The sequence below is a fragment of the Streptomyces sp. NBC_00887 genome, assembly GCF_045207585.1.
Map to the genome: position 1 here is coordinate 7663430 of NZ_CP108788.1, position 56209 is coordinate 7719638.

Consider the following 56209-nt stretch of genomic DNA (forward strand, 5'->3'; position numbering starts at 1 on the left):
CCGTGCCGGTCCCGGGAGGTGCGTACGTCCCCGGAGTCATGCCGGTCCCGGGCGCGGCGTACGTCCCCGGAGTCATGCCGGTCCCGCGCGGCCCGTACGTCCCGAGGGAGATGCCGATCCCGAGCGGCGCACCCGCGGCGGCGGACACACCTGCCACGCCCGTACCGGGGGGCGTGTACGCCCCGGTGGGCCGGTCCGCTGTTCCGGGCGCCACGTCCCGGACCGCGGGGCCACCGGTACTCGACGCGGTGGTCCCGTAGGACTCGGCGGCGGGTCCGGGCCCGCCTGTCGGGCCGGTTCCGCCGGTCATGCCGGTCTCGGCTGGTCTGCGGGGTTTCTCGGGCTCCGCCGGGTCGTCCGGCTCAGCGGCTTCCTCCGGTACGGGTCCGACCGTCGCGGCAGCCCCCGAGGCCCCCATGGACTTGTTCTCGATGACACAGGCAGTCATGTTTCGGTCACCTCCGGCAACCGAAGCTAGTTTTCGCACTTCCTGCCGAACAACACGAGCCATCGCACTTCACACATAAGGGTGGCGATGTTCGGATTCGACTGAGGGGAAGGGGGCGACTGTGCACCCTGATGACACGCGTGACCAAGGTGAGGCATCCCTGAGGATTCCCCGTGTGACGGTCACCGGAGCACGTGATGTCCCTTCGGCGCCGCGGTACCGCCGCTGTCGGCCTGGCAGTGGCTGCCGCCCTCTCCCTCGCCGGCCGGCTGCGTGCGGCCGACCCGTACGCCGAACTCTCCAAGATCGCGCCGACGGTGTTCTCCATCCGCCCGGGATTCCCCTGGAAGGGGGCCGTCGAGGCCGGCCGCGCCACGGACGTCCCGGACGCGACCTGGTACCTCGGCGTCGGCGTCACCTCGGAGGACCGGTCCTCGGTGACCTCCGCGCCGACCTCGTGAAGTAACGATTGACAACCGGCCGCCGGTTCGCCCGCACGGGTGCCCGCAGCCATGGCCGACGGGGCACGGAGGGCAGGTAGCCTTTCCTCCGTGCCCCGTCTGTCTGAAGTCATCGCCGAGCTGGACGCCCTCTGGCCCCCCGAGCGTGCCGAGGGATGGGATGCGGTCGGCACGGTGTGCGGCGATCCCGGGGCGGAGATCGACCGCGTGCTGTTCGCCGTCGACCCCGTGCGGCAGATCGCCGACGAGGCCCGCAGCCTCGGTGCCCAGCTGATCGTCACCCACCACCCGCTCTATCTGCGGGGCACGACGACGGTCGCCGCCTCCACCTTCAAGGGCCGGGTCGTGCACGGCCTCATCAAGCACGACATCGCGCTGCACGTCGCGCACACCAACGCCGACAGCGCCGACCCGGGCGTCTCCGACGCCCTCGCGGGCGCCCTCGGCCTCCGCGTCACCGGCCCCCTCGTCCCGGACCCCACCGATCCCGAGGGCCGGCGCGGCCTCGGCAGGATCTGCGAGCTCGACCACCCCGAGACCCTCCGCGACCTCGCCGCACGCGCCGCCGCGCGCCTGCCCGCCACCGCGCAGGGCATCCGGCTGGCGGGCGACCCGGACGCTCTCGTGCACCGGGTCGCGGTGAGCGGCGGCTCCGGCGACAGCCTCTTCGACGCGGTACGCGCCAGTGGCGTCGACGCCTTCCTCACCGCCGACCTGCGCCACCACCCGGCCTCCGAGGCCGTCCAGCACTCGACGCTCGGCCTGGTCGATGCCGCACACTGGGCCACCGAGTGGCCCTGGTGCGAGCAGGCAGCCGCCCAGCTCGACGCAATTTCCGACCGCCACGGATGGGACCTGCGGGTCCACGTCTCGAAGCAGGTCACCGACCCCTGGACCACCCACCACTCTTCTGGAGCCCCCAACTGAACGCCGCGCCCGCCGACCAGATCCGACTCCTCGAAGTCCAGGCCCTCGACGTACGTCTGTCGCAGCTCTCCCACAAGGGCACGTCCCTGCCCGAGCACGCCGAGATCGACTCGCTGAACAGCGACCTCGCCCAGCTGCGCGACCTGCTGGTCGCCTCGCAGACCGAGGAGAGCGACACCACCCGCGAGCAGACCAAGGCGGAGCAGGACGTCGACCAGGTGCGCCAGCGCGCCGTCCGCGACCAGCAGCGGCTCGACTCCGGTGCGGTCTCCTCGCCGAAGGACCTGGAGAGCCTGCAGCGCGAGCTCACCTCCCTCGCCAAGCGCCAGGGTGACCTGGAGGACGTCGTCCTCGAGATCATGGAGCGCCGCGAGTCCGCCCAGGAGCGCGTCACCGAGCTGACCGAGCGCGTCGGTGCCGTCCAGGCCAAGCTCGACGACGCGACCGCCCGCCGGGACGCCGCGACCAACGAGCTCGACGCCGAGTCCGCCACCGTCGCCAAGGACCGCGAGGTCGTCGCGGGCGCGATCCCCGCCGACCTGCTGAAGCTGTACGACAAGCTGCGCGCCCAGCAGGGCGGTGTCGGTGCGGCCCGGCTCTACCAGCGCCGCTGCGAGGGCTGCCGCCTCGAGCTGAACATCACCGAGGTCAACGACGTGAAGGCGGCGTCCCCGGACACCGTGCTGCGCTGCGAGAACTGCCACCGCATCCTGGTCCGCACCTCGGAGTCGGGCCTGTAATGGCCGCTCCCCACCAGCTGGTCGTGGAGGCCGACGGAGGCTCCCGGGGCAACCCGGGGCCCGCCGGTTACGGCGCGGCCGTCATCGACCCGGTCACCGGCGAGACGCTCGCCGAGGCCGCCGAGTACATCGGCGTCGCGACGAACAACGTCGCCGAGTACAAGGGCCTGATCGCCGGTCTGAAGGCGGCGAAGGCCCTGTTCCCGGACGCGGCCGTGCAGGTGCGTGTCCGGATGGACTCCAAGCTGGTGGTCGAGCAGATGTCGGGCCGCTGGAAGATCAAGCACCCCGACATGAAGCCGCTCGCGGCGGAGGCCGCACGCATCCTGCCCGCCTCCTCCGTCACGTACGAGTGGATCCCGCGCGCCGAGAACAAGCACGCCGACCGGCTCGCCAACGAGGCGATGGACGCCGGCAAGCGGGGCGGGCAGTGGGAGCCGTCGTCCTCGACGGCCGCCCTGGACGCCCCGCGGCGTACTCCCGTCGCCCCGGATCAGCCCACGGCGGGTCCGCCCGGGGACGCCGTCGCGGGCGCGGCGAAGGTACGCGCCGCGATGGCCGCTGCCCGCCCGGCCGCGGGGGTGACCCCGCAGGTGGGCTGGGGGAGTTCACCCGACCTGGGTGCCCCCGCCACCTTCGTCCTGCTCCGGCACGGAGAGACGGCCCTCACCCCCGAGAAGCGGTTCTCCGGCAGCGGCGGCAGCGACCCCGAACTCTCGGCCACCGGCCGCCACCAGGCCGCCTGCGCCGCGGAGGCCTTCGAGGCCCGCGGGACGGTCCAGGAGATCGTCAGCTCGCCGCTGCGCCGGTGCCGCGAGACGGCCGCTGCCGTCGCCGACCGGCTCGGCCTGGAGGTCCGCGTCGAGGAGGGGCTGCGCGAGACGGACTTCGGTGCGTGGGAGGGCCTCACCTTCGCCGAGGTACGGGAGCGCTACGGCCCCGACCTGACCGCCTGGCTCGCTTCCGCCGACGCGGCGCCGACCGGCGGCGGCGAGAGCTTCGCCGAGGTGGCCGACCGGGTCTCCGCGGCCCGCGACCGCCTGATCTCCCGCTACTCGGGCCGTACGGCGCTCGTGGTCACCCATGTCACCCCGATCAAGACCCTGGTCAGACTGGCACTGGGAGCCCCGCCGGACTCCCTGTTCCGGATGGAGCTTCTTCCCGCCTCCGTCTCGACGGTCGCTTACTACGCGGACGGCAACGCCTCGTTGAGGCTCCTCAACGACACGTCGCACCTGCGGTAGCGGGATGCGGTGACCTGGTCCACGGGTCTGCTCGGCTTCGTTGCGGGCCTGCTGATATCGATGGCGACGGCGCCCGTGGGCGTGTCCGGCGCGGTGTTCCTGCTGCCGGTCCAGGTCAGCGTGCTCGGCGTGCCGAGCCCCGCGGTGACCCCCACCAACCTGCTGTACAACGTGGTGTCCTGCCCCGGGGCCCTGCTGCGCTACCGCAACAGCGGCCGGCTGCGCGGACCGCTGACCCGGCTGCTCGTCGTGGGCGCGGTGCCGGGTGTCGTGATCGGTGCGGTGATCCGGGTCTTCGCCGTACCGGGACCGGTCGTCTTCCGTCTGTTCATCGCCGTTCTGCTGCTCCCCCTGGGCGCCTGGCTGTGCGCCCGGACCCTGCGCCCCTCAGGCCGCGCCGCCGCCTCCGCGCAGCCCTCGCCGCGTGCCACCACCGCTCTCGCCGTCGCGGTCGGTGTCGCGGGCGGCATCTACGGGATCGGAGGCGGTTCCCTCCTCGGTCCGGTCCTCGTCGGGCGCGGGGTACCCGTCGCGAAGGTCGCCCCCGCTGCCCTCGCCTGCACGTTCGTGACCTCCCTCGCGGGGGCGGGCACCTACGCACTGCTGTCGCTGACCGCCACGGGCGACATCGCACCGGACTGGCCACTCGGCCTGGCCTGCGGATTGGGCGGGCTCTGCGGCGGCTACCTCGGGGCGCGCCTCCAGCCCAGCCTTCCCGAGACGGCGCTGCGGCTCCTGCTGGGCTCCCTGGCCCTGGGCATCGGTGCGCTGTACGCCGTCCAGGTCGTGCGCTGAGGGCGGCTCAGGCCCTCGACTCCGCCGTCCTCAGCCCCGCAGCGCGGACGCCTTGCGTGCCAGTCGCTCCACCCGTGCCCAGTCCTTCGAGGCCACGGCGTCGCCGGGCACCATCCAACTGCCGCCGATGCAGCCGACGTTCGGCAGGGCCAGGTACGACGGTGCCGACGCGAGCGAGATCCCGCCCGTCGGGCAGAACCTGGCCTGCGGAAGGGGCGCGGACAGCGCCTTGAGGTAGGCCGTGCCCCCGGCCGCCTCGGCCGGGAAGAACTTCATCTCCGTGACCCCGCGCTCCAGCAGCGCGACCACCTCGGACGTCGTCGATACCCCCGGCAGGAACGGCACACCCGACGCCTTCATCGCGTCCAGGAGCGCGTCCGTCCAGCCGGGACTGACCAGGAAGCGCGCCCCGGCGGCGACCGTCCCGGTCACATGCGACACGGATATCACCGTGCCCGCACCCACCACGGCGTCCGGAACCTCCGCGGCGATCGCCCGGATCGCCTCGAGCGCGGCGGGCGTCCGCAGCGTCACCTCGATCGCCGGGAGCCCGCCCGCGACGAGTGCGCGGGCCAGCGGCACCGCGTCGGCCGCGTCCTGGAGAACGACGACGGGGACGACGGGGGCGAGGTCCAGCACGGAAGGGGACGCGGAAGGCGCGGATGAGGTCATGACGTCATCCTGCCGCGCCCACCGCACTCCACGCAACGATCGTTGCGCATGCTGCAACGTCAGTGGATCTCGGTGACCACCACATCGAGCGCCCAGGCCCGTCCGGCCCGCTCCGGAGCCTGCGCCTCGACCACGTGACCGAGGTCCCGCAACACCTCCACCAGCTCCGCAGGTCCCTTCGGCCGCGCCCCCGCGAGCAGCAGGTCACGGACCATCCGGCCCTTGGTCGCCTTGTTGAAGTGGCTGACCACCGACCGCTTCTCCACCCCGTTCACCCTCTGCGACTGCAGCACCCGCACGCTCGCCGTGCGCTCCGCGACCTCGCCCGCAGGCTTCCACGCCCCGGTGTAGGCGGATGACCGCAGGTCCAGCACGAGCCCGCTCCCGGCCGCCTCCGGCATGACCGAGGCCATGGGGGCGCGCCAGTAGGCGTTGAGTGCGCCCAGCCCCGGCAGCTTCACGCCCATCGAGCAGCGGTACGAAGGAATCCGGTCGCCGATGTGCACCGCGCCCCACAGCCCCGAGAAGACGACGAGCGACTTCCCCGCCCGCCGCCGGGCCGCCGGGTCCAGGGAGGCCAGGTCCAGGGCGTCGTACAGCACTCCGGTGTAGATCTCCCCGGCCGGCCGGGTACCGGCCGTGCGCAGCTCCGCGTTCTTCGCGATCTCGCCCCGCAGTCCTTCGCTCAGGCCGAGCACCTCACGTGCCTTCTCCTCGTCGGCCATGCACAGCTCGACCAGCTCGTCGAGGATCACGGCCCGCGCCCCGGCGAGGCCCGGAAGCGACAGGGCCTCCGGCTTCAGGGGTGCTCCGCGCCCCGAGGCGGCCTTTCCCTCGGAGGGCGGCAACAGCACGAGCACGGGTGTCTCCTTCGTACGTGACAGAGGGCGTTGGCAGAGGCCCGTAGCGGCGCCCGAACCCCTCGGCAAGGGTACGGGCCCGGCGCGCACGACCTCCGAGGCGCCCGCGGGCCGACCGGGATGCCGACCGCACCGCCCCGGCCTACGCTCGGTGGCATGCCTCGCCGCCAGCTCCACATGACCGGCGCAGCCGACACCCCGCTGCGGGCGGCCCTGCGCGGACTGCGTGCCGAGCTCGGTCTGTCGGCCGGATTCCCGCCCGCCGTGCTCGCCGAGGCGGCCGAGGCCGCCGAGTCCCCGGACCTGTCGGGCCACCAGGACGCCACGGACCTGCCCTTCCTCACGATCGATCCGCCCACCTCCACGGACCTGGACCAGGCGATGCACCTGGAACGGCGCGGGAACGGCTTCCGGGTGCACTACGCCATCGCCGACGTCGCCGCGTTCGTCCGGCCGGACTCGGCTCTGGACGCCGAGGCCCATCACCGGGTGACCACCCACTACTTCCCCGACGGCAAAGTGCCCCTGCACCCCACCGCGCTCTCCGAGGGGGCGGCCAGCCTCCTCCCAGGAGAGACCCGCCCGGCCGCGCTCTGGCGGATCGACCTCGACTCCGAGGGACGCCAGACCGCCTGCGAGGTGCGCCGGGCCCTCGTACGCAGCAGGGCCAAGCTCGACTACGCGGGTGTTCAGCGGCAGATCGACGCAGGCACCGCGGAGGAGCCGCTCGCCCTGCTCAGGGACATCGGACGGCTGCGCGAGGAGCAGGAGGTCGCGCGGGGCGGCATCTCTCTCGACGTGCCCGAACAGGAGATCGTCGAGCGGGACGGCACCTTGGACCTCGACTACCGCGTGCCCCTGCCCGCCGACGGCTGGAACGCCCAGATCTCCCTGCTCACGGGTATGGCGGCCGCCCGGATCATGACGGAGTCGGGCACCGGCATCCTCCGTACGCTGCCGGTCGCCCCCGACGGTGCCGTCGCCGCCTGAGGCTCTGTGCCCAGGCCCTGCGCATCGACTGGCCGCACCACGTCCCGTACGCCGAGGTCGTCCGCTCGCTCGACCCCCGCCAGGGCAACCACGCCGCGTTCCTGCAGGAGTGCACCACACTCCTGCGCGGCGCCGGCTACACCGTCTTCGAGCACGGCGACCTCCCCACCCCCGCCGTGCACGCCGCCGTCGCCGAGCTCTACACGCACTGCACCGCGCCGCTGCGCCGCCTCGTCGACCGGTACGCCGCCGAACTGTGCCTCGCGGCTGTTGCCGGCGAAGAGCCGCCCGAGTGGGTGCTCCGGGCGCTGCCCGCACTGCCGAAGGAGATGGCGGGGGGGACCCGCCGGGCCAACACGGTGGAGCGCGAGTGCGTGGATCTCGTCGAGGCCGCGCTGCTCAAGGACCAGGTGGGCGCGGTCTTCGACGGGTACGTGATCGACGTCAAGGACGACGAACCGGCCGTCGGGACCGTCCACATCGAGGACCCGGCGATCGTCGCCCGGATCGAGGGCGGCTCCGCTCTCCCGCTCGGCGAACGGCTGCGGGTCCGGCTCACACAGGCGGACCCTGGCTCGTCGAAGGTGCTGTTCGCGCCCGCATGAGGGCGGCGACCGCCGCGCGTGGGTCATCGGCGTGGAAGCGGACGGTGTGCGCGACAGGCTCCCGGATCCCTGCTCCTGGCGGGCCAGATCGGCGTCCAGCTCTCCCAGCACCTCGACGCGCTCGCGCCCGGCGTCGTAGGCCAGCACGTCCCGCACCTCGTCGAGACCGAGGCCGAGCTCGGTGAGCCGCCGGATCCTGGCCAGCAGGACCGCGTCGCGGACGCTGTAGACCCGGTAGCCGTTGGCCCGGCGCGCGGGCCCGGGAGGTGACTCCGACGAGCGCGGCGATCTCTCCGCTGCGCATGAGGCCAGTAGAAACCCTGACGCTGCGGCAAGGTCAAGCTTCCGGGCCTGCCGGGTGCGGGCGGCTTGTCCCCGTCTCGTACGATCGCGCCTTCGGACACGGACTCCCGGACTCCGTACCAAGGAAGGGTTCACGCGTGAGCGACCTCGCCACCGGCCAGGAGATCAGCAGGCCCCGGCAGATCGTCGCCGCCGCCCGGGCACTCCTGGAGGAGGAGGGCCCGGAGGCGCTCACCATGCGCCGGCTGGCCGACCGGGTGGGCTTCACGGCGCCCTCCCTCTACAAGTACTTCCCGGACAAGTCCTCCGTGGTGGCCGCCCTGGCCGGTGAGATGCTCGGGGAGGCGGCCGAGGTGCTGGAGGCGGCGGAGCGGGAGGCCCCCGGTTCCTTCGCGGCCCTGGCCGCGGCGTACCGCACCTACGCACTGGCCCACCCGCACCTCTACCTCCTCACCATGGGCCGCCCCGTGAACCCTGCCGCCGGGGTGCAGGACGCCGCGGCGGCCCCGCTGTTCCGCGCCGCCGGTGGTGACGAGGACCGGGGCCGGGCGGCCTGGGCCTTCGCCCACGGGATGGTGGTCCTGGAACTGAACGGCCGCTTCCCGCCGGGCGCCGACCTCTCGGCGGCCTGGGAGGCCGGGATCGCGGCCTTCACGGCCTGACGGCGAACCGGGCGCCCCGCCCCGCCGGGTAGCATGGTCGACACGGCAGACGAGCCGGGCGGACGGCCGCGTGAGGATCTCCGGATCCTCCCGAGGAACGTCCGGGCTCCACAGGGCAGGGTGGTGGCTAACGGCCACCCGGGGTGACTCGCGGGACAGTGCCACAGAAAACAGACCGCCCGGGACCTCGGTCCCGGGTAAGGGTGAAACGGTGGTGTAAGAGACCACCAGCGCCTGAGGTGACTCAGGCGGCTAGGTAAACCCCACCCGGAGCAAGGTCAAGAGGGACCGTCGCGAGACGGTCCTGCGCGAACGTCCGAGGGCTGCTCGCCCGAGTTCGCGGGTAGACCGCACGAGACCGGCAGCAATGCCGGTCCTAGATGGATGGCCGTCTCCCCGGCCGCCGCGAGGCGACCGGGCGACAGAACCCGGCGTACAGCCCGACTCGTCTGCCGTCACCTGCGGTTTTTCCTCTCGAAGGGCCTCCGACCTGTGTCGGAGGCCCTTTTCGGTCTTTCAAGGGCTTGCTGGCGTTAGGCAGCGAAAAGCCTCTCCGAAGTCCCTCAGACAGGGCTGAAAGTCCCTGAAAAGTCCCTCACGATGATCTTTACAGGATGTGCCGGAAGCCTGAATTGGTCTCGTGGGCGACCCGCGTCCTCGGTGACGGAGTAACTGCCGCTGTGCGGCCGCACCGGGGAGGAGGCGGGGGAAGAGGTTGACCATCACGCCTCCTTGGCGAAGAGCCCGACGGCGCCCTGTACTCGGGCCGTGAGCAGTGACGGGTCGCTACGCCAACCGTGAACTGGCTGCCACGTTCGCCATCACGGTCGCCGAGATTCTCCACAAGAATTCCGGGATCATCCCGGCGGAGGACCCGGTCGCGGTGGAGATCGGAGTACCTCCAGGCGGCAACATCCGGCATCAGCACCAAACCCGGCACGTCTTCGGTCGGCTCTGGTGGCGGGCCCACCTCGTCCATGACAGCGAAGCCGAAGAAGGAGATCTGTACGCCGCCCTGAACATCCTCGGCGAATCGGCCTTCGACCAGATCTACGTCCGCCGCACGTCCATCGGCGGCAGCCCTTCGTTGGTCCGAGGCATCCTCAGAGTCTGGGAGGAGATCGACGTGCCCCGAGACGAGGTTAGGGAGCGCGCTCTCCTCCGGGAACTCCTGATGCGGGTCTTGAGGCTTCAGGCATTCGTCTCGTTCGATTCGTTGACGGCTGACGATCTGGACGAGGAACCCGGAAAGCTGGCCGACGAGTCGCTTCGAGCGCTGACCGGTCGTGCCTGACGGCGACGCTCTCGCCCTCTGGGCGGTGTTCGCCGCGCTTGTCGTAACACAGGTGTATTGACCCGCAGCGTCGAGTCGACCAACAGCGCGAACTCGTCGATCACTCTCACTTTCGACCGCCCATTCGGCGACCGTCGCGGCGGGTCGCCGGACCCGGTGCCGACAGGTACTTACGGACCGTCTACTGGTCCAGCAGGGTCATCCGGGCCGCCAGACTCCGGAAGCGCCGCAATTCCATCCACGATGCGGATCCAGGACCACCGTCGGCTGCCTCCCTCCGCCTCTCACCGCACAAGCAGCAGAGTGCCGAGCAGAAGGTCTCACCGCATCAACAACCGCCCCTTCTATCCGTATACAGGCTGGTGCGTTCCTGTGTACGCCGACGCCCGCTTTCCCGGCGTGACCAAAAGGTGAACTAAACATCCTATCTAGGGATTAAATTAGCAGTCGAAAACGGCTTCTGGCGTGATGGTGCCCAGACCGAGGTCCACGGACCGAAAGTGTGAAGGTTGTGCATGATGATCTTCATATGCTTTGATCCGCCCCCACACGTGTACATGAGGAGGGGGCGGTCACATGAGACCAGAGACAGAGTTGCGACGAAGATCCCGGCGGGGGAGTCGCGCAGTAGTGCAACGCCGTTTGTCACAAGTGGCGTTGGCGGTAGCGGCCGTGTTGGCAGCTGAGATGGTGCTAGTGGCCTCTACCACGGGTCAGGTATTCGCTCAGCCACAACAGAGGGCGGCAGCGGCTGCGGAGAAGCCGACGCCGAAGCCCGCGACGTCAGCGGTCGATGTCACCTCGGCTCGAGTTGCGGCCCGTCTGTCCGGCCATCGGGTGGAAGCCTTGTCGGAGCGCACCGAGACTTCTACGACGTGGGTGAACAAAGACGGGACGCTGACCACGGAGCTCTCGGCTGGACCAGTACGCTTCGAGCGGGCCGGTCAATGGACGGATGTCGATGTCGCACTGCGCGCGGCGGATCAGGGTGCCGAGCCCTTGGCGCACCCATACGGTCTAAAGGTCGGTGGCAAGCCCGGCACGTCTGCCTCCCCGCTGGCCGCGGTGGGCACGGGTGAGCGGATTGCCCTGGGGTGGAAGGGCACACTGCCCCCACCGAAACTGGACAAGGCACATGCGCTGTTCGCAAGGGCCGCTCCTGGGATCGACGTAAGCGTTACCGCGACCCGTACAGGTTTCGAGCAGTTCGTGAGTATCACGAAGCGGCCTGCGGCCGGCTTCTCCTACACACTGCCGCTTGACGTCAGCGGCCTGAGCGTGAGGCAACAAGCCGATGGCAGCCTGCTGTTCAGTGACAAGAAGGGCAAGCAGTGGGCTGTCATGTCGGCCCCGTCCATATCGGATGGGGCCGCCAACGGGGTGATAAGCGAGCTCGCCCGTCGCATACCCGTGGATATTGAACTGACGGGCGAGGGCGACAACGCAGAGCTGACCTTCACACCCGACGCGAAGATCCTGGCCGACCCGGGCACCACTTTTCCTCTCACGGTGAGCACCGCACTCGCGGTGCAGTCGCAGGCCCTGCAGAGCGTGGCCCGGCAGGGCGTGACCGGCGAACGCGCTGTCGGATCGAAGCTCCTGCTGGGGCAATCCGGGACGAAGAGCGGGGATGTCGGAAGGCAGACCGCCCAGTCCTTCCTGACCCTCGACACCGCGGCTCTGGCCGGCACCAAGATCGCCAGCGCGAAGCTGGAACTGTGGAACACAACTTCCAAGAAGCAGGTTGAGGGTACGGCCCCGGGCTGGGAGGTCTGGTCGGCTGACGGCAAGGCCGCAGATGCAGCCGAAGGTTGGGACAAGCGGCCGGACCTGAAGGCGAGGCAGGCCGCCTCCCGACCGGGCAGGGAGCCGGGACAGCACAGCGCCGATGTGACCGACCTGGTTCAGGACTGGGCTAAAAGCAAGGCCCCCAGCGGCACGCTGGCCCTGCGTGCCGCTGACGAAAGCACCACATCAGGTTGGCAGGAGCTCAACTCCGGCAGCGCCATCGAGAACACACCCGCGCTGACGATCACCTACGCCGCCGCACCCAACGTGGGCTCCTCGCGAGAGGCGGGACCGCCGTTCTACCAGAACAACGGTACCTACATGGTGAACACCCTCACGCCGACGCTGCGTGATGTGCTCTCCGACATGGACGGCGACAAGGTCCGTGCCGCCTTCAAGATCGAGACGCCTAGCGGCACCCGGGTCGGCAATCTGATCGACTCCAGCTATGTTGCCTCAGGGCAGGCCGCCTCGGTGACCGTCCCGGCGGGCCTGCTGACGAACGGCTCAGCCTACAAGTTCCAGACCCAGACCTACGACGGCAACGAATACAGCAACTGGTCTGCATGGCAACCCTTCAGTGTCGACACCTCCGCACCCTCCGCTCCGACGTCGATCACCTCCACCGACTACCCCATAGGTGTCTGGGCCAAGGGCGAGGGCCAGGCCGGCGACTTCACCGTCGCACCCCCTGCAGCTGACCACCAGTGGCTGGAGTGGTCGCTGGACGGTGTCAACTGGACCAAGGTCGAGACCGGCGGTTCCGCCACGGCGAAGAAGATCAGCGTCACCCCGCCGCGCAACGGCACTCACACCCTTCAGATCCGCGCGGTGGACCGGGCCGACAACAAGTCCGAGCCGAAGGACTACATCTTCAACGCCGGCAACAGCGGCTTCGCTCAGCCCGGCGAGGGTGAGCGCACCGCAGGGCGCCTGCCTCTCGCAGTGGAGACCGAGGCCGGCAAGTTCGACAAGGCGACCTTCTCCTGGCGGCGATCCGAGGCCGACGCCTGGGTAACAATCCCCCCAGCGAACATCACCCTCGGCGGCAACCCGCTGACAGCGTGGCCCGTTCCGCTGACCGATGGCAAGAACGCCCCTCTCGTCTGGAATGCCGTCGCGACTGTTCCCACCAGCGGCAGCGCGGAGATCAAGGCGGACTTCACGGGCCCCAGCAGCGCCACCGGCAGCACGACGCCGCTGAACGTGGTCATTGACCGTGACGGCGACGGCGCGGCCACCACGACCGTTGGCCCGGGTGAGCTGAACCTGCTGACCGGTGACTACACGCTCTCCTCCACCGACGCTTCCTTCTTCAACCTGACCGCGACGCGTTCGTTCTCCTCCCGCTCGCCCACCAAGGCGCAGTACCAAGAGGGACAGGCCCCGATTTTCGGCAAGCACTGGGTTTCGGGAACTATCGCCGAGCTGACCGAATCTGCCTACAGCCATATCCGCCGTGTCTCCGACACCGCTGTTGATGTGGTGATGGCCGAGGGTGACGCCATCCACTTCACCGCCAACGCCAGCAGGACCGGATGGATCGCCGAGACCGGCTCTGAGGCGCTGACCCTTGAAGGCAGCGTTACGGGCACCTTCACGCTGACCGATACCGACGGCACCGCCACCGACTTCACCAAGCCGGACTCGACAGCCACCACCTGGCAGGTGACCACCTCGCAGCTCGAGGCGACAGAGAACTCGACCACCAAGGTGATCTCCGAGACCGTCACAGTGGGCGGCAAGAAGCTGGCCCGACCCAAGAAGATCATCGCCCCGACATCTGCAGCCACACAGTCCGCGTGTGACCTGAACCCGGCCCTCAAGGGCTGCCGGATCCTGGAATTCGACTACGCGACTACCACGACGGCCACCGGCGATCAGACGAGTGCGGACTTCGGTGATTTCGCCGGCCAGGTCAAGGAGCTCAAACTCTGGGCTACCCAGCCCGGAGCTGGCAACGCCACTGCGACCGCGGTGCAGACCTACCGGTACGACAGGAACGGCAACCTGCGTCAAACCTGGGATCCGCGTCTGGGGCCGGGCACCAAGACGCAGTACGCCTACCACGAGGACCGCCTCGTCTGGATGGCCCCTCCCGGACAACTGCCCTACACCTTCAGCTACGACACCATCGCTTCCGCCGCCGCGCCGGGCGCCGGCATGCTGGTCAAGGTCACCCGCGCCACCCTTGAGCAGGGCAGCGCCACCGAGACCGGCCCCAACGCCGTGACCACCATCGTCTATGGAGTTCCGCTCACCGGGACCAAGGCCCCGAATGAGATGAAGGACGCCGGGCATTGGGGCCAACTCGACCGCCCTACCGACGCCACCGCGATCTTCCCCGCCGACCAGATACCCGCTTCGCACGCGGGCAGCAGTCTGACCGCCGACGGATACAAGCGCGGAACCATCCACTATCTCAACGCCTCAGGACGAGAAGTCAACACTCTCCTGCCTGGGAAAAACCTCGTCACCATTGAGTACGACCGGTATGGGAATACCGTCCGTGAGCTCAGTGCGGCCAACCGTGAGCTCGCCTTGGGCGCCACCGACAAGCAAAAGCGTGTCCTGACCGACCTGGGCATCGTCGAACGTCCCTGGCACGAACGCGCAGCTTTGCTCTCCACCACGTCAATCTATGACGAAACCGGCTCTCGGAAGCTCGAGGAGTTCGGCCCGATCCACCGTGTCGATCTGACGGAAGACCTAAAGGATGGCGCCAATATTCTGCTCGCGAAAGGCGCCTCGGTCGCTGCCCGGTCCTGGACAGTCAACAAATACGATGAGGGCCGCCCCACCGACGGAACAGCTGCGGTCAGCAACGAGATCACCACGGTGATCACCGGCGCGCGGGTCCGCGATTACGACTCGATCATGGCCGAACTGCGGGTGTCCAAGAGCAGCTACGACTGGGCCAAGGGCCTCCCTACGCACAGCATTCAAGACGCGGGAGGCTCTCTGAACTTGGACACGGCAACCGAGTACGACGCTCAAGGGCGCGTGACGAAGCGCATTCTTCCCGGCGCGAACGGTGGGGACGCCACGACCAGAATCACCCAGTATTGGACCGCCGACGGTACCGGCTGGTGCAAGGGCCGTCCCGAATGGGCCGATCAGGTCTGCTGGACTGGTCCCGCAGGCCCGGTTACAGGTGGCGGGAACCAGCCCTCCGCTCTGCCTTCAACCACTTCGGAGTATGGCTACTACGGTCAGGTTACGAAGGAAACACGCGAAGCTGGGAGTAAGAATCTCACCTCTATGGCGTGGTATGACGCGGCCGGCCGCTTGGAGAAAACCGCGTCATACAACGGCCTTGGCCGCGCGGTCCCAGAGACCGCAACCGAATACGACGCTGTCACCGGTGCCGTGACGAAGGTCTCGTCTCCTTCCGCTGGGACCGTCACCAAGGCATATGACAATCTCGGTCGCCAGATCTCCTATACCGACGCGGATGGAGGCACGACGACTACCGAGTTCGACTTGCTCAACCGTCCTGTCAAGCTGATCGATAGTGCACCCTCTACGGTTACGTTCACCTACGATCACAACGCCGAACCGCGCGGATTTGTCACTCGCACCAATGACTCTGTCGCCGGCGAGTTTTCTGCCACGTACGACCAGGACGGCTCGGTCGCTACAGAGAATTTGCCCGGTGGATACAACCTGAGCGTGGTCGAGGACCCTGCCGGTGTTGTGACTTCGCGGAGCTACAGTCGAGCTGGTGACGGCCTTTCCGTACTCACAGACACCGTCACCGAGTCTATCCACGGGCAAGTGACCAGCCATCAAGGTTGGAGTCGGCAGGAGTACGACTACGACAAGGCGAGTCGGCTCACGGGTGTCCGGCAGTTTGGACAAGCCAGCTGTACTCGACGCGACTACGAATTCGACAAACGCGCCAACCGAAAAGCCCTGACGACCACAGTTGGGACCTCCGCCGCCGACTGCCCCACAGCCGGCGGCACCAACACCATCAGCTACACCTATGACAGCGCCGACCGCCTAGTTGACGCCGGCTACACCTACGACGACTTCGGCCGCACCACCGCACTGCCGGGCACCACCATCGGCTACTACGCTAATGACCTTGTCCACCAGCAAACGGCAGGCGACAAACGCCAGACCTGGGAACTCGACCCCAACCTGCGCTTCCGCTCCTGGACGGTCGAAACCGGCACTTCGGGCACCTGGAGCAAAACCGGTACGAAAGTAAATCACTATGCAAACGACAGTGACTCGCCTCGCTGGATCGTAGAGGACACTGCGGGAATGCTTACCCGTTACGTATCCTCCGCCTCTAACGCGTTCGCAGCGACCACTAGCAAAAATGGCGATACCATTCTTCAGCTCGCCAATATTCACGGTGATATATCCCTCCAGCTACCTCTGGACGTCGGCAGGGCACCGACAGTGCTTGAGTCCGACGAGTACGGGACATCTCTCACCGAACAAGCAGTTTCCCGCTACGGTTGGCATGGAGCTTCGCAGCGCTCCTCGGAGAGTGCGGGAAATCTTGTACTGATGGGCGTTCGGCTTTATAACCCGGCTACTGGGCGTTTCCTCTCCAGCGATCCTGTTTATGGTGGATCCGCAAATGCGTACGAGTATTGCGGCGGCGATCCCATAAATTGCTCGGACCTCGACGGTCGATCCGCTAAGAGCAGTATGAACAAGTACGAGAAAGCGCTGTGCAAAAAGCATCCGCACGGCTGCTACAAGTGGGGAATAGCCAGCGACTGGGCCTTCAGTATCGCGGGAGGTAATGGCCGATACAATAACGCCCTTCGACACTGCATTTGGCAGGCTCGACTGACCTTCATGCTCGGCGCAAATGCGGCCAAGCAGTGGGCCACTGCCCATGAAGGAAAAGATAGAAGTACGGATCACTATATTGATCTGCACAACAATTCTTGGGGCAGGAAGGTTGGAGCGTCCGTGAAAAAGAATTACGGAAATTCTCGAACGTACACGTCACGGATTGTCGACACGTGCAAGCAGCTGATTCATAACGGCTGTCTGCGACTGAAGTAGCCCACTGGGTCGCCTAATCGCAGAACTGTGCGAGGGAGAGCCGCCAATTTTTTCATAATCTTTTCCCGTCAAAATGCAGAACGCAATCTGTCTGCAACGGGTTTCATTATGGAAATAAGGCGGCTCTCCACCTCGATCCAAAGCGCCTAGGATCGATCGCGTGGGAACTTGCGTACGCAAGAGTTGGAAAAAGCGAGGTGGCGTCCGCAATCCATGTACTGAACTCCCCGGCACGCCAGTTCTCCGGCAGGTTCCGTCACCAAACCCCACGCCGGCCCAGTAGGCACAACCCCGTCAAATCCATTGAAATGTTTGATAAATATGGAACGGAAATGATAACCATGGAGAACCGCGCAATAAAGATATTTGCAGTGGTTATCGCAACCGCTTTTGGTATCGCTAGCTTCTATCTTTCAGCGGTCGTGATTCTTGTCGGATTTGTTCCCCTGGCCTCCGGTGCGATCGACGGGCGAGTCGCAGACCCCGCATTTCTTTTCATATTTGCCGCCATAATCCTTTTCCTGACTTTCGTTGCATCTATATTTACTTCCTTTGCGACGAGGGTAAATTCTCGGCGCAGGCGCCTCTCCTTCGGCTTGAGTGTCCTGATCTTCATTCTCCAAATGATCCTTTATGTGTATGTCTGATATGGCAGCTAATTCCTGCCGGCCCGGCAATGACATTGTCAATTAGGATCATTTCTTGATCTTTCGCCCCTTCGCTGCCGGATTGAAAGATGCGCCCGCCCATCGAGCCAGCACTACCGAGATTTCCTCCGAGTCGATGGATCTGGCGCCGCTTTGATCTCTCCTGTCGCGACACGTAAAACGGCAACTAAAATCGGCGGGCCGGGCGGCCGTATCGTCGAGGAGACTTTCGTCGACGTGTGTGGAAGTTCGCGTATTTCCCCAGCCGAAACCTTTACGTGGAGCCGAAGAGGGTGGAGATCGCCCGCACGCACTGGGAGGATTTCCGCACGCTCGGCAACCGGTCCAGCGGTGTGCCCGACGCGCTGCGCCGACTGCTCGCGGCCGTCGACGAGGACGAGGCCATGGGGGCCTACTGGGACCTCGAGAATGTCGTGGTCGTGCAGGGGCGGCTGCACAGTGCCGCGGTGCCGACGGTCTCCGTCCTCCCTCCTGGCGGGCCTGCTCGACGAGCTGTCGGCGGACGCCCGGGACCTTGTCCTGGAACTCCTTCAGCAGATCGTCACGGGCGAGTCCGACGAGGCCGAGGCCGCCCTGGGCCACACCGACCTGGGTGACCGCTGCCGGGAAGCGGCGCGCACCGGTCTGTGGCTCGTCTACCGCGAGCTGGGTACGCGACGCCGAGAGACGGCGGAGGCCGTTCTGGAGCGCGTCGAGAACGACAAGCCAAGGCTCGCCGCCTATCCGGCCGGTGTCCGAGGCAAGTAGCGTGCGGGTGCCTCAGCCGGACTGCTGGAGCGGCAGGGCCCCTGGAGACCGGCTCGTTCCCGGACTCCAGGGGCCCTTTCCGTTCCCTCGGTCGCGGCCTCGCCCACGCCAGGTCGGACATGACCGCCCAAGGGAACAAAGAGTGTCACCGGCCTTAACGGAGAACTGCGGAATCAAAAATGCAGTGCAACTCCCCGTCGAAACTCTCCGGTCCACCGCAAAATCGCTGCTGGATTTAGCCTCCCGCCGTTAGGCTGAGGCCGCTCGGGGGAATTCGAGAATGGTTTTCCATGCGGAGGAAGTAATTCCGTGAATCTCTCGAGCGGGCGGCCGGAATTCCATGGCTGACCCGTTGTCCTGCCGCCCAGGAATCCTTTTGACGAAAGATGAGGAAGACCTGTGAGACGCATGACCTCCGTGCTGCTGTCCCTGAGCGCCCTGCTGGCGTCCTCCGCGCTGGTCGTACCCACGGCCGGAGCCGCCCCCGGGGCCGACCGGCCGGCCGCTGTGCCCGGCGGGTGGGAAGCGGTGGACGGCGCCGAACTGGCCCGCACAGCCGGGGAGGCGGACACCCGGCGTGCCCCGTACGCCGCCGGTGACGGTGTCTCCGCCACGGCCGCGGAACCCGAGCTCACCGCCATGCAGTCGGCCCGCAACGGGAAGTTCGTCGCCACCGAGGTGAATTACGCCGCCCCGAACACCGGCGTGCTGCGCGCCCGCTCCGCCGACGTCGGCGGAGCCTGGGAGGGTTTTGCCTTCGAGTGGAACGAGAACACCCAGACGTACGCCCTGAGGTCCCTGGCGAACGACCGTTACGTGGCGGTCGAGAAGAACTTCACCGGCAGCGCGCAGAACGTGCTGCGCGCCCGTTCCACCGGTGTGGGCGGCTGGGAGCAGTTTGTCGTGTACTACAACGAAGGGCTGGACCGCTGGGCGCTCCAGTCCACGCTGAACGGGCTCTTCGTCACCATGGAGAACAGCTACACCGGATCGCTGCAGTACGTGCTGCGCGCCCGCTCCGCCGAGATCACCGGCTCCTGGGAGGAGTTCGTCCTCTACAACCTCGGCGCCTGACATCCGTCCGAGCTGATCCGTGAACTGCCCGACTGTGGCCCGGAAAAGATCGCGCCACACCCCGACGCCCCTGGTATAGCTGTGCGTTCACGAGCGAGGGAGCAACGGATGGCGACGGACGAGCCGGCACAGCAGGCAGGGACCGAGATACGGCTGCGCGCCGCGTCGGCCCGGGACGCCGAGGAGATCACCCAGGTCTTCCTGGACTCGCGGGCCGACGCCCTGCCCTACCTGCCCCGGGTCCACAGCGATGAGGACACGCTCGCCTGGATCACCCACGTCGTGCTTCCCGGAAGCACGGTGTGGGTCGCCGAGGGCGAAGCCGGGGAGGTGCTCGGGTTCGCCTCGCTGGACGCGGACGGGCACGAACTCGACCAGCTCCACCTGCGCCCCGGCTCCCTGCGCCGCGGTATCGGCTCGCGGCTCCTCGCCCTGGTCAAGGAGGCCTCGGGCGGGGAGCTGAGCCTGTACACGTTCCAGCGCAACACCGCGGCCCGCGCCTTCTACGAGCGGCACGGGTTCACCGCGGAGTCCTACGACGACGGCAGCCGCAACGAGGAGAAGGAACCCGACGTGCTGTACCGGTGGAGGGCCGCCGCCGGATCGCCCGCGGCCGCGCCCGACTCCGCGCGCTGATCCACCGGGGACGACAGGACAGCAGCCCTTGGTATCGGCCTCGTCGCCGAGCACGGGAGCCTGCCGCCATGTCCTTGCCACGCCTCGGAGTCGTCATCGTGACGATGGGCAACCGTCCGCGGGAGCTGGAGGCGCTGCTCGCCTCGGTGGAGAAGCAGGACGTGCCCGCGGCGAGAGTGGTGCTGATCGGCAACGCGACGCCCTTCGACGGCGTGGACGTCGCCGAGAACGTGACCAAGCTCCCGCTCGGCGAGAACCTGGGCTGCCCGGGGGGCCGGAACGTCGGTCTGGAGATGCTGCGGGAGTCGGGCGAGGTCGACGCCGTCATCGGACTGGACGACGACGGCCTGCTCGTCGCCGACGACGTGTTCCGCACGGTCCAGCGGCTGTTCGCGGCGGACCCCGGGGCTGGGGATCATCGGCTTCCGGATCGCTGACGAACACGGACACACGGAGCGGCGCCGGGTGCCCCGGCTGCGTGCCGCCGATCCGATGCGCCGCGGCCTGGTGACCGCGTTCCTCGGTGGCGGACACGCCTTCTCGATGCCCGTGCTCGAGGAGACCGGCCTGTGGCCCTCGGAGTTCTCCTTCGGGCACGAGAAGTCCGACCTGGCCTGGCGCGCGCTCGACGCGGGGTGGAAGATCCTGTACGAACCCGAGCTCGTCCTCCGGCACCCGAAGACGTCGCCGGCCCGGCACGCGGTCCACTACCGGTTCACCGCCCGGAACCGGGTGTGGCTCGCCCGCCGCCGGCTCCCCGTGCCCCTGGTTCCGGTCCATCTCGGTGTGTGGATCCTCCTCACCCTGGTGCGCAGCCGGTCCCTGACCGGACTCGGAGCGTGGTGGGGCGGCTTCGCCGAGGGCGTGCGGACGCCCTGCGCCCCGCGCAAGCCGATGAAGTGGCGCACCGTGTGGAGGATGACGCGCCTGGGGCGTCCACCAATCGTCTGAGGGCGCCGGATCGGTCAGGATTCGAGAAGCGCGGGTCACGGACCCGCACCTAATCTGGTCGTCATGGACATCAGCATTCACGCGAGTTTCCTCCCGCACGACGACCCGGACGCGTCCCTCGCCTTCTACCGCGACGTCCTCGGCTTCGAGGTCCGCAGTGACGTCGGACAGGGCAAGATGCGCTGGATCACGGTCGGCCCCGTCGGTCAGCCCGGGACCTCCATCCTCCTGGCGCCGCCTGCCGCCGACCCCGGCATCACCGAGGACGAGCGCCGCACCATCGCCGAGATGATGGCCAAGGGCACCTACGGCTGGATCCTGCTGGCCACCCCGAACCTCGACGCGACCTTCGAGAAGGTGCAGGCCGGAGACGCCGAGATCGTCCAGGAGCCCACCGACCAGCCGTACGGCATCCGCGACTGCGCCTTCCGCGATCCCGCGGGCAACCTGGTCCGCATCCAGGAAGTCCGCTGATCCGTCCGGTCGTCGGTCCGGCCGTGACGGCCGGACCGATGGCCGCCTGAGGAGAACCGCAACCCTCACCGCCGTCGGGCACGTCGCCGGGTGCTTCGGCATGCCTGCGGATGCTCGCGGACACCGACGAAAACTCGCGGACACCGACGAGAAGGAGTTCTCCCATGTGTCACCCCTCGTGGGGGCGCGCGCGCATCGTGGCGCAGCGCCCGAGCGACGACCTCGCCCGCATGCGCCGCGTCCGGGACCGGATCGACCGGGAGTACGCACAGCCGCTGAACGTCGAGGCGCTCGCAGTCGGCGTGCACATGTCCGCCGGGCACCTCAGCCGTCAGTTCCGGCTGGCGTACGGCGAGTCGCCGTACTCGTACCTGATGACGCGGCGCATCGAGCGCGCGGCGGCGCTGCTGCGGCGTGGCGACCTCAGCGTCACCGAGGTCTGCTTCGCGGTCGGTTGCTCGTCGCTGGGCACCTTCACCACCCGCTTCACCGAACTGGTCGGCATGCCGCCCGGCGCCTACCGCCGCGGTGCGACGGTCGCTGTGGCGGGGATGCCGCCGTGTGTGGCCAAACAGGTGACAAGACCGGTCAGGAATCAAGAAGCGCCGGCCGTCGAGCCCCAACTAGCGTGATGACCATGAACTCCATCGAATCCGTCACCCTCGACGTGGCCGACCCGTCGGCCGCCCGCCACTTCTACTCCACCGCATTCGGCCTGGACACGCAGATTCGTCTGCGGGCCTCGGAGGCACCCACGACCGGCTTCCGCGGTTTCACGCTCTCGCTCACCGTGTCGCAGCCGGCCGACGTCGACAGCCTCGTCGACGCCGCCGTCGACGCGGGCGCCACCCCGCTGAAGCCTGCCGCGAAGTCGCTCTGGGGCTACGGCGGTGTCGTACAGGCACCGGACGGGGCGATCTGGAAGGTCGCGACCTCGGCCAAGAAGGACACCGGCCCCGCCACCCGTCGGATCGACGACATCGTGCTCCTGCTGGGAGTCGCCGACGTGGTCGCGAGCAAGCGGTTCTACGCCGGTCAGGGCCTGGCCGTGGCCAAGAGCTTCGGACGCGTGTACGTCGAGTTCGCCGCCGGACCGGGTCCCGTCAAGCTGGCGCTGTACCGGCGCCGTGCCCTCGCCAAGGACGCAGGTGTCTCCCCCGACGGCACCGGATCGCACCGCCTCGTGATCGGCGGCGCTGCCGGGCCCTTCAGCGACCCGGACGGCTTCGCCTGGGAGGCGGCGTCGCCGGCACTCGCGTCCTGACGTGCCACTGCCGCCACACCTGCCACTGCTGACGGAGCCCGTCCCCGAAGGACGGGCTCTCCACGGGACGAAACGGGAGGAATCATGACGGGCGCGCCGCCGCGTGGACGCGAGGAGAGGCTGCGGGACACCCGCGCGAAGCTGGAAAACGACGTCGATCTCTGGGTTGCGACGTCGGGCTCCCCGGGCGGTGTCCACCTCATCCCGCTCTCGTACCTCTGGGACGGGACCGCGTTCCTCGTCTCGACGCCGCGCGCCTCGGTCACCGGCCGCAACCTGCTGGCCGACCACCGGGTGCGCCTCAGCCTCGGGCCGACCCGCGACGCCGTCGTCGTCGACGGCCTCGCCGAGCCGGTGGACGTCGACGGCCTCGCGCCGGGGACGGGCGACGCGTTCGCGGCCAGGACCGGTTTCGACCCGCGCGCTCTCGACGAGCCCTACCGGTACTTCCTGATCAGGCCGCTGCGCATCCAGGCCTGGCGCGAGGCGAACGAGCTGCGGGGACGCGACCTCATGCGCGACGGCAGCTGGCTCGGCTGACCGCCGCACGGGAGCCACACCCGGCGGGTGCTGCGGCCGGTCAGGAGTCTTCGGCGGGCGAAGCATCGGTCAGCCGCGCGTACATGACCATGTCCCGGCGGTGGTCCCCGACCTGCTGCCAGCCGCGCATCAGCCCTTCGGGCCGGTACCCGGCACTCTCGGCGGTCCGTGCCGACGCGGTGTTCCAGGGCTCGACGAGGAGTTGGACGCGGGGGATGCGAAGGTCGTGCAGGGCCCAGGTGGTGACCGTACGGAGTGCCGCGCCGGCCACTCCCTGCCGGCGGGCGCACTCGCTCATCCAGTACCCGACCGACGCGCGGCCCTCGGCCTCGTCCCTGAGCCACAGCCCGATGGAGCCGACCGGCCGCCGGTCCCGGGTGCGGACGATGGCGAACGGGTAGCCGGTGCCGGTGGCCGCCCGTTCCCACTGGCGCCGGACGTACGCCTCCGCCTCCGGCTCCGAGTACGGCGAGGGGATCGTGGTGATCAGCGGGATGTAGTCGTCCGCCGCCACCTCGCGCACGAGGGGCAGATCGCTCATCTCCCAGGGGCGCAGGACGAAGTCGGCTCCGGCGGTGAGGCTGGGAACGGTGAGGGGGCGTGCCATGGCCGTCATCCTTTCGCGAACACGTCCCCGGACAGGGGCCCGACTCACCCGGCGGACGTCCGCGCGCCGCGCCTGCCGAGGAAGGCTCCGGCGAGCAGGGCGCCGGCCAGGACGAGTGCCGAGTTGACCAGGACCGCGGCCGAGACGCCGGACAGCACCGCGTCGGGCCCCGTGGCCGTTCCCATCCGCGCGGTGACGACCGCGCTCATGACCGGGATGCCCATCGTGATGCCGACCTGCTGCGTCATCGTGGCGAGCCCGGTGGCCAGGCCCTGCTCCTCGTCGGGGAGTCCGGAGGTGGCGGTGACCATGAAGCCCACGATCATCAGCATGTTCCCGATGCCGCCGACGAAGGTCGCGGCCAGCAGGAGCTGGATCCAGCCGCCCGAGGTGCCGAGCGCCACCAGGGAGAGGGTGGCGGCGGCCTGGACGACGCCGCCCAGGACGATCGTGCGCCGGTTGCCGAACCTGCCCACGGCACGGCCGCCGAGCATGCCGCCGATGACGGTTCCGGCTCCCAGCACGCCGAAGGCGAGGCCGGTGGCGAGCGGCGAGTAGCCGAGGACCTCCTGGAGGTAGAGCGTGAGCAGGAAGACCAGGGAGGTCTCGGTGACGAAGGCGATCAGTCCGGTGGCGTTGCCCCAGATGACGCTGCGCCGCTTCAGGATGTGGACCGGGACCAGGGGGGCCGCCGCCCGCTTCTCGACGAACAGGAAGGCGACGAGCAGGGCCGCGCCCGCGAGCAGTGCGGCCAGGGTCGTCGGCGCCAGCCAGCCGGACTCGCCGGCCTGCGTCAGCCCGAACACGAGGAGCAGCAGGCCGCCGGTCACGGTCGCGGCGCCCGGCACGTCGAGCCTGGGGCGTTCGGCCGGCCGGGAGTCGGTGATCACGGACGGGGCGAGCGCCACGACCAGTGCGGCCACGGGCACGTTGACGAAGAAGGCCCAGCGCCAGGAGAGCAGGTCGGTCAGCAGGCCGCCGAGGATCGCCCCGGCGGTGAAACCGGCCGACATCAGGGCGCCGTTGAGGCCGAGGGCGCGGTCGCGCAGGGGTCCCTCCCTGAACGCGGTGGTGAGCAGCGCGAGCCCGGCCGGGGTGACGGCCGCGGTGGCCAGGCCCTGGAGGACCCGTGCGGTGAGCAGTACTTCGGGGGAGGTGGCGAGTCCGCCGAGTACGGAGGACAGGCCGAGGACGACCATGCCGCCGATGAACAGGCGCTTACGGCCGACGAGATCGGCGACGCGGCCGAACAGCAGGGTGAACCCGGCGGCGGCAAGCGCGAAGGAGGTGGCGATCCACTGGAGGTGGGAGAGGGAGAAGCCGAGCCCTTCGCCGACGGCGGGCAGGGCGACGTTCAGGATCGAGAAGTCCACGGCGATCATGAACTGTGCGCCGAGGAGCAGGACGAGGACGAGCTTCTGCCGTCCGGTCATGCGGAGAAGGGGAGGGGCCGGGGGAGCCGGGGTGGTGAGGGGCGCTGTGCGGGACGTGGACATGGGGAGCCCTTTCCTGAAGCGGATGGCTCTAACGGGTCCTTGGTTCCGTTAGGGTGGAGTCACCGTAGCAGGGTGGGGGCTATTAATAGAACTGGAGGCCCGTTATGGATGCTGAAGGAGCGGAGCCGGGCATGGTCCGGCCCGGTGGGCGCACGGCCCGGGTGCGGGAAGCGGTCCTGCGGGCGGCCGGTGACGCGCTGGTCGAGCAGGGATTCGACCGGCTCGACCTCGCCGATGTCGCACGACGCGCCGAGGTCGGCAAGACGACGGTCTACCGGCGCTGGGCCGGTACCGCAGGTCTGGTCGCCGATCTGCTCACGGACATGGCGGAGCAGTCCGTACCGCGCACGGACACGGGTTCACTGGACGAGGACCTCAGGGCCAACGCCAGGCTGGTGGTGCGCACCCTGACCGACCCGCGCCAGGGCGCGCTCTTCGCCGCCGTGATCGCGGCGTCCACCTGTGACGCCCGTACGGCCGAGGCGCTGCACCGCTTCTACGCCGTGCGCATCGCGGAGTGGTCGGGCTGTGTCGACGCGGCGGTCGAGCGGGGCGAGCTGCCCGCGGGCACCGACGCGGGCGAGGTGATCCGGGCCGTCTCCGCGCCGCTGTACTACCGGCTGCTGGCCAGCGGCGACCCCCTCGACGAAGCCGCCGCCGACCGCGCGGCGGAGGCGGCGGCGGTGGCGGCGCGGGCAGGTGTGTACGTGGTCTGAGGGGGCCGCCGCGGTCGGCGCGGGTCAGCCGATGCGGGTTCCCGTGCCGCTCACCCTGATCCGGGTGTCGTCCGGGCGCAGTTCCACGGTGAGCGTGCCGGGGCGGCCCATGTCCGCTCCCTGGTGGAGGGTGAGGACGGCGTCGTCCGGGACGAGGCCGAGCTCCCGGGTGTACGCGCCGAACGCTGCCGCCGCCGCACCCGTGGCCGGATCCTCCACCACGCCGCCGACCGGGAACGGGTCGCGGACGTGGAAGACGGTCGCCGACTCGCGGCTGACCAGCTGGAGCGTGGTCAGGTCCAGCCGGTGCATCAGGGCTTCCAGGCGGGCGAAGTCGTAGTCCAGGTCCGCCAGTCGCTCACGGGTCGCGGCGGCGAGCACCAGGTGGCGGGCGCCCGCGTAGGCGATGCGGGGCGGCAGGGCCGGGTCGAGGTCGGTGGGCGGCCAGTCGAGTGCGGCCAGGGCCTCCGCCAGGTCGTCCGGTCCGATGTCGAAGACCTGCGGCTCGACGCTGGTGAGGGTCGCGCGGAGCTCGTCGCCGTCCCGGGTGACGGTGACCGGGACCGTACCGGCGGGGGTGGCGAACAGCAGGTCGCCCGGGCCGTCGCGTTCGGCGAGGGCAATGGCCGTCGCGACCGTCGCATGGCCGCAGAACGGGACCTCGGCCTTGGGGCTGAAGTAGCGGATCGTGTGCCCGCCCCGGCCGTCGGATGCGGTGAGGAACGCGGATTCGCTGTAGCCCAGTTCCGCCGCGACGGAGAGCATCGCCGCGTCGTCGAGACCGGAGGCGTCCAGCACGACACCGGCGGGATTGCCCCCGTCCGGGTCGGCGGAGAAGGCGGTGTAGCGCAGCACCTCGGTGCTGGGGAGTCGGCTCATGCCACACGACAACTGAAGCGCGGTCAGGGGAATTCCCGAGGGGTGGTACGGGGCCCTGACCCCCCGTACCACCCCCTGGCCGGACCGCGGACCCCCCGGACCGCGGCGGCCGTTCACTGCGGTCAGTGGCAGACCTTGATCCCCGTGCTCGAGCTCGTCCAGGAGCAGGAGTCCTGGAGCGAGCCGCTGGGCTTGTACAGCCGGGCCTTGTCGCCGGTGTTGTTCCAGACGTACCAACCGCGGTTCCAGTACACGTGGGCCCCGGCGTTGCTGCCCTTGCCCGTGTGGACCCGGACCGTCTTGCCCGCGGCGACCGTGTAGCTGCCGAAGGTGTACGTGTACCCGGTGTTGTCCTTCAGCCGGTAGCCCTTGAGCTGGAGCTTCACCGTGCCGTTGTTGTGGATGTCCACGAACTCGGCGTTCAGGGACGTGTTCGTCCCGGTGTCGCTGCCGGGACTGTCGTACTGGATCTTGCCGAGGTGCAGTCCGCCCTGGTGGGAGGCCGCCGAGACCGGAGCCGTGGCGAGGAGCGAGCCGGCCAGAGCGGTGGCGGCGGCCAGGGCGAGAGGCGCGGCGGTGCGTATGCGCATACTGTGTGTTCCTTCTGTGTTCATCTGGTGAAGGTCAGCAGCATACGGGCAGTACGCGCTTGCGCGGTGGTGGCTGCGGAAATCAGCAAACTCGGTCATTTTGCGACGGGTTCGGGCATGCGGGGGCGAGGGTGCGGACGGTCCGGCCGCCGAGGTGTCAGCCCCGGCCCACGTACGGCATCGCGGTCGCCATGACCGTCGCGAACTGCACATTCGCCTCCAGCGGCAGCTCCGCCATGTGCAGGACCGTCCGGGCCACGTCGGCCGCCGCCATCACCGGTTCGACGGCCACGTCGCCGTTGGCCTGGAGGATTCCCGTCTGCATCCGCTCCGTCATGTCGGTCGCCGCGTTGCCGATGTCGATCTGCCCGCAGGCGATCCGGTACGGACGGCCGTCCAGTGACAGCGACTTCGTCAGACCCGTCATGGCGTGCTTCGTCGCGGTGTACGCGATCGAGTGCGGGCGGGGGGCGTGCGCGGAGACGGAGCCGTTGTTGATGATCCGGCCGCCCTGCGGGTCCTGCTCCTTCATCAGGCGGTACGCCGCCTGCGCGCACAGGAACGCCCCCGTCAGATTGACGTCCACCACCGTGCGCCAGTCCTCGTACGCGATGTCCTCGACCGGCATCGAACGCGGCCCGAACGTACCCGCGTTGTTGAAGAGCAGATCGAGGCGGCCGAAGCGCTCCCGGGCGAGCGAGAAGAGCGCCGTCACCTCGTCCGGCTCCGTCACATCGGTGGGCACGCACACGGTGTCCCCCCGGCCGCGGGCCGCGGCGGCGGTCTCCTCGAGGGGCTCCTCCCGCCGTCCCGCCAGGATCACCGTCCAGCCGGCCTCTTCGAGGGTGAGGGCGACGGCCCGGCCGATGCCCGATCCCGCACCCGTGACGACAGCGATTCTCTGCTCAGCGTTCATGGCCCGGCAGCGTACGGGAGGTTCGGCGGCGCAGGGCACCCGGTGCTCATCGCACCGCCACACGGATGTTGTGTACCCGCCAACGGCACGTCGTCGCCCCGCACTCCAATGCGTCTGACAGCATCCGGCAGGGGAGGGGCATATGACAGCCACACAGATCAGCACGCCCGGTCAGCAGGGGCATTCCGCCGAACTCCGCAGCGCCGCGCGGAGGCTCGGTTCCGGCGTGGGCCGCCGCAGCTTCCTCACCGTCACCGGCGCCGCCGCCGCATTGGCCTTCGCCGTCAACCTGCCCGCCGCGGGTGCCGCGAGCGCCGCCGAGCTCGACGCCCGGAAGATCACCGAGGACCCCTTCACCCTCGGCGTCGCCTCGGGCGACCCGCTGCCCGGCTCCGTCCTCCTGTGGACGAGACTCGCGCCCCGCCCCTTCGAAGCGGACGGCGGACTGCCGGCCACGCGTGTACAGGTCCGCTGGGAGGTCGCCCGCGACGAGCGCTTCGCCCGGATCGTCCGGCGCGGATCCGTCACCGCGCACCCGGAGTTCGGCCACAGCGTCCGCGTGGACGTCGACGGCCTCGCCCCGGACCGGACCTTCTACTACCGCTTCCGCGCCGGCAGCTGGATCAGCCCCGCCGGCCGGACCCGCACGGCCCCCGCACGGGGCGCCCGCACCAGCTCGCTGACCCTGGCCGCCGTCTCCTGCCAGGCCTACCACGACGGCTACTTCACCGCCTACAAGCACCTCGCGGCCGAGGACGTCGACGTGGTCTTCCACCTCGGCGACTACCTCTACGAGTACGCGGTCACGGCCACGGGCGGCGCCCGCAACTACACCGACCGCACCCTCCCGGCCCACTACAACCGGGAGACGGTCACGCTGGAGGACTACCGGATGCGCTACGGCCTCTACAAGTCCGACCCCGATCTGCGCGCCGCCCACGCGGCCCACCCCTTCGTCGTCACCTGGGACGACCACGAGACCGAGAACAACTACGCGGGCGACACCCCGGAGAACAGCGTCCCGCCGGAGGAGTTCCTGCTGCGCAGGGCCGCCGCCTACCGCGCCTACTGGGAGAACCAGCCGCTGCGCACCCCGCAGCGCCCCACCGGCCCCGACATGCGGCTCTACCGCCGCCTGGAGTTCGGCCGGCTCGCCCAGTTCGACATCCTCGACACCCGCCAGTACCGCAGCAACCAGGCGTACGGCGACGGCTGGAAGGTCCCCGGACCCGAGTCCGAGGACCCGACGCGCACCATGACGGGAGCCGCCCAGGAGCGCTGGCTGCTCGACGGCTGGAAGAACTCCCGCGCCCGCTGGAACGTCGTACCGCAGCAGGTGACCTTCGCCCGGCGGCGTGACGTACCCACGGACGCTTTCAAGCTGTCCATGGACTCGTGGGACGGCTACCCGGCTTCCAGGCAGCGGCTCATGGACGGGGCGGAGGCCGCCGGGGTCGACAACCTGATGGTGCTGACCGGGGACGTCCACGTCGGCTACGGCTTCGACCTGAAGAAGGACTTCGACGACCCGTCGTCCCGGACCGTCGGCACGGAGATCGTGGCCACCTCGATCGCCAGCGGCAAGGACGGCGCCGAGAAGCCGGCCAACTGGACCAACCAGACCCAGGCCAACCCGCACATGAAGTTCTACAACGGCCGCCGCGGCTACGCCCTCGTCACTCTCGGCACGGAGCAGGCGCGCGCCGACTTCCGTACGGTGTCGGCCGTCACCACGCCCGGCGCGCCCGTGGGCACGGCCGCGTCCTTCGTGACCGAGGCCGGGAACCCGGGGCTCACCCCCGCGTGACCCGGCCCCGTGCCGGCCGGAAGGGTCAGGTGCGGTCGTCCGCCGGATAGCGGACGCCGATGCGGTCACGTACCGCGTCGAGCGTCCGCATCACGGCGAGCGAACCGTCCAGCGGCACCAGCGGGGACTCCGTCTCGCCCGCGACCAGCGCACGCGTCACCTCGGCAGCCTCGTACTGCATGCCCGAAAGGCCCTGCGGTCCGGGGCCTGTGGTGATCTCCTCGGGCTCCCGGCCGGAACGGTGCAGGACGAAGTGGTCCGGGTGGAAGAAGCCGTGCGGGAAGTCGATCCGCCCGGCCGTGCCGGTGACCGACGCGGTGGTGGGCAGGTTCCCCACGATCGAACAGCTCAGCAGGGCCGTGGCACCCGAGTCCCAGCCCAGCAGCATCCCGGTGTTGAGGTCGACGCCCTCAGGGGACAGCAGCGCGTCCGCCTGCACCCGGTCCGGCTCGCCCAGCAGCAGGTGCGCGAACGACACCGGGTAGACCCCGAGGTCCAGCAGCGCGCCGCCGCCCAGTGCGGGATCCCGCAGCCGGTGCTCGGCGCCGAAGGTGCCCGCGAAACCGAAGTCGGCCTGCACCGTGCGGATCTCGCCGATGGCTCCGTCCCGCACCAGCTCGGTCATGCGGCGGATGACGGGGTTGCAGTACGTCCACATGGCCTCCATGAGGAAGAGTCCGCGCTCCCGGGCCAGTGCCACGAGCTCCCGCGCCTCGCGCGCGTTGAGCGTGAACGCCTTCTCGCACAGCACGTGCTTCCCCGCCTCCAGGGCGAGCCCCGCGGCTTCCCGGTGCGCGGAGTGCGGCGTGGCCACGTACACGACGTCGACGTCGTCGTCGGCGACGAGCTCCGCCCAGCTGCCGTAGGACCGCCCGATCCCGAACCGCTCGGCGAAGGCCTTCGCGGAGGCGTCCGTGCGGGAGGCGACCGCGACGACCTCGGCGCCGGAGTCCTTCATCGCCAGCAGATCCGCGGTGAACGTCGCGGCTATGCCGCCCGTCGCCAGTACACCCCAACGCACAGTCCTGCTCATGCCCGCCCGCCCTCATGAAAAAAGGTTCCGACCACTACGACTGAGCTGAGAGCATAGATGTGGATTCAACGAAGCGGAGACGAGGATGCCGGACAGCGGCGTGAGCCGGGCCCAGCAGGAACAGCAAGAACGACCGGAACAGTCCGAACGCCACGAGCAGCGAGAGCGGCACATTCGCCCGGTACGGCAGGAACACCGGCAGGAACACATACCGGCAACCCCGGGCCCCTCGGCCACCGACGCCGCACGGCGGGCCGGAATCCTGGTCACCCTGGTCCTCGGCGGGCTGACCGCGCTGCCGCCGCTCTCCATGGACATGTACCTCCCGGCGCTGCCCGCGGTCACCGACTCGCTGCACGCCCCGGCCGCGACCGTCCAGCTCACGCTGACCGCGTGCCTCACCGGCATGGCGCTCGGCCAGCTCGTCGTCGGACCGATGAGCGATCGGTGGGGACGGCGCAAGCCGCTGCTCCTCGGCATGATCATCTACGTGGTCGCCACCGCGATCTGCGCCTTCGCCCCCTCCGCGGAACTCCTCATCGGCTTCCGCCTCCTGCAGGGGCTGGCGGGCGCCGCGGGCATCGTGATCTCCAGGGCCGTGGTGCGCGACCTCTACGACGGCATGGAGATGGCCCGGTTCTTCTCCACCCTGATGCTGATCTCCGGCGTCGCTCCCGTCATCGCACCCGTGATCGGCGGACAGGTGCTGCGGTTCACCGACTGGCGCGGCATCTTCGTCGTGCTCACCGTCGTCGGCGTGCTGCTCACCCTGATCGTGTGGAAGTGGCTGCACGAGACCCTGCCCGAGGAGGAACGGCACACCGGCGGTATCGGTGACGCGCTGCGCACCATGCGCGGCCTGCTGGCGGACCGGGTGTTCACCGGGTACATGATCGCGGGCAGTCTCGCCTTCGCCGCGCTGTTCGCCTACGTGAGCGCGTCCCCGTTCGTCGTCCAGGAGATCTACGGAGCCTCGCCGCAGACCTTCAGCCTGCTCTTCGGCATCAACTCGATCGGGCTGATCACCGTCGGCCAGATCAACGGCAAGGTGCTCGTCGGCCGGATCAGCCTCGACAAGGCGCTCGGTCTCGGACTCGCCGTCATCTCCCTCGCGGCCGTCGCCCTGCTGCTCATGACCTCCGGAGTATTCGGCGACGTGGGCCTGCTGCCCGTCGCCACCGGGCTCTTCGTCCTGATGTCCGCCATGGGACTGGCGATGCCCAACACCAACGCCCAGGCCCTGATGCGCACGAAGCACGCGGCGGGGTCGGCCTCCGCGCTGCTCGGCACGACGTCGTTCCTCGTCGGCGCCATCGCCTCACCCCTGGTCGGGATCGCGGGGGAGCAGACGGCCGTACCCATGGCCGTGGTGCAGGTCGTGTGCGCCCTCTCCGCGGTGGCGTGCTTCCTCGGCCTGTGCCGGCCGTGGCAGAACAGGGGCGGACCGCAGGATCAGCCCACGCGCGGATAGCCCAGCAGGTGCAGCCGGTCCTTCCGGTCCGTCCAGCGGAACACTCCGGTCCCGGACGTCTCCCTCTCCGGCAGCCGCACATTCAGGGGCAGCGGTTCGGTGCCCCAGGTCGCGAAGCTCATCGTGACCGGGGCCCCGCCGCCCTCCAGGGCGTCGGAGGCGTCCCGCGCGTTCGTCGCGCCGTACGCCGTGCCCGTGTCCGTCACCGAGGCGAGCGTCAGCTGCGCCGCCCCGTCCTCCTCCTCGAAGCAGACCCCCTTCGCCGCCTCCAGATCGAAGGCCAGGTTCCCCGCCACCAGGTAGCGGTCCGAAGGAGAGACGACGGCCTGTGGATAGCGTCCGGGCGCGATGGCCGGCTTGTGGCACTCCACCGAGACCATCGCCTTGCCGCTCGTGGCGTCGTGCACCGTCCACAGTTCGTGCGTCGCGGCACGCTTCGACCCCTTGGCGAGCTGCCACTTCGCCAGGATCCGGTCGGAGGCCACGGACGTCGGCACGCCGGAGAGCACGTCGGCGCCCCTGGGCGCGACCGTCCTGCTGAACCAGCCGCCCCGCACCCAGAATTCGCGCACCCCGCTGAACAGAAGCCCCTTCGCCGTCTGCCCGCGCACCTCGGTGAGCTGCTTGCAGGCGGCGCAGCCCTTCGGGTACGTCACCGAGGCTGCGCCGACCTCCGAGACCCGGCCGGTCACCGGGTCGACCGTCGCACTGTTCGCACGGCCGTCGCTGATCAGGATGTCCGGGCCGGTCGCCGTGACCGTCGGCGCGCCGTTCCACGGCACCTCGACCCGCCGGCGCTCGCCGTCCGCGGCGTCGTACACATCGAGGGAGACGAAGGTGTCGGCCGGGGTCAGCCCGTCGCCGACCTTCCCGTACGACCAGGTCACGAAGAACTGCCGGTCCTCCTTGGCGACGCTCAGCAGCTTCGGGAAGTGCAGCGGGTCCGGCGGCCGCCAGGCCTCGCCGCTCCAGCCGTTGCGGCCCGTCTCCGTGTCGACGGTCCGCAGCCGGTAGCGGTTGTCGGAGACCTCCACCAGATAGGCGAGCCGGCCCGTCGTGTGCGCGAGGGCGTAGTCGGGCCCCACACCCACGATCTCCCAGCCGCGGGCCGTCGTGTAGGCCGGGGGGACCGTCAACCGCGTCGCCGGGCCCGCGCTCCTCCTCACCGGCTTCTTCGGCTTGTCGTCCTTCCTGCTGCTGCCGCCGTCCCCGCCGCAGGTGGCCAGCAGGAGCAGCAGCGCAAGGAAGAGCACCCCGCCGACCAGGGCCAGGCGCACGATCTTCTGTCTCATGGTCCCCCCGATGAGAAATCCCCCTGACCGATCCCGAACGACCTGTCCCGATCCGGCGCCGGTCAGCGTAACAACACGACTACGGGCAGGAGCAGTTCGGTTCCGTCGCCGTTCTGTCCCGGTGCCGTACCGGACCGTCCGGCAGCGGCGGACCGGCCCCCTGCGCCTACAATTCGGCGGTGAACGCCACCCTCCCCACAGCGCAAGCCCTGCGCACGGCCCTGGCCGCGCTGCTCGACGGGCTGCCGCCCAAGCAGGCCGCACAGGCCGTCGACCGGCTGATCGCCAGCTACCGCGGGACCACTCCCACCGACGCCCCGGTCCTGCGCGACCGCTCGGACGTCGCCGCGTACGCCGCGTACCGGATGCCCGCGACCTTCGAGGCCGTACGGTCCGCCCTCGCGGCACTCCGTGAGGCGGCGCCGGAGTGGGTGCCCGCCACGCACACCGACATCGGGGGCGGTACGGGCGCGGCGAGCTGGGCCGTCGCGGGAGCCTGGGAAGAGCCGCGCACGACCGTGCTGGACTGGGCCGAGCCCGCCCTCGTGCTCGGCCGCGAACTGGCCACGGCCTCGGGCATTCCCGGGCTGCGGGACGCCGAGTGGCAGCGAGCCAGGATCGGCACGGCGCTGGAACTCGCGCCCACGGATCTGGTGACCGTCTCGTACGTCCTCAAGGAGCTCACCCCGAAGGACCGGATCCAGGTGGTGGACGCGGCCGCGGCCGCGGCGCAGGCGGTGGTGATCGTCGAGCCGGGCACCCCCGACGGCTACGCCCGCATCATCGAGGCCCGCGACCTGCTGATCGGCGCAGGGCTGACCGTGGCGGCGCCCTGTCCGCACAGCGACGCCTGCCCCATCGAGCCGGGCACGGACTGGTGCCACTTCTCGGCGCGGGTCAGCCGCTCGTCCCTGCACCGCAAGGTCAAGGGCGGCTCGCTGAGCCACGAGGACGAGAAGTTCAGCTACGTCGTGGCGACCCGCTTCCCCACCGATCCGGTACGGGCGCGGATCACCCGCAGGCCGCAGATCCGCAAGGGCCAGGTGCTCCTCGAGCTCTGCACCCGCGAGGAGGGCCTGCAGCGCGCGACGGTCACCAAGCGGCACGGCGATCTGTACCGTGCCGCCCGGGACACCGCGTGGGGCGACGCCTGGCCGCCTCCGGAGAACCCCTAGGGTCTCAGCTCCTGGGTGCAGCACTTCACGCTGCCGCCGCCCTTGAGCAGCTCGCCGAGGTCCATCGGAACGGGCTCGAAGCCGCGGTCCCGCAGCGGATCGAGGAGCCCGACGGCGGCCTGCGGAAGCAGCACGTGGCGGCCGTCGCTGACCGCGTTGAGGCCGAGCGCCGCGGCGTCCGCCTCCTCGGCGACCAGCGCGTCGGGGAAGAGCCTGGCCAGCACGGACCGGCTGCCCGGCGAGAAGGCCCCCGGGTAGTACATGATCTCGTCGGCCGCGTCGTCGAGGACGCACAGCGCCGTGTCCAGGTGGTAGTAGCGCGGGTCCACCAGATCGAGGCCGATCACGGGGCGACCGAAGAACTCCTGCGCCTCGTCGTGGGAGAGCGGACTGGACCGGAAGCCGCGCCCCGCCAGGAGGTACGAGGAGGTGACCGCGAAGTCGCCCTCCCCCTCGTTGACGTGATCCGGCACATGGATGTCGGTGAAGCCGTTGGCCCGGAACCAGTCCCGGTGCGCCTCGGCCTCCGCGTACCGCTCCCGGTACGCGAAGAGAGCGCCCAGCACACGACCGTCGATGACGGTGGCGCCGTTGGCGGCGAACACCATGTCGGGGAGGTCCGGTTCCGGGGTGAGCAGCTCGACGGTGTGGCCGAGCGAGCGGTAGCGGTCGCGCAGGTCCTCCCACTGGGTGTTGGCCAGCGGCAGGTCGACAGGTTTCGAGGGGTCCATCCATGGGTTGATGGAGTACGTGACCTTGAAGTGGGCCGGGGCGCACATCAGGTAGCGACGAGGGGTGGCGTCACGGGTCAATGCAGGCTCCTCACGAACGGCAGCCGGAGCTGCGGAACGGTGGGATGCGCACGGTCTGTGCGTGAGTTCATGGTGCGCTGCTCCCGGCCGATGCGCAGTGATCCGATCGGGTGATTCCTGCGATGGTCGTCGAGCAGTCAACAAGACGATACGTATCGGACCGTGGACTTGTAGGCTGGGCGGATGTCACCCCACAAGGCGCCCGATTCCAGCCGCCGCAGCGACCGCTCCCGCCGCGCGATCTACGACGCCGCCCTCGCCCTAGTCGGCGAGGCCGGCTACGCGAGGACGACGATCGAGGGTATCGCCGCCCGCGCGGGGGTCGGCAAGCAGACGATCTACCGCTGGTGGCCGTCCAAGGCGGCCGTTCTCATGGAGGCCTTCATCGACGTGGGGACCCGGGCGGCCGAGGAGGCCGGTGACCGGGGCGGCTACGCGATCCCCGACACCGGGGACCTGGCGGCCGACCTCAAGCTCGTCCTGCGGGCGACCGTCGACGAGCTGAACGACCCCGTGACCGAGGCGCCGACCCGCGCACTGGCCGCCGAGGGCATCATCGATCCGGTGCTGGGCGCCCAGTTCGTCGAGAAGCTGCTCGATCCGCAGATGCAGTTGTACGTCACACGGCTGCGCTCCGCCCAGGAGGCCGGCGAGGTGCGCGGCGACATCGATCCGCGCATCGCGCTGGAGCTGCTGATCGCCCCGCTCACCCACCGCTGGCTGCTCCGGACCCTGCCGCTCACCCATGAGTACGCGGACGCGGTGGTCGACCTCACCCTGCGGGGACTCGCGGCCGGGCCTGCGGAATAAATCGGCTATTCCCTTACATTCGGTGCAGGTGGGCTCCACTCTCCGTGGAGCCCGGGGCACCCTGCTTGGTAACTCTGGCCACCCGAGGAGCAGGATGGTGGGACCATGGAGGAGCAACGCTGAGGTGAGGGGATAGATGGGCGCCGATTCCGGCCGCTATCGCGGCACAGAGAGCAGGATCTCCCAATGGCTGCGACGTCGGCCGAAACCGCGGCCGGAGGCTGACGACGCCGCTCGGCTGGAGCTGCTCCTGGCCGTCGCCGAGGCAGGGATGCCGATCTCTCCCGCCGCGCATCCCGCCGGATACCGATGTTCGTGCGAACGCATCGGCTGCCCCACTCCTGCCCGGCATCCCGTCTCGTTCGCCTGGCAGACGCAGTCCACGACGGACCGCGACCAGATCGAGCGCTGGGCCGCGGGCCAGCCGCTGGCCAACTTCATCACCGCCACGGGCATGATCCACGACGTCCTGGACGTCCCCCTGACGGCCGGCCGCGCCGCTCTGGAACGGCTCCTCGAAGCGGGCATCGACGTCGGCCCCGTGGCCCAGTCCGGCGAGGACCGGATGCTCTTCTTCACCGCCACCCGCGGTACCCCCGAGGACGAGGACGAGTGGTGGCCGTGCGAGCTGGACTGCCACCCCGAGACCATGGACGAGCACCCCGGTCTGCGCTGGCACTGCCGCGGCAGCTACGTCCTCCTGCCGCCCGCCCGGCTCCCCGGTGAGCTGGACGTGCACTGGATCCGCGGCGCGGAGAACCCGCTGCCCGACCCCCTGACCCTGCTCGAGACGCTGACCGACGCCTGTGCGCAGTACGCGGACACGGCCGACGAGAGCGACCTCGACCACGATTCCGTGGCCTGGCCGCTCAGCCGCTGAGGGACACCGCCGGACGAGGCGGTACGGGACCCGCGGACGTCACGAGCCCTGTGCGGCGATCAGGCCGGGCAGCCGGTTCAGCACGCGCACCTTGCCGCCCGAGTCACCGGCGCCCCGCTTGGGCACGTACACCAGCTGGCTGGAGACCCGCTCCTTGGTGAGGGTGCTCTTCACCTCACCGGTGAGCAGCGCCTCCACGTCCGAGTTGACCGTGGGCCGCAGCCCCGGCGCCGCGGTCTGCCGCTCGAAGTGCTTGCTGCTGAAGAAGACCAGGGCCCCGCCGTCCTCCGTCTTCAGGCCCAGCGGCGCGAACGTCCCGCTGTCCAGGGCCTGGTCGACGTACTGGAACGAGAAACCCGCCCTGCGCGTGTTCTTGCGCGCGTCCCGCCAGCCCGACGTCGTCGCCCCCGGAGCGAAGACATCCGGTGAGCCTTGCGACAGATAGCCCGTGTACGTTCCGCTGAGGCCCTTGGGCCGCACGGCCAGGGTGGCGTCGGTGTCCGCCGAGGGCACGGGGTGCGCCAGGCCGTCGGCGTCCTTGTGGAACCTCGGCACCTGGGACTGCGGGACGACCGCCAGATAGGCGGCCTTCCAGGGTGCGTCGGGACCGGTGCGGAGGAACGCCAGCAGCCAGCGGGTGTCCTGCCGCCCGTTGTCCTGGTCGCGGTTGGAGTCCGTGTCCGCGACGAACCAGCGGGGCCAGCCCGCCTTCTTGGGAATGCTGAACGCGGCGTCGGTCAGTTCCAGCGGCTTGTGCGACGCGTTTCCCTGCGGGCTGGACTTCCGACGCGCCTTCAGCCCGGCCTGGTTGATCGCGCCCAGCGAACCGGTCACCCGGTCCGCGTCCAGCGCCGGATCGTATGCCTTGTCCGCTTTGTTGTAGGCGACGAGGAAGTCATCGAGGGCCTGTGCGGCCTCAGTTCTCGTCGCTCCCGGCAGAACTTCCAGTTCGCCGTGCACCGTCACGCAGCCGCTCGCCGTCACGCTCAGCACCGCCGCTGTCGCGAGCCCCGTCGCCAGTCGACCCAGCCTTGTCATCCGTTGCCTTCTGCGCCTTCTGATCCGTCGTCCGCACTGACCGTCCGAACCCTACCGGGGCGAGGAACAGTGCGAGCGTGGGGATGAGATACAGCGCCCACACCGTGACCTGAAGAACGGTCGGGTCGGGCTGGAAGTTGAAGACGCCCTTGAGCAGGGTGCCGTACCAGCTGTCCGGCGGAACCGTGGTGGTGATGTCGAACGCCTTGTCCTCCAGGCCGCCCAGGAAGCGGGCCTCCTGCAGGTCGTGCACGCCGTAGGCGAGCACGCCCGCCGCGACGACCACCAGCATGCCGCCGGTCCAGGTGAAGAACCTCGACAGGTTGATCCTCAGCGCACCCCGGTAGAAGAGCCAGCCCAGCACGATCGCGGTCGCGATGCCCAGCAGCACCCCGATCAGCGGCGACGAGGAACCCTCACCGCTCGCCCGCACCGAGGCCCACACGAAGAGCGCGGTCTCCAGACCCTCGCGGCCCACCGCCAGGAAGGCCGTGGCGACGAGCGCACCGGTGCCCATGGCGAGCGCCGCGTCGAGCCTGCCGTGCAGTTCGGCCTTCAGGTGGCGTGCCGTCCGCCGCATCCAGAACACCATCCACGTCACCAGCCCGACGGCGATGACCGACAGCGAACCGCCGAGCATCTCCTGCGCCTCGAACGTCAGCTCCTGCGAGCCGAATTCGAGTGCGGCGCCGAAGGCCAGCGAGATGGCGCAGGCGATGCCGATGCCCGTCCACACCGGGCGCAGCGCGTCACGGCGGCCGGTCTTGACCAGGTACGCGACGAGGATGCACACGACCAGACTGGCCTCGAGACCCTCGCGCAGGCCGATCAGATAGTTGCCGAACATGCCGGTCCTTCCACGGTGTCGGTCATGAGAACAGTGCCCGGCCCCACCAGTCGTCCTCGTCGCGGACGCCCGGCGGAACGGCGAAGACCGCCGAACCCACGTGCTGGATGTACTCGTTGAGGGCGTCGCTCGCCGCGAGGCTGCGCTGCACCGGTATGAAGCCCTTGCGGACATCGCGCTGGTAGGCGAGGAAGAACAGTCCCGCGTCGAGCCTGCCCAGACCGTCCGTACCGTCGGTGAACGAGTAGCCGCGCCGCAGGATCGACGCCCCGCCGTTGGTGTCCGGGTGGGCGAGCCGCACGTGTGCGGTGGGCAGCATCGCCTTCAGGAACGGCTCGTCGCGTTCCTTCGGCCTGCCGACCGGGGCACCCTCGCCCTTGTCCCGGCCGAAGATGTCCTCCTGCTCCTGGAGCGGAGTGCGGTCCCAGGTCTCGACGTGCATCCGGATGCGCCGGGCCACCAGGTACGAACCCCCGGTCATCCACCCGCCGTCGTCCTTCGGGCTCACCCACACGTGCTTCGTCAGGGCGGCCTCATCGGTGCCCGCGATGTTCCGGGTGCCGTCCTTGAAACCCATCATGTTGCGCGGGGTCTGGGCGTCGGGCGTCGTCGACGAGGTCTTGCCGAAGCCCAGCTGCGACCAGCGGACCGAGGCGCGGCCCATGCCGATCCTCGCGAGGTTGCGGACGGCGTGCACGGCTACCTGCGGGTCGTCCGCGCACGCCTGGACGCACAGATCGCCGCCGCTGCGGGTGGCGTCGAGGTTGTCCCCGGGGAACTTGGGCAGATCCACCAGGGCTTCGGGCCGGCTGTCCTGGAGGCCGAACCGGTCCGTGGCGAACAGCGACGGGCCGAAGCCGATGGTGAGCGTCAGCCGGGACGGCTTGAGGCCCAGTGCCTCACCGGTGTCGTCCGGCGGTGCCTCGGCCGGGCCTCCGTACGCGCCGTCGCCCACCGCCCGCCCGGCCGTCATGCGCTCGGCGGCCCGGGTCCACTCCTTGAGCAGAGCGATCAGCTCGGCCCTGTCCTTCGTCGTCACGTCGAACGCGGCGAAGTGCAGCCGGTCCTGTACGGCGGTGGCGATGCCCGCCTGGTGCACACCGTGGAACGGCACGGCCGCGCCGCTGTCCGCCGCAGGCTCCGCACTCCCGTCGGAGCGCACCGCGGCGACCGCGCCGCCCGCCGCGACGGCTCCCAGCGCAAGACCGGCACCGCCCCAGCCGAGCAGTGCGCGACGGGACGGGGCCGGGTCCCTCTCCCCGGGTTCCTCGCCGGTTCCGGGCCGCATCACTTCGTCACCGCGGCGGCGAGCCTGGACAGCGGCTCGGCGAGCGCGTTGACCGCGTCCGAGAGCTCCTTGCGGTCCGCCTTGCCGACCTTGTCGTACGAGGTGAACGCGTAGGACGCCTTGTCCGCGCGGTACTTGTCCAGCAGGGTGTCCAGCGCGGCGAACTGCTTGTCCAGGGTGGCGGTCAGCGCCGGGTCGTTCTTCGACGCGATCGGCTTGAGCAGCTCGTACGACTTCTCCGCACCCTCGACGTTGGCCTTGAAGTCGACGAGGTCGGTGTGGCTGTAGCGCTCCTCCTCACCGGTGACCTTGCCGGTGGCCACCTCGTCGAGGAGCTCCTTGGCGCCGTTCGCCATCGAGGTCGGGGTGATCTCGGCCCGGCCGACCCGCTTCTGCCAGTCGGCCAGGTCCTTGTAGAGGAGGGGGGCGAGCGCCTTCTCCTCGGCGCCCAGCTTCTTGTCCTGCCACAGCGCCTTCTCCAGGCGGTGCCAGCCGGTCCACTTCTGCCCGTCCTCCAGGCCGTCCTCCCGGACGTCGACCTTCGGGTCGATGTCACCGAAGGACTCGGCGACCGGCTCGGTGCGCTCCCAGCCGATACGGGAGTCCGCGTACGCCTTCTTCGCCGCCTCGATGTCGCCCGCGGCCACGGCGTCCGTGAAGACCTTCACCTTGGGCAGCGTCTCGTCGGCCTGCGCCTGCACGTAGGTGCGGTAGCCGGCGACGGCCCTGTCCATCTCGGGGCTGCGCGCGGCCGTCTTTCCGCCGGTGACCTCGAGGGTCCGGCGGATGCCCTTGCCCTTCATGCCGGGCTTGCAGGCGATCTCGTACGTACCGGACTTGACCTCGGCGGTGATCCTCGCCTTGGTGCCGGGGCCGATGTTCTCGCGCTCGGTGACGATGCGGTCGTCCGGGAACAGGACGTAGACCTCGGTGACCTTGGATCCCTTGTTCTCCACGGCGAGTTCGACGTGGCCGGCCGGGATCTTCGTCCTGGACACCTCGCACGCGTCGTCCTTCGCGATGACCTGGACGGCGCCGTCCCCCTTGCCCTCGCTCTTTTCGGCGCAGCCCGTGACGGCGGTCAGTGCGGCCACGGTCGCGGCAGCGGTGACAACGGAGAGACGAACGGCTCGCATGCGGGCTCCACAGGGGACGAGAGAACGAGGAAAAGGCCGGACCAAGGGCAGGTGAGGCGGACCTAACTTAGTCGCGCCTTATCTGGTCGGTACACCTCCGTGCAGTGATTCAGCTCTCACCGGAGGGCCAGGAGAACGAGCAGGTCACGGCCTCCCCACGGGGAACCCACAGGAGGGTCAAAGGCGGGTCAAGCGGCCCTTGTCGGTACGACGAGCGGCGCCCCGGTCCGCGGGTGCGGGAACACCTCCGCCGGCTGCCGGTACCGTGCCGAGCAACTCTCCCGTGAACACTTCGGCGGGCGGCCCGGCGACCGCTGTCCGGCCGCCGTCCATGACCACGGCCCGGTCCGCGTAGGCCGCCGCGAGCCCCACGTCCTGCAGCACCACGACCACGGCGTCCCCGGCGGCCGCCCGCTCCCGGCAGATCCGCAGCACCAGTTCCCGATGTCGCGGATCCACCGCACCGGCACCCGCCGATGCGGCCTGTGGCGTCGCCCCGGCCCGTGCGGTGCTTGAATGCGCACGTGAACGACTACGACGTACCCGACGTACCCGACGGCATCGACGTACTGCGCGTGTTCTGCGGCCCGGACGGCCGCCACGGCAACGCGCTCGGGGTCGTACGCGACGGGCGCAGATACCCCGACAACGAGTCCCGGCAGGCGCTCGCCCGCAAACTAGGCTTCAGCGAGACCGTGTTCGTCGACGACCCGGAGCGCGGGAACGTCGACATCCGCACGCCCGGACTGCGGCTCCCGTTCGCCGGGCATCCGCTCGTCGGTGCTGCGTGGCTGCTCGACCTGGAGGTCCTGGAACTGCCCGTCGGGGACGTGTTCGCCCGCCAGGACGGCGAGTTCACCTGGATCACGGCCCGCCCCGAGTGGGCGGCGCCCAGGACGCTGGAGCGGTACGCGTCGGTCGCCGAGGTCGAGGCCCTGACGGAGCCGCCGCCCGGAAGGGGCCGGCTCTACGTCTGGGCCTGGGAGGACGAGGCGGCGGGGCGGGTGCGGGCGCGGGCGTTCCCGCGGAGGGACGACGGAATCGACGAGGACGAGGCGACCGGGGCGGCGGCCATGCTGCTGAGCGCGGAGCTGGGCCGCGCCCTCAACATCGCACAAGGACGCGGCTCCCAGATCCTCACCGCACCCGCGCCGGACGGCACGGTGGAGATCGGGGGCCGCGTCCTGCTGGCCGCCAAGGGCTGAACGAGACGGCTACGCGCTGAGCGGGAAGACCTCGCCGAGCTCGTGGAATACGGCGGTGTTCAGCGCGAAGGCGTTCTTGCACTCGTCGATGATGCGCTGCTTCTCCAGGTCGTCGGCGTTCACCGCGTCCAGCAGCTCCCGGTACTCCCGCTTGAACGCGGCCGGATTGGAGATCTGCTCGAACACGTAGAAGCGCACCCCGTCGCCCTTGCGCTCGAAGCCCCAGGTCTTCTCAGCGGTGCCCCGGATGATCTGACCGCCGGAGAGGTCCCCGAGGTAGCGGGTGTAGTGGTGCGCGATGTAACCGGCCGGCCAGGCGCGGGCGCACTCGGCGACCCGCTCCGCGTACGCGGCGGTGGCGGCCAGCGGCTCCAGGCCCTCGCGCCAGTCGGCACCCCGCAGATGCGCCAGGTCGCGCTCCAGCTCGGCACTGCGCATCAGCTCCGGCTGGATGAACGGACCCGCGACCGGGTCGTCGCGCAGCGCCTGCGCGCCGTCCTCCAGCGCCCGGTACACGAACCACAGCTGCTCGGTGTAGCGCGTGTACGCGTCCACCCCGAGCCGCCCGCCGAGCATGTCGCTCATGAAGGAGGAGGACTCCGCCTCCGTGTGCTGCTCGTGCGAAGCGGTGCGGATGAGCGTGGAGAACGGGGTGGTGGCGGTTGCGTCCAAGAGGGGCCTCCGGGGGCCGAGGGGGCGGGAAGTCCGGACAGAGACGGAAATGTCGGCAGCACCAGCCGCGCGCCGCCGGTTGCCAGTACGCCGATCCTCCTGCTTAGGTTTACCTAAGTCAATTGGTTACCGACTACCTGTCGGTAAAACATTACGCCCGGCCCGGACCGGGCGCAGCGTTACGGCAGAGTCAGGATCTCCGCCCCCGTCTCCGTCACCACCAGCGTGTGCTCGAACTGGGCGGTGCGCTTCCGGTCCTTCGTCACCACGGTCCAGCCGTCGTCCCACATGTCGTACTCGTGCGTCCCGAGCGTCAGCATCGGCTCGATGGTGAACGTCATGCCGGGCTGCATCACGGTCGTCGCGTGCGGGCTGTCGTAGTGCGGCACGATGAGACCGGAGTGGAACGAGGAATTGATCCCGTGCCCGGTGAAGTCCCGCACCACGCCGTACCCGAACCGCTTCGCGTACGACTCGATCACCCGGCCGATCACATTGATCTGGCGGCCGGGCCGCACCGCCTTGACGGCCCGGTTCAGGGACTCCCGGGTGCGTTCCACGAGGAGCCTCGACTCCTCGTCGACATCGCCGCAGAGGTAGGTGGCGTTGTTGTCCCCGTGCACACCGTTGATGTAAGCGGTGACGTCGAGGTTCACGATGTCGCCGTCCCGCAGCACCGTGGAGTCCGGGATGCCGTGACAGATGACCTCGTTGAGCGAGGAGCACAGGGACTTGGGGAAGCCGCGGTAGCCGAGCGTCGACGGGTAGGCGCCGTGGTCGACCATGAACTCATGGGCGACCCGGTCGAGTTCGTCGGTCGTGACGCCCGGGGCGATGTGCTTCGCGGCCTCCTCCATCGCCTGCGCGGCGACGCGGCCCGCGATCCGCATGCGTTCCACGGTGTCGGAGTCCTGGATCTCCGGCCCGGTGTACGGCGTGGGGGCGGGCTTGCCCACGTACTCGGGGCGCCGGATGTTTCCGGGAACGGAACGGACGGGAGTGATCTCCCCTGGTACGAGAAGCGACTGGCCAGACATGCCAGCGAGTCTAACCAGCGCGCCTGGGGCAGCATGGCTGCGAGGAAAGGATCCGACGATGGCCCTGTTCAAGAAGCGCACGGTCGGCAAACCGGGCGAATGGTACTACTGCCTGGAGCACAAGAAGGTCGAGGAGGGCCCCGAGTGCCCGGCGAAGGACCGCTTCGGCCCGTACGCCTCCCGCGGGGACGCGCAGCACGCCATGGACACGGCGCGTGAGCGGAATCTGGAGTGGGAGAACGACCCGAAGTGGCACGACCGCACGGAGGAGACCCCGGAGCCCTAGGGGCCTCGTACCCCCGGACCCCGGCGGGACCGGGGGACGCCGCCCGCCTGCGCGCCGCGTCCTCGTCCGTCCCGGAATCGTACGTGAGCAGCTTCGGCAGCGCCGCAGCCAGCAGCGCGACCGGAGCGACACACGCCGCCCCGCCCGGCCGGAACCCGTTACCAGCGGGCCGGCGGCGGGGCCGTCAGCTGGTCGGCCAGCCGTGACAGCCGGTCCCGGAACGTGCGGCGCCCTCGCGGGGAAGGCGCGCCGTTCTCCCCGGCCGCCGCGCTGACCAGGTGCTGCACGGTGTCCAGGTCCACGTCGTCCCCGTCGCCCACCGTCAGCGACTCATGGGCGAGCCCCCGCACCTCCGCGTCACCACTGTCCAGCGTCAGCACCGTCGCCCCGGCCCGGCGTGCGTCGTGCACCCGCTCCAGCAGCCCGCCGCCGGGCCGCTCCGGGGCCACCACGAGCAGGGTCTCGCCCCGCCCGGCCGCCTCGATCCGGCCCAGTCCGACGGCCAGGTGCGCCGGATCGCCCTGCTCCACCCGGTGCCGCACGAGGGTGGGCCGCAGCTGCGGCAGACCCGACCACGTGGACTCGTCGACCAGATGCGCGGCCATGTGCCACGGCTCGTACGCCTCGGTCCCCACCAGCAGCAGCCCGCCGCCCTGCGGCACGACCGAGGACCGCAGGGCCCTGGCGAACCGACGGGTCGCCGCGGGCCACTCGGTCCCGGCGAGTACTTCACGCAGCAGCGCGACGCGTACGGCATCCATGGCCCGGCATCATGCCCCAACTCATCTCCGCAGGTGGCTCCTTGGGGTTCAAGCACTCGAACGGGGTCCGGCCTGTCCGGCGGGGAGCCCAGCAGGGCGGGCCGCCGTGTCCTCCGTCGCAGAGTCGCCCCGGCTACCTCGCAGTAGGGTCGGCGCCATGACTACGAATGAGAGCGGCAGCGCACCCAAGCCCCCCGCCAAGGACCCCTGGGACCTTCCCGACGTGTCCGGGCTGACCATCGGCGTACTCGGCGGAACGGGCCCCCAGGGCCGCGGCCTGGCCTACCGCTTCGCCCGCGCCGGTCACAAGGTCGTCATCGGCTCCCGTGCCGCCGACCGTGCGGAAGCCGCCGCCGCCGAGCTGGGCCACGGCGTCGAGGGCGCGGACAACGCGGAATGTGCGCGCCGCAGCGACGTCGTGATCGTCGCCGTCCCGTGGGACGGACACGCCAAGACGCTCGAGTCGCTGCGCGAGGAGCTCGCGGGCAAACTCGTCGTCGACTGCGTCAACCCGCTCGGCTTCGACAAGAAGGGCGCCTACGCCCTGAAGCCCGAGGAGGGGAGCGCCGCCGAGCAGGCCGCCGCCCTGCTGCCCGACTCCCGGGTCACCGCAGCCTTCCACCACCTGTCCGCGGTACTGCTCCAGGACGAGACGATCGAGGAGATCGACACCGACGTCCTGGTGCTCGGCGAGGCACGCGCCGACACCGACACCGTGCAGGCACTCGCGAGCCGTATCCCCGGTATGCGCGGCGTCTTCGCGGGCCGGCTGCGCAACGCGCACCAGGTCGAGTCGCTCGTCGCCAACCTGATCTCCGTCAACCGCCGCTACAAGGCACACGCGGGGCTGCGCGCCACCGACGTGTGAGCCCGTGCCCGGAGCAGGAACGGGCATGAGGGACACTGGACGGGACCGAGCACCATCCCCGGACAGGAGCACCAGCCCTCATGCCCCGCCTCGCCATCTACGCCCTCGTCGTCTGCGTTCTCGCCGTCGCCGCTGCCGTGGTCTCCTTCGCCCAGGGCAGTTTCCTCGGGATCATCTGGGTGCTGCTGGCCGGCCTCTCCTCGAACATGGCGTGGTTCTACATCCGCAAGCACAGGGTGGAGAGCGCGGCGGCCGGGAGCTAGCCGCTCACGCCCCGAGCACCGAGCAGCCCGGGTCCTGGTCGCCGAACCACTCCCGCCAGAAGCGGTACGTGTCGAGCCCGCAGTACGTCTCGACCTCGCTGACGCCCAGCCCCCGCAGCAGTGCGTCGACCGCGTCGAAGAAGACCCCGTTCACCTCCGGGATCCACAGCAGCGCGAAGACCGCGATCAGCCCGAACGGCGCGAACGGCTCCACCTGCCGCCGGACCTTGTACGAGAGCCACGGCTCGATCACGCCGTAGCCGTCCAGCCCCGGGACCGGCAGGAAGTTCAGGACGGCGGCCGTCACCTGGAGCAGCGCCAGGAACGCCAGGGCCAGGCGGAAGGACAGCGGGACCCCTTCCAGCGCGTCCAGCCAGAACGGCGCCGTGCAGACGATCGCGAACAGGACGTTCGTCAGGGGGCCCGCGGCCGAGATGAGACTGTGCTTCCAGCGGCCGGTGATACGGGCCCGCTCGATGTAGACCGCACCGCCCGGCAGTCCGATGCCGCCCAGGATCACGAAGAGCACGGGCAGCACGATACTGAGCAGGGCATGGGTGTAAGCGAGTGGATTGAGTGTCAAATACCCTTTTGCGTCAACTGTGATGTCGCCACTGTGCAGCGCGGTGCGCGCGTGCGCGTATTCGTGCAGGCAAAGCGACACGATCCAGGCCGCGGTGACGAAGAGGAAGACCGCGAAGCCCGTCTCGCCGGCGAAGTCCGTCCACACCGCCCAGCCCGAGACGGCCATGACGGCGACGATCCCGAGGAAGATCGGACTGACCCGCCGGTCGCTGCGGCGGAAGGCGGTGGTCATCGGCGGAACTCCTGGGTGCTGGACGGCAGGCGGCGAGCCCCGACCGTACGGGTGACAGGGCGAGAACGTCCCGCGGTCGGGTGGTAGTTCCACGAAGTGCGGAGCCGTCACGGACAATGGGCGCGTGCACTACGGCATTCTCGGTACCACCCAGGCTTTCCGCGACGACGGCACGGCCGTGGCCCTCGGCGGGGCGCGGCTGCGCGCCCTGCTCACGGTGCTCGCCCTGCGCCCCGGGCGCACGGTCCCGGCGACGGTTCTCGTCGACGAGGTGTGGGACGGCGATCCGCCCGCCGATGCCGTGGGCGCCCTGCAGGCACTCGTGGGCCGCCTCAGGCGTGCGCTCGGCCGGGACGCCATCGGCTCCGTGGAGAACGGCTACCGGCTCGCCGCCGACCCCGACGCCGTGGACCTGCACCGCTTCGAGCGGCTCGTGGGGGAGGGTGCGCGGGCCCTGGAGGACGGCGACGCGGCGAAGGCCGCCACGGTCCTCGACGACGCGCTCGCCCTGTGGCGCGGGCCCGCCCTCACCGACCTGCCCGACCGTGCCGCTGCCGCCGTCCGGTGGGAGGCCCGGCGCCTCGAGGCCCGCCGCACCAGGATCACCGCCGTCCTCGCGCTGGGCCGCCCCGACGAGGCCCTGCCCGAACTCGCCGCGCTCTGTGCAGACCACCCGATCGACGAACCCCTGCAGGCCCTGCGCATCAGGGCGCTGCAGGCCGCCGGGCGAACCGCCCAGGCACTCGCGGCGTACGGGGAGGCGCGGACCGCGCTCGCCGAGCGCGTGGGCTCCTCGCCGGGACCCGAGCTGCGCCGGCTGTACGAGGAACTGCTGCACCAGGACCGGCCCCGGCCGGAACCGGCGCCCTCCCCCGCCCCGCACGGAAACCTGCGGGCCAGGCTCACCAGCTTCGTCGGCCGCGAGACCGACATCGCGGCCCTCCGCGAGGACCTCTCCCGGGCGCGCCTGGTCACCCTGCTGGGCCCCGGAGGCGCGGGCAAGACCAGGCTGTCCCAGGAGGCGGCCGAGACGGCCTCGGCGTCCTGGCCCGACGGGGTCTGGCTGGCGGAGCTCGCCCCCGTCGACGACCCGGCGGCGGTCGCCGACGCCGTACTGAGCGCGCTCGGCGCCCGCGAGACCGTGCTGCGGGGCGCGGGAGCCGAGGGGCTCCGCGCCGTGGAGCGGGGCTCCGACCGCACGGCCGGGGACCCGCTCACACGTCTCACCGAGCACTGTTCCGGTCGCCGCATGCTCCTTCTGCTCGACAACTGCGAGCATGTGATCGAGGCGGCGGCCGGGCTGGCGGACCACCTCCTCGCCCACTGCCCCGGCCTCACCGTCCTGGCGACGAGCCGCGAGCCCCTCGGCGTGCCTGGCGAGCTGTTGCGGCCCGTGGACCCGCTCCCCGACCCCATAGCGCTGCGCCTGCTCGCCGACCGGGGGAGCGCCGCCAGGCCCGGCTTCCGGGTCGACGCGGATCCCGGGACCGAGGCCGCCTGCGCCGAGATCTGCCACCGCCTTGACGGGCTGCCGCTCGCCATCGAACTGGCGGCGGCACGGCTGCGCATGCTCGGTCCGCGCCAGATCGCCGACCGTCTCGACGACCGGTTCCGTCTGCTGACCAGTGGCAGCCGCACCGTACTGCCGCGCCAGCAGACCCTTCGGGCCGTTGTCGACTGGTCGTGGGAGCTCCTTGACACGGCCGAACGTGCCGTGCTGCGCCGGCTTTCGGTGTTCGCCGGAGACTCCGCCCTCACCGCGGCCGAGGAGGTCTGCTCCGTCGCGGGCGTCGACGCCCGCGACGTCGCGCCGCTCCTCGGCTCCCTGGTCGACAAGTCCCTGGTCGTCGCCGCCCCCGGCAACGACGGCGGGATGCGGTACCGGCTTCTGGAGACCGTTGCCGAGTACGCATCGGACCGGCTGGACGAGGCGGGGGAGCGGGCCGCCGTCGAGCGGCGGCATCTCGTCCACTACCGGGAGCTCGCCCGCCTCGCCGACCCGGAGCTCCGGGGTGCTGGTCAGCAGTCCGCCCTCGATCTGTTCCAGCGCGAGTACGAGAATCTGCGCACCGCCCTGCGCCGCGCCGAGGCCGCCCAGGACGAACAGGAGCTCCTCTGCCTCGTCCTCTCTCTCGGCTGGTACTGGCAGATGCGCGACCTGCGGGCCGACGCCCGCCACTGGGCCGACGCCGCGGCTGCCCTCGGCCCCGATCCGTTCACCGAGCCCGTCGAACCGGCACCCTCCCTGCTGGAACGGTGCACCGACAGGCCGCCCCCGATGGAGCCCGACCAGACCGAGGAGGCCAGGCGTGGTGTACGGCTGATCCGGCTGGCCAATATGGACCACTCGGGCAACGAATGGACCACGGACGAGGGCAGGAAGCGCCTGAAGGCGATCGCCCGGACCTACCGGCCGGGCCAGCCGCAGACCTGCCGTACGCCGGGATCCCTCTGGTTGTTCGCGATCCTGTTCACCGGCGAGCCCGACCGGCTGCGCGAGCTCATGGACCAGACGGTGCGCGCCTGCCGGGAGTTCGGCTATGAATGGGAGCTGGCCGCCGCGCTGCAGATGCGGGCCAACGTGCTGGCCAACCGCCCCGACTGGGCGGGCGAAGCCCGGCAGGACGCGAACGAGAGCCTGGACATCTTCGTACGCGTCGGTGATGCCTGGGGCTCCGCCGAAGCGCTCTCCTCCCGGGGCGAGGCCCATGAGCGCGCCGGCGACAGTGCATCCGCGGCCGAGGACTTCCGTACCGCGGTCACCTACGCTGAGCAGCTCGGTGCCCAGACCCAGGTCGCGCTGCTGCGGGCCCGCTACGCCTCCGCTCTCCTCGAGATCGGCCGGGGCGAGGAGGGGGAGTCCATCCTGCGTGAGGTGCTCGCCAAGGGACGGCAGGCCGGGCACGAGGCGATGCCCGCAGCCCGGCTCTACCTCGCCCTGTGGCTGGGGCGGACCGGCCGCACCACGGAGGCGCGCGAGCAACTCGGCGCACTGCGGAAGGAGTTCGGATCGGAGACGGTGGCGATCTTCGAGGGTTTCGTGCTGGGCATGCAGGCCTGGCTGGACAACCTCGACGGCGATTACGCCAGTGCCCTGAACCGGGCCTGCCGCGCGCTGGAGAAATCGCAGGGTTCGATGTCGCAGATGGTGGCACCACAGATGTCGTCCCTGCACCTGGTCGCCGTCGCATGGGCCCTGGGCGGTCTCGGCGGAGAGCGGCGGTGCAGGGACGCGGCGCGGCTGCTCGGCCTGCACGCGGTACTGCTGCCGGCCGGTCACGTACCCACGCTGACGGAGCGCAGTAACCGGGATGCGGCGGAAGAGGTCGTCCGGGCGGGACTGGCGGACGACGCCGCCTTCGAGACCGCGTACGCCGAAGGCGGCGGCCTCGCACTGGAGGAGGCCACCGCCTTTACGGACGCATACGTGCGGGAGCAGGACTCCGGCCCGTGATCAGGACTTCTTGCGGAACTTGGACACCGCGAGCGGAGCCATCACCGCGGTGATGACCACGGTCCAGCCGAGCGTCACCCAGACCGAGTGGGCGAGCGGGCCGCCCATCATCAGGGCGCGGGCGGCGTCGGCCAGGTTGGACAGCGGGTTGTAGTCGGTGAACGTCTGGAGCCAGCCGGGCATCGTCTGGGTCGGAGCGAAGATGGACGAACCGAACTGGAGCGGCATCAGCACGAGCATCCCCATCCCCTGGACGGCCTGAGCCGTCTTCATGGTCAGTCCGAGCAGGATGAAGATCCACATGATGGCGGCGCCGAACGCGGCCGACAGGGCGATCGCGCCGATCAGCCCGAGCACCGACTCCTGGAGCTCCATGCCGAGCGCGAAGCCCATGCCCAGCAGGATCAGCGTGGCGACCATCATCCGGCCGAGCTCGACCACGATCTTCGCGATGAGCACCGAGGAGCGGGCGATCGGCATCGTGCGGAACCGGTCCATGACCCCCTTGCGGAAGTCGTCGTTGACACCGGAACCGACCGCCATGGCGATGTTCATGCCCATCATCGCCATCAGGCCGGGGATCAGGTAGTTGAGGTACTCCTGCCGGCCGCCGCCCATGCTGCCGCCGACCGAGCCGCCGAAGACGTACACGAACAGCAGCGTGAAGATGACCGGCATCAGGAGCGCGTCGAACATCGACTCCGGATCCTTCTTGATCTGGAGCAGATTGCGCCGCACCAGTGCCCCGATGTGGCGCAGGTTGTTCCGCAGCCCGATCCGGCCCTCGCCGTGGAGCTTCGTGACCGGTGCGGAAGCGGCCGCGTCGGTGGGGGTGGGCGTCAGAGTCGTCGTGCTCATGCCGCGACCTCCTGGGGGATCGTGTCGGTGACGGTGGCCTTGTCGCCCGTGATGGCGAGGAAGACCTCGTCCAGGCTGGGCAGAGCGGTGGCGACATGGGCGAGGGAGAAGCCCCGGGTGCCGAGCAGGCCGATCACGGCGGTCAGCTGCTCGTCGCTGAGGATCGGCACGTACAGCAGGCCCTCGTCGGGGACGGCCTGGGCGCCGGAGACCCCGTCGAGTCCGGCCTCCCTGATCGCCTGCGCCATGGCGGCGAGTCGGTCCGGGTCGGAGGGCCGGATCTGCAGGGTGCGGCCGCCGACCTTGGCCTTCAGCTCGTCGACACCGCCCCGGGCGATGATCTTGCCCTTGTCGATGACCGTGAGCTCGTCGGCGAGCTGCTCGGCCTCTTCCATGTACTGGGTGGTGAGCAGCACGGTCGCCCCCTCCGCGACCATCCGCTGCACCTCGTCCCAGACCTCGTTGCGGGTACGGGGGTCGAGCCCCGTCGTCGGCTCGTCCAGGTAGAGCACGGCCGGGCTGCCGATCATGGACGCGGCCAGGTCCAGCCGGCGCCGCATGCCGCCGGAGTAGTCCATCGCGGCCTTCTTCGCCGCGTCGGTGAGCGAGAAGCGCTCCAGCAGCTCGTCGGCGCGGGACCTGGCCTTCTTGCGCGGCAGGTCGAGGAGCCGCCCGATCATGTAGAGGTTCTCCCAGCCGGACAGCTTCTCGTCCACCGAGGCGTACTGCCCGGTCAGGCCGATGGTGCGGCGCAGCTGCCTGGGCTGCTTCACCACGTCGTAGCCCGCCACGACCGCGTGCCCGGCATCGGGCAGGATCAGGGTGGAGAGGCAGCGTACGAGGGTGGTCTTGCCGGCGCCGTTGGGCCCGAGCACACCGAGAACGGTGCCTTCGCGCACATCGAGGTCCACGCCGTCCAGCGCCTTGGTCGAGCCGTAGTGCTTGACCAGCCCCCGCACCTCGACGGCGTTCGTGCCGTTCCTGGGGTTCTTGTCGTTTCGCGTCATGTCCACCATGACATCAGCCGTCACCGACAAGTCACCGACAAGCCGCTGACAGCGGACCTACCGCAGACCCACAGCAGGGCGACAGCCCGCCGATGGGGGAGTCGGCGGGCTGTCGGTGGTGCGGCAGTGGTCAGAGGGGCGTCAGTGGAAGGTGTGCTCCGGCTGCGGGAACGTTCCGCCGACGACCTCGTCGGCGAATTCCTTCGCGGCGTCTTCGAGCACCTGGCGCATGTTCGCGTACTGCTTGGTGAAGCGGGGCACCTTGCCGCCGGTCAGCCCGACCATGTCGGTGTAGACCAGCACCTGGGCGTCCGTGTCCGGTCCGGCACCGATGCCGACGGTCGGGATGTGCAGGGTGCGGGTCACCTCGGCGGCCAGTTCGGCCGGTACGAGCTCCAGGACGACGGCGAACGCGCCCGCGTCCTGCACCGCCTTCGCATCGCGCAGCAGCTGCTGCGCGGCCTCCTCGCCGCGGCCCTGCACCCGGTAGCCCATGGCGTTGACGGACTGCGGGGTCAGGCCGATGTGGCCCATGACCGGGATTCCGGCCTCGACCAGCAGCCGGATCTGCTCGTGGGAGCGCTCGCCGCCCTCCAGCTTGACCGCGCCGACGCCGGCGTCCTTGATCAGCCGGGTGGCGTTGCGGAGGGCCTGGACGGGTCCCTCCTGGTAGGACCCGAAGGGCAGGTCGGCGACGATGAGGGCGCGCTTGGTGCCCCGTACGACGGCGGCGGAGAGCATGGCCATCTCGTCCATCGTGACGGGAACGGTCGTCTCGTACCCGAGGTGGCAGTTGCCCATGGAGTCGCCGACGAGCATGACCGGGATGCCGGCCTCGTCGAAGACGGACGCGGTCATCGCGTCGTAGGCGGTGAGCATGGGCCACTTCTCGCCGCGCTCACCGGCTGCGGCGATGTCGTGGACGGTGATGCGGCGGGTGCTCTTTCCTCCGTACAACGCCTTGCCGGCGGAGGGGGAGGGACCTGCTGGGGCGGTGGTGTTCTGATTCTGCGCAGCCTGAAGCGACATGGCCAACGGCTCCTTCGTCATCTCGTGGCGCCCTGACGGCGTCCCCGGATCCCTTCCATGGTGGCATCCCGGGGCCGCTCCCGGGAAGTGGGCCCCGGCGACCGGGTAAAGACTTTCCAATACGAGACGGTCTCGTATCGAAAACGGGCTAGGGTCGTCGCCATGTCCATACCGTCCGGCGCCCCTGCCGCCGAGTCCCGTGTCCCGGAAGCGGTCCACCGCCGCCGCTGGGCGATCCTCACCGTTCTCATGTTCAGCCTGCTCATCGTGGTGCTGGACAACTCGATCCTGAACGTGGCGGTCAAGACGATCGCCACCCCGGCACCGACCGGCATCGGCGCCACCCAGAGCGAGCTCGAGTGGGCGATCAACTCCTACACGCTCGTCTTCGCGGGACTGCTCTTCACCGCGGGCCTGCTCGGCGACCGCATCGGCCGCAAGAAGGTGCTGCTGGCCGGAATCCTGGTCTTCGGCATCGGCTCCGGCCTGGCCGCGCTCTCCACCTCGCCCGGCGAGCTCATCACCTGGCGTGCCCTGATGGGCTTCGGCGCGGCGTTCGTGATGCCCGCCACGCTCGCCGTCCTGATGAACGTCTTCGAGCGCGACGAGCAGCCCAAGGCCATCGGCATCTGGGCCGGCAGCGTCGGCCTCGGCATCGCCATCGGCCCGATCACCGGCGGGCTGCTCCTGGAGCACTTCTGGTGGGGCTCGATCTTCCTGGTCAACGTCCCCGTGGTGATCGTCGCGCTGATCGCCATGGTCGCCCTCGTACCGGACTCCCGGGACCCGAACCCCGGCCGGGTCGACCCGCTGGGCGTCGTCCTGTCCATCGTCGGCCTGGTCCTTCTGGTGTACGGCATCATCCGCGGCGGCGAACTCGCCGACTTCGCCGACCTCACGGTGCTCGCACCGCTGACCGGCGGGCTGGTGGTGCTGGCGGTCTTCGTGTGGCACGAGAAGCGCAGCAGCCACCCCTCCATCGACATCTCGTACTTCAGGGAGCCGGCCTTCTCCGCCGCCGTCGCCGCCATCGCGCTGGTCTTCTTCGCGCTGATGGGCGTCACCTTCTTCTCCGCCTTCTACCTCCAGAGCGTGCGTGGCTACAGCGCCCTGCAGTCCGGACTGCTCATCCTGCCGCTCGCCGCCGCCCAGATGATCTTCGCGCCACGCGCCCGGCTGGTCGTCGACCGGTTCGGTGCCCGTGCGGTCTGCACCGTCGGCATGCTGCTGGTCGCGGGCGGCCTCGCGGCCTTCGCGCTCTTCGACGCGGACACCCCGGTCTGGGTGATGTGCGTCGTCTTCTTCGTGCAGGGCACGGGAATGGCGCACATCATGCCGCCGGTCACCGTCGCCGTGATGCAGGCCCTGCCCCGCGAACGGGCAGGCTCCGGCTCGGCCGTCAACAACACGTTCCGCCAGGTCGGCGGGGCGCTCGGTATCGCGGTGCTCGGCTCGGTGCTGTCCACGGTCTACCGCGGTGACATCGAGGGCCACCTCGCAGGCGTCCCGGCCGCTGCGCGGGACGTGGCGGGCGAGTCGATCGAGGCGACCCTCGGCGTCGCGGCGAAACTGGGCCCGGCGGGCAAGCCGCTCGTCGCTGCGGCGAACGAGGCGTTCATCTCGGCGATGCACGTCACGGCCCTCGGCTCGGCGGCGGTGGCCCTGATAGGTGCTGTGGTGGTGGGCCTGTTCCTGCCGGGCAGGCAGCAGGCTCCGGGCCGGGACGAGAACCGGGCAGCCCCGGCGACGGAGGACGACAAGGCCGCTTCGAGCCCGTCCGGCGATTGAGGCAAGCGTCACGTCGGACGAACCCGGCACCCGATCCCCGCCCCGGCGGTCGCCCCACCCCCCGCCGGTCGGCGAGAATCAGGATGAACGGCGAACGACGAGCGGTGGACGGCGCGGCGAGAGGTGACCCACGTGCAGGCGGCACAGGACCATGCACAGGACCGGGCCGAGGACTCACCCGGCCAGGACTCACC

The 56209-nt window shown here is 69.9% G+C and carries 50 protein-coding genes, 1 other RNA gene and 5 pseudogenes (2 of these 56 cut by a window edge); 32 read left to right on the plus strand and 24 right to left on the minus strand.

The genetic code is table 11. The annotated features are described in order from the left end of the window. Positions 1–448: the beginning of a hypothetical protein gene (locus OG844_RS34955; RefSeq protein ID WP_406395806.1), read on the minus strand. Its footprint begins 1388 nt before the window's first position; the window shows 448 of its 1836 coding nt (coding positions 1–448); the start codon lies at positions 446–448; its stop codon lies off the left edge, out of view. A gap of 197 nt (positions 449–645) precedes the next feature. Between OG844_RS34955 and OG844_RS34960 the strand changes: the two genes are divergently transcribed. The 5 genes from OG844_RS34960 (at position 646) to OG844_RS34980 (ending at position 4615) form a co-directional block, all read left to right on the plus strand. Continuing rightward, the gene (locus OG844_RS34960) at positions 646–909 is read left to right on the plus strand and encodes a hypothetical protein (RefSeq protein ID WP_406396412.1); all 264 of its coding nucleotides are present in this window, start codon (positions 646–648) and stop codon (positions 907–909) included. A 90-nt stretch (positions 910–999) separates the two neighbouring features. Beyond that, positions 1000–1836: a Nif3-like dinuclear metal center hexameric protein gene (locus OG844_RS34965; RefSeq protein ID WP_406395807.1), complete on the plus strand. Its 837-nt coding sequence runs from the start codon at positions 1000–1002 to the stop codon at positions 1834–1836. Then, complete coding sequence (locus tag OG844_RS34970; protein WP_406396364.1) at positions 1833–2576, plus strand: zinc ribbon domain-containing protein; 744 nt, start codon at positions 1833–1835, stop codon at positions 2574–2576. Before OG844_RS34965 ends, OG844_RS34970 begins: the two co-directional genes overlap by 4 nt. Further along, positions 2576–3820, plus strand: coding sequence for a bifunctional RNase H/acid phosphatase (locus OG844_RS34975; RefSeq protein ID WP_406395809.1), 1245 nt, complete (start codon positions 2576–2578; stop codon positions 3818–3820). The genes OG844_RS34970 and OG844_RS34975 overlap by 1 nt, the downstream gene beginning before the upstream one ends. 9 nt (positions 3821–3829) lie before the next feature. Next, positions 3830–4615: a sulfite exporter TauE/SafE family protein gene (locus OG844_RS34980; protein ID WP_406395811.1), complete on the plus strand. Its 786-nt coding sequence runs from the start codon at positions 3830–3832 to the stop codon at positions 4613–4615. 30 nt (positions 4616–4645) lie between these two features. Here the strand turns inward: OG844_RS34980 and eda are convergent, their stop codons facing one another. After that, positions 4646–5287, minus strand: coding sequence for a bifunctional 4-hydroxy-2-oxoglutarate aldolase/2-dehydro-3-deoxy-phosphogluconate aldolase (gene eda, locus OG844_RS34985; protein ID WP_406395813.1), 642 nt, complete (start codon positions 5285–5287; stop codon positions 4646–4648). 59 nt (positions 5288–5346) lie between these two features. Continuing rightward, complete coding sequence (yaaA, locus tag OG844_RS34990) at positions 5347–6147, minus strand: peroxide stress protein YaaA (protein WP_406396365.1); 801 nt, start codon at positions 6145–6147, stop codon at positions 5347–5349. A 177-nt stretch (positions 6148–6324) separates the two neighbouring features. Here yaaA and OG844_RS34995 point away from each other — a divergent pair. Then, positions 6325–7742: pseudogene (locus OG844_RS34995) on the plus strand (RNB domain-containing ribonuclease). A 69-nt stretch (positions 7743–7811) separates the two neighbouring features. On the opposite strand, the pseudogene OG844_RS35000 reads toward OG844_RS34995, so the two are convergent. After that, positions 7812–8046: pseudogene (locus OG844_RS35000) on the minus strand (MerR family transcriptional regulator); the annotation flags it as partial. 136 nt (positions 8047–8182) lie between these two features. On the opposite strand from OG844_RS35000, the gene OG844_RS35005 reads away from it, so the two are divergent. The 13 genes and pseudogenes from OG844_RS35005 to OG844_RS35065 all read left to right on the plus strand — a co-directional run bounded on the left by OG844_RS35005 (position 8183) and on the right by OG844_RS35065 (position 23177). Beyond that, on the plus strand, positions 8183–8707 hold the full coding sequence (locus tag OG844_RS35005; protein ID WP_406395814.1) for a TetR/AcrR family transcriptional regulator: 525 nt from the start codon (positions 8183–8185) through the stop codon (positions 8705–8707). Positions 8708–8757: 50 nt separating this feature from the next. Further along, positions 8758–9159: RNase P RNA component class A (rnpB, locus tag OG844_RS35010), an RNA gene on the plus strand. 323 nt (positions 9160–9482) lie between these two features. Further along, the gene (locus OG844_RS35015; RefSeq protein ID WP_406395816.1) at positions 9483–10001 is read left to right on the plus strand and encodes a DUF6339 family protein; all 519 of its coding nucleotides are present in this window, start codon (positions 9483–9485) and stop codon (positions 9999–10001) included. An 846-nt stretch (positions 10002–10847) separates the two neighbouring features. Continuing rightward, a complete protein-coding gene (locus OG844_RS35020) occupies positions 10848–16823 on the plus strand; it encodes a DNRLRE domain-containing protein (protein ID WP_406395818.1) in 5976 nt (1991 codons plus the stop codon). A 341-nt stretch (positions 16824–17164) separates the two neighbouring features. Beyond that, positions 17165–17470 carry a hypothetical protein gene (locus OG844_RS35025; protein WP_406395819.1) on the plus strand — a complete coding sequence of 102 codons (306 nt, stop codon included), beginning with the start codon at positions 17165–17167 and terminating at the stop codon, positions 17468–17470. 459 nt (positions 17471–17929) lie between these two features. Beyond that, positions 17930–18238, plus strand: a complete 309-nt coding sequence (locus OG844_RS35030; protein WP_406395821.1) for a hypothetical protein — start codon at positions 17930–17932, stop codon at positions 18236–18238. A gap of 408 nt (positions 18239–18646) precedes the next feature. Then, complete coding sequence (locus OG844_RS35035; RefSeq protein WP_406396366.1) at positions 18647–19312, plus strand: fascin domain-containing protein; 666 nt, start codon at positions 18647–18649, stop codon at positions 19310–19312. Positions 19313–19420: 108 nt separating this feature from the next. After that, positions 19421–19948, plus strand: a complete 528-nt coding sequence (locus OG844_RS35040; protein WP_406395822.1) for a GNAT family N-acetyltransferase — start codon at positions 19421–19423, stop codon at positions 19946–19948. A gap of 68 nt (positions 19949–20016) precedes the next feature. After that, positions 20017–20899 (plus strand): annotated as a pseudogene (locus OG844_RS35045) (glycosyltransferase family 2 protein). Between the two features lie 63 nt (positions 20900–20962). After that, the gene (locus tag OG844_RS35050) at positions 20963–21373 is read left to right on the plus strand and encodes a VOC family protein (RefSeq protein WP_385625329.1); all 411 of its coding nucleotides are present in this window, start codon (positions 20963–20965) and stop codon (positions 21371–21373) included. A gap of 164 nt (positions 21374–21537) precedes the next feature. Next, entirely contained in the window at positions 21538–22005 is a 468-nt protein-coding gene (locus OG844_RS35055) for a helix-turn-helix transcriptional regulator (RefSeq protein WP_406395824.1), read from the plus strand. A 5-nt stretch (positions 22006–22010) separates the two neighbouring features. Next, positions 22011–22637, plus strand: a complete 627-nt coding sequence (locus OG844_RS35060) for a glyoxalase (protein ID WP_406395826.1) — start codon at positions 22011–22013, stop codon at positions 22635–22637. 84 nt (positions 22638–22721) lie between these two features. Continuing rightward, entirely contained in the window at positions 22722–23177 is a 456-nt protein-coding gene (locus tag OG844_RS35065; protein WP_406395828.1) for a pyridoxamine 5'-phosphate oxidase family protein, read from the plus strand. A gap of 40 nt (positions 23178–23217) precedes the next feature. Here OG844_RS35065 and OG844_RS35070 read toward each other — a convergent pair whose 3' ends face one another. Both OG844_RS35070 and OG844_RS35075 read right to left on the minus strand, forming a co-directional pair. Beyond that, the gene (locus OG844_RS35070) at positions 23218–23784 is read right to left on the minus strand and encodes a GNAT family N-acetyltransferase (RefSeq protein WP_406395830.1); all 567 of its coding nucleotides are present in this window, start codon (positions 23782–23784) and stop codon (positions 23218–23220) included. A gap of 44 nt (positions 23785–23828) precedes the next feature. Continuing rightward, positions 23829–25280 (minus strand): MFS transporter, encoded by a 1452-nt coding sequence (locus tag OG844_RS35075; protein ID WP_406395831.1) that lies wholly within the window; start codon positions 25278–25280, stop codon positions 23829–23831. 104 nt (positions 25281–25384) lie between these two features. On the opposite strand from OG844_RS35075, the gene OG844_RS35080 reads away from it, so the two are divergent. Then, positions 25385–25996: a TetR/AcrR family transcriptional regulator gene (locus tag OG844_RS35080; protein ID WP_383173719.1), complete on the plus strand. Its 612-nt coding sequence runs from the start codon at positions 25385–25387 to the stop codon at positions 25994–25996. 24 nt (positions 25997–26020) lie between these two features. Here OG844_RS35080 and OG844_RS35085 read toward each other — a convergent pair whose 3' ends face one another. The 3 genes from OG844_RS35085 to OG844_RS35095 all read right to left on the minus strand — a co-directional run bounded on the left by OG844_RS35085 (position 26021) and on the right by OG844_RS35095 (position 28381). Continuing rightward, complete coding sequence (locus OG844_RS35085) at positions 26021–26875, minus strand: PhzF family phenazine biosynthesis protein (protein ID WP_406395833.1); 855 nt, start codon at positions 26873–26875, stop codon at positions 26021–26023. Between the two features lie 122 nt (positions 26876–26997). Then, positions 26998–27465, minus strand: coding sequence for a lamin tail domain-containing protein (locus OG844_RS35090; protein WP_406395834.1), 468 nt, complete (start codon positions 27463–27465; stop codon positions 26998–27000). A 157-nt stretch (positions 27466–27622) separates the two neighbouring features. Further along, the gene (locus OG844_RS35095) at positions 27623–28381 is read right to left on the minus strand and encodes an SDR family oxidoreductase (RefSeq protein ID WP_406395835.1); all 759 of its coding nucleotides are present in this window, start codon (positions 28379–28381) and stop codon (positions 27623–27625) included. Positions 28382–28523: 142 nt separating this feature from the next. On the opposite strand from OG844_RS35095, the gene OG844_RS35100 reads away from it, so the two are divergent. After that, entirely contained in the window at positions 28524–30188 is a 1665-nt protein-coding gene (locus OG844_RS35100) for an alkaline phosphatase D family protein (protein WP_406395837.1), read from the plus strand. Between the two features lie 25 nt (positions 30189–30213). Here the strand turns inward: OG844_RS35100 and OG844_RS35105 are convergent, their stop codons facing one another. Next, positions 30214–31221 carry a Gfo/Idh/MocA family protein gene (locus tag OG844_RS35105; protein ID WP_406395839.1) on the minus strand — a complete coding sequence of 336 codons (1008 nt, stop codon included), beginning with the start codon at positions 31219–31221 and terminating at the stop codon, positions 30214–30216. Positions 31222–31306: 85 nt separating this feature from the next. On the opposite strand from OG844_RS35105, the gene OG844_RS35110 reads away from it, so the two are divergent. Continuing rightward, the gene (locus OG844_RS35110; protein WP_406395840.1) at positions 31307–32692 is read left to right on the plus strand and encodes a Bcr/CflA family multidrug efflux MFS transporter; all 1386 of its coding nucleotides are present in this window, start codon (positions 31307–31309) and stop codon (positions 32690–32692) included. Here OG844_RS35110 and OG844_RS35115 read toward each other — a convergent pair. Then, positions 32674–33984: a hypothetical protein gene (locus tag OG844_RS35115; RefSeq protein ID WP_406395842.1), complete on the minus strand. Its 1311-nt coding sequence runs from the start codon at positions 33982–33984 to the stop codon at positions 32674–32676. The two genes, OG844_RS35110 and OG844_RS35115, sit on opposite strands and share 19 nt — an antisense overlap. 179 nt (positions 33985–34163) lie before the next feature. Between OG844_RS35115 and OG844_RS35120 the strand changes: the two genes are divergently transcribed. Then, entirely contained in the window at positions 34164–35159 is a 996-nt protein-coding gene (locus tag OG844_RS35120) for a small ribosomal subunit Rsm22 family protein (RefSeq protein ID WP_406395845.1), read from the plus strand. On the opposite strand, the pseudogene ddaH reads toward OG844_RS35120, so the two are convergent. Next, positions 35156–35992: pseudogene (gene ddaH, locus OG844_RS35125) on the minus strand (dimethylargininase); the annotation flags it as partial. The gene OG844_RS35120 and the pseudogene ddaH sit on opposite strands and share 4 nt — an antisense overlap. Before the next feature lie 162 nt (positions 35993–36154). Between ddaH and OG844_RS35130 the strand changes: the two are divergent. Together OG844_RS35130 and OG844_RS35135 are read left to right on the plus strand one after the other, a co-directional pair. Continuing rightward, positions 36155–36781, plus strand: a complete 627-nt coding sequence (locus tag OG844_RS35130; protein ID WP_406395847.1) for a TetR/AcrR family transcriptional regulator — start codon at positions 36155–36157, stop codon at positions 36779–36781. 136 nt (positions 36782–36917) lie between these two features. Beyond that, a complete protein-coding gene (locus OG844_RS35135) occupies positions 36918–37661 on the plus strand; it encodes a bifunctional DNA primase/polymerase (RefSeq protein ID WP_406395849.1) in 744 nt (247 codons plus the stop codon). A gap of 39 nt (positions 37662–37700) precedes the next feature. Here OG844_RS35135 and OG844_RS35140 read toward each other — a convergent pair whose 3' ends face one another. The 5 genes and pseudogenes from OG844_RS35140 to OG844_RS35160 all read right to left on the minus strand — a co-directional run. Beyond that, complete coding sequence (locus tag OG844_RS35140; RefSeq protein ID WP_406395850.1) at positions 37701–38627, minus strand: hypothetical protein; 927 nt, start codon at positions 38625–38627, stop codon at positions 37701–37703. Beyond that, the gene (gene efeU / locus OG844_RS35145) at positions 38578–39546 is read right to left on the minus strand and encodes an iron uptake transporter permease EfeU (protein ID WP_406395851.1); all 969 of its coding nucleotides are present in this window, start codon (positions 39544–39546) and stop codon (positions 38578–38580) included. Before efeU ends, OG844_RS35140 begins: the two co-directional genes overlap by 50 nt. 22 nt (positions 39547–39568) lie before the next feature. After that, positions 39569–40834 (minus strand): iron uptake transporter deferrochelatase/peroxidase subunit, encoded by a 1266-nt coding sequence (efeB, locus tag OG844_RS35150; RefSeq protein ID WP_406395852.1) that lies wholly within the window; start codon positions 40832–40834, stop codon positions 39569–39571. Next, complete coding sequence (gene efeO, locus OG844_RS35155) at positions 40834–41970, minus strand: iron uptake system protein EfeO (protein ID WP_406395854.1); 1137 nt, start codon at positions 41968–41970, stop codon at positions 40834–40836. Before efeO ends, efeB begins: the two co-directional genes overlap by 1 nt. Positions 41971–42158: 188 nt before the next feature. After that, positions 42159–42432: pseudogene (locus OG844_RS35160) on the minus strand (hemin ABC transporter ATP-binding protein); the annotation flags it as partial. A gap of 62 nt (positions 42433–42494) precedes the next feature. Here OG844_RS35160 and OG844_RS35165 point away from each other — a divergent pair. Then, on the plus strand, positions 42495–43175 hold the full coding sequence (locus OG844_RS35165) for a PhzF family phenazine biosynthesis protein (RefSeq protein ID WP_406395855.1): 681 nt from the start codon (positions 42495–42497) through the stop codon (positions 43173–43175). A gap of 9 nt (positions 43176–43184) precedes the next feature. Here OG844_RS35165 and OG844_RS35170 read toward each other — a convergent pair whose 3' ends face one another. Together OG844_RS35170 and map are read right to left on the minus strand one after the other, a co-directional pair. Next, positions 43185–43847 (minus strand): heme oxygenase (biliverdin-producing), encoded by a 663-nt coding sequence (locus OG844_RS35170; RefSeq protein WP_406395856.1) that lies wholly within the window; start codon positions 43845–43847, stop codon positions 43185–43187. Positions 43848–44026: 179 nt separating this feature from the next. Continuing rightward, on the minus strand, positions 44027–44884 hold the full coding sequence (gene map, locus OG844_RS35175) for a type I methionyl aminopeptidase (RefSeq protein ID WP_406395858.1): 858 nt from the start codon (positions 44882–44884) through the stop codon (positions 44027–44029). A gap of 58 nt (positions 44885–44942) precedes the next feature. Here map and OG844_RS35180 point away from each other — a divergent pair, with 58 nt between their 5' ends. Beyond that, positions 44943–45170, plus strand: a complete 228-nt coding sequence (locus OG844_RS35180; RefSeq protein ID WP_406395860.1) for a hypothetical protein — start codon at positions 44943–44945, stop codon at positions 45168–45170. Between the two features lie 158 nt (positions 45171–45328). Here the strand turns inward: OG844_RS35180 and OG844_RS35185 are convergent, their stop codons facing one another. Beyond that, complete coding sequence (locus tag OG844_RS35185; protein WP_406395862.1) at positions 45329–45931, minus strand: hypothetical protein; 603 nt, start codon at positions 45929–45931, stop codon at positions 45329–45331. Between the two features lie 157 nt (positions 45932–46088). Here OG844_RS35185 and npdG point away from each other — a divergent pair, with 157 nt between their 5' ends. Then, positions 46089–46799 carry an NADPH-dependent F420 reductase gene (gene npdG / locus OG844_RS35190; RefSeq protein WP_385622659.1) on the plus strand — a complete coding sequence of 237 codons (711 nt, stop codon included), beginning with the start codon at positions 46089–46091 and terminating at the stop codon, positions 46797–46799. Positions 46800–46879: 80 nt separating this feature from the next. Then, the gene (locus OG844_RS35195) at positions 46880–47062 is read left to right on the plus strand and encodes a hypothetical protein (protein ID WP_351171745.1); all 183 of its coding nucleotides are present in this window, start codon (positions 46880–46882) and stop codon (positions 47060–47062) included. A gap of 4 nt (positions 47063–47066) precedes the next feature. On the opposite strand, the gene OG844_RS35200 is transcribed toward OG844_RS35195, so the two are convergent. Beyond that, on the minus strand, positions 47067–47879 hold the full coding sequence (locus OG844_RS35200; RefSeq protein WP_406395865.1) for a site-2 protease family protein: 813 nt from the start codon (positions 47877–47879) through the stop codon (positions 47067–47069). A 124-nt stretch (positions 47880–48003) separates the two neighbouring features. Between OG844_RS35200 and OG844_RS35205 the strand changes: the two genes are divergently transcribed. Next, positions 48004–51333, plus strand: a complete 3330-nt coding sequence (locus OG844_RS35205; protein ID WP_406395867.1) for a BTAD domain-containing putative transcriptional regulator — start codon at positions 48004–48006, stop codon at positions 51331–51333. On the opposite strand, the gene OG844_RS35210 is transcribed toward OG844_RS35205, so the two are convergent. The 3 genes from OG844_RS35210 to panB form a co-directional block, all read right to left on the minus strand. Further along, positions 51334–52191 carry an ABC transporter permease gene (locus tag OG844_RS35210; RefSeq protein WP_406395869.1) on the minus strand — a complete coding sequence of 286 codons (858 nt, stop codon included), beginning with the start codon at positions 52189–52191 and terminating at the stop codon, positions 51334–51336. Further along, a complete protein-coding gene (locus tag OG844_RS35215; protein ID WP_406395871.1) occupies positions 52188–53207 on the minus strand; it encodes an ATP-binding cassette domain-containing protein in 1020 nt (339 codons plus the stop codon). The genes OG844_RS35210 and OG844_RS35215 overlap by 4 nt, the downstream gene beginning before the upstream one ends. A 132-nt stretch (positions 53208–53339) precedes the next feature. Beyond that, entirely contained in the window at positions 53340–54227 is an 888-nt protein-coding gene (gene panB, locus OG844_RS35220) for a 3-methyl-2-oxobutanoate hydroxymethyltransferase (protein ID WP_406395873.1), read from the minus strand. Positions 54228–54389: 162 nt separating this feature from the next. On the opposite strand from panB, the gene OG844_RS35225 reads away from it, so the two are divergent. Further along, positions 54390–56015 carry an MFS transporter gene (locus OG844_RS35225; RefSeq protein ID WP_406395874.1) on the plus strand — a complete coding sequence of 542 codons (1626 nt, stop codon included), beginning with the start codon at positions 54390–54392 and terminating at the stop codon, positions 56013–56015. Between the two features lie 132 nt (positions 56016–56147). Continuing rightward, positions 56148–56209 carry the 5' end (the start) of a TetR/AcrR family transcriptional regulator gene (locus OG844_RS35230; RefSeq protein ID WP_406395876.1) on the plus strand. It continues 649 nt past the right edge of the window, so the window shows 62 of its 711 coding nt (coding positions 1–62); it begins with the start codon at positions 56148–56150; its stop codon lies beyond the right edge, outside the window.

Excerpts from the sequence above, each read along its gene's own strand:
- OG844_RS35210 (WP_406395869.1), bottom strand. The coding sequence starts at position 52,191 with ATGAGCACGACGACTCTGACGCCCACCCCCACCGACGCGGCCGCTTCC.
- efeU (WP_406395851.1), bottom strand. The coding sequence starts at position 39,546 with ATGTTCGGCAACTATCTGATCGGCCTGCGCGAGGGTCTCGAGGCCAGT.
- OG844_RS35080 (WP_383173719.1), top strand. The coding sequence starts at position 25,385 with ATGGATGCTGAAGGAGCGGAGCCGGGCATGGTCCGGCCCGGTGGGCGC.
- eda (WP_406395813.1), bottom strand. The coding sequence starts at position 5,287 with ATGACCTCATCCGCGCCTTCCGCGTCCCCTTCCGTGCTGGACCTCGCC.
- OG844_RS35105 (WP_406395839.1), bottom strand. The coding sequence starts at position 31,221 with ATGAGCAGGACTGTGCGTTGGGGTGTACTGGCGACGGGCGGCATAGCC.
- npdG (WP_385622659.1), top strand. The coding sequence starts at position 46,089 with ATGACTACGAATGAGAGCGGCAGCGCACCCAAGCCCCCCGCCAAGGAC.
- OG844_RS34960 (WP_406396412.1), top strand. The coding sequence starts at position 646 with ATGTCCCTTCGGCGCCGCGGTACCGCCGCTGTCGGCCTGGCAGTGGCT.
- OG844_RS35060 (WP_406395826.1), top strand. The coding sequence starts at position 22,011 with ATGAACTCCATCGAATCCGTCACCCTCGACGTGGCCGACCCGTCGGCC.
- OG844_RS35225 (WP_406395874.1), top strand. The coding sequence starts at position 54,390 with ATGTCCATACCGTCCGGCGCCCCTGCCGCCGAGTCCCGTGTCCCGGAA.
- map (WP_406395858.1), bottom strand. The coding sequence starts at position 44,884 with ATGTCTGGCCAGTCGCTTCTCGTACCAGGGGAGATCACTCCCGTCCGT.
- OG844_RS35065 (WP_406395828.1), top strand. The coding sequence starts at position 22,722 with ATGACGGGCGCGCCGCCGCGTGGACGCGAGGAGAGGCTGCGGGACACC.
- OG844_RS35110 (WP_406395840.1), top strand. The coding sequence starts at position 31,307 with ATGCCGGACAGCGGCGTGAGCCGGGCCCAGCAGGAACAGCAAGAACGA.
- OG844_RS35075 (WP_406395831.1), bottom strand. The coding sequence starts at position 25,280 with ATGTCCACGTCCCGCACAGCGCCCCTCACCACCCCGGCTCCCCCGGCC.
- OG844_RS35185 (WP_406395862.1), bottom strand. The coding sequence starts at position 45,931 with ATGGATGCCGTACGCGTCGCGCTGCTGCGTGAAGTACTCGCCGGGACC.
- OG844_RS35115 (WP_406395842.1), bottom strand. The coding sequence starts at position 33,984 with ATGAGACAGAAGATCGTGCGCCTGGCCCTGGTCGGCGGGGTGCTCTTC.
- efeB (WP_406395852.1), bottom strand. The coding sequence starts at position 40,834 with ATGCGGCCCGGAACCGGCGAGGAACCCGGGGAGAGGGACCCGGCCCCG.
- OG844_RS35135 (WP_406395849.1), top strand. The coding sequence starts at position 36,918 with ATGGGCGCCGATTCCGGCCGCTATCGCGGCACAGAGAGCAGGATCTCC.
- OG844_RS35035 (WP_406396366.1), top strand. The coding sequence starts at position 18,647 with ATGACCTCCGTGCTGCTGTCCCTGAGCGCCCTGCTGGCGTCCTCCGCG.
- OG844_RS35215 (WP_406395871.1), bottom strand. The coding sequence starts at position 53,207 with ATGGTGGACATGACGCGAAACGACAAGAACCCCAGGAACGGCACGAAC.
- OG844_RS35055 (WP_406395824.1), top strand. The coding sequence starts at position 21,538 with ATGTGTCACCCCTCGTGGGGGCGCGCGCGCATCGTGGCGCAGCGCCCG.
- efeO (WP_406395854.1), bottom strand. The coding sequence starts at position 41,970 with ATGCGAGCCGTTCGTCTCTCCGTTGTCACCGCTGCCGCGACCGTGGCC.
- OG844_RS35050 (WP_385625329.1), top strand. The coding sequence starts at position 20,963 with ATGGACATCAGCATTCACGCGAGTTTCCTCCCGCACGACGACCCGGAC.
- OG844_RS35040 (WP_406395822.1), top strand. The coding sequence starts at position 19,421 with ATGGCGACGGACGAGCCGGCACAGCAGGCAGGGACCGAGATACGGCTG.
- panB (WP_406395873.1), bottom strand. The coding sequence starts at position 54,227 with ATGTCGCTTCAGGCTGCGCAGAATCAGAACACCACCGCCCCAGCAGGT.
- OG844_RS35195 (WP_351171745.1), top strand. The coding sequence starts at position 46,880 with ATGCCCCGCCTCGCCATCTACGCCCTCGTCGTCTGCGTTCTCGCCGTC.
- OG844_RS34975 (WP_406395809.1), top strand. The coding sequence starts at position 2,576 with ATGGCCGCTCCCCACCAGCTGGTCGTGGAGGCCGACGGAGGCTCCCGG.
- OG844_RS35200 (WP_406395865.1), bottom strand. The coding sequence starts at position 47,879 with ATGACCACCGCCTTCCGCCGCAGCGACCGGCGGGTCAGTCCGATCTTC.
- OG844_RS35130 (WP_406395847.1), top strand. The coding sequence starts at position 36,155 with ATGTCACCCCACAAGGCGCCCGATTCCAGCCGCCGCAGCGACCGCTCC.
- OG844_RS35070 (WP_406395830.1), bottom strand. The coding sequence starts at position 23,784 with ATGGCACGCCCCCTCACCGTTCCCAGCCTCACCGCCGGAGCCGACTTC.
- OG844_RS35180 (WP_406395860.1), top strand. The coding sequence starts at position 44,943 with ATGGCCCTGTTCAAGAAGCGCACGGTCGGCAAACCGGGCGAATGGTAC.
- OG844_RS35095 (WP_406395835.1), bottom strand. The coding sequence starts at position 28,381 with ATGAACGCTGAGCAGAGAATCGCTGTCGTCACGGGTGCGGGATCGGGC.
- OG844_RS35085 (WP_406395833.1), bottom strand. The coding sequence starts at position 26,875 with ATGAGCCGACTCCCCAGCACCGAGGTGCTGCGCTACACCGCCTTCTCC.
- OG844_RS35100 (WP_406395837.1), top strand. The coding sequence starts at position 28,524 with ATGACAGCCACACAGATCAGCACGCCCGGTCAGCAGGGGCATTCCGCC.
- OG844_RS35025 (WP_406395819.1), top strand. The coding sequence starts at position 17,165 with ATGGAGAACCGCGCAATAAAGATATTTGCAGTGGTTATCGCAACCGCT.
- OG844_RS35090 (WP_406395834.1), bottom strand. The coding sequence starts at position 27,465 with ATGCGCATACGCACCGCCGCGCCTCTCGCCCTGGCCGCCGCCACCGCT.